At 52.2% G+C, this 57,671-nt stretch carries 47 protein-coding genes (2 of these 47 only partly in view); 14 read left to right on the top strand and 33 right to left on the bottom strand.

Going from position 1 to position 57,671, the window contains the following annotated elements; genetic code table 11:
* The 10 genes from hemE to ACJJIM_RS21590 all read right to left on the bottom strand — a co-directional run.
* Nucleotides 1-808: the 5' portion of a uroporphyrinogen decarboxylase gene (hemE, locus tag ACJJIM_RS21635; protein WP_108731435.1), read on the bottom strand. The gene continues 272 nt to the left of window position 1, outside the view; 808 of the gene's 1,080 nt are visible here — the first part of the coding sequence; the start codon lies at nucleotides 806-808; its stop codon lies off the left edge, out of view.
* 160 nt (nucleotides 809-968) lie between these two features.
* The gene (locus tag ACJJIM_RS21630) at nucleotides 969-2,387 is read right to left on the bottom strand and encodes an FAD-dependent oxidoreductase (RefSeq protein ID WP_282930294.1); all 1,419 of its coding nucleotides are present in this window, start codon (nucleotides 2,385-2,387) and stop codon (nucleotides 969-971) included.
* Between the two features lie 20 nt (nucleotides 2,388-2,407).
* The gene (gene gltB, locus ACJJIM_RS21625) at nucleotides 2,408-6,856 is read right to left on the bottom strand and encodes a glutamate synthase large subunit (protein WP_444911944.1); all 4,449 of its coding nucleotides are present in this window, start codon (nucleotides 6,854-6,856) and stop codon (nucleotides 2,408-2,410) included.
* Between the two features lie 343 nt (nucleotides 6,857-7,199).
* Nucleotides 7,200-8,285 (bottom strand): 3-dehydroquinate synthase, encoded by a 1,086-nt coding sequence (aroB, locus tag ACJJIM_RS21620; protein ID WP_444911943.1) that lies wholly within the window; start codon nucleotides 8,283-8,285, stop codon nucleotides 7,200-7,202.
* 67 nt (nucleotides 8,286-8,352) lie between these two features.
* The gene (gene aroK, locus ACJJIM_RS21615) at nucleotides 8,353-8,874 is read right to left on the bottom strand and encodes a shikimate kinase AroK (protein WP_444913413.1); all 522 of its coding nucleotides are present in this window, start codon (nucleotides 8,872-8,874) and stop codon (nucleotides 8,353-8,355) included.
* Nucleotides 8,874-11,051, bottom strand: coding sequence for a type IV pilus secretin PilQ (gene pilQ / locus ACJJIM_RS21610; protein WP_413664082.1), 2,178 nt, complete (start codon nucleotides 11,049-11,051; stop codon nucleotides 8,874-8,876). Before pilQ ends, aroK begins: the two co-directional genes overlap by 1 nt.
* Nucleotides 11,051-11,581 (bottom strand): pilus assembly protein PilP, encoded by a 531-nt coding sequence (locus ACJJIM_RS21605; RefSeq protein ID WP_413664081.1) that lies wholly within the window; start codon nucleotides 11,579-11,581, stop codon nucleotides 11,051-11,053. Before ACJJIM_RS21605 ends, pilQ begins: the two co-directional genes overlap by 1 nt.
* Entirely contained in the window at nucleotides 11,578-12,195 is a 618-nt protein-coding gene (locus tag ACJJIM_RS21600) for a type 4a pilus biogenesis protein PilO (protein WP_413664080.1), read from the bottom strand. Before ACJJIM_RS21600 ends, ACJJIM_RS21605 begins: the two co-directional genes overlap by 4 nt.
* An 11-nt stretch (nucleotides 12,196-12,206) precedes the next feature.
* Nucleotides 12,207-12,782 carry a PilN domain-containing protein gene (locus ACJJIM_RS21595; RefSeq protein ID WP_413664079.1) on the bottom strand — a complete coding sequence of 192 codons (576 nt, stop codon included), beginning with the start codon at nucleotides 12,780-12,782 and terminating at the stop codon, nucleotides 12,207-12,209.
* Nucleotide 12,783: 1 nt separating this feature from the next.
* A complete protein-coding gene (locus ACJJIM_RS21590; RefSeq protein ID WP_413664078.1) occupies nucleotides 12,784-13,860 on the bottom strand; it encodes a pilus assembly protein PilM in 1,077 nt (358 codons plus the stop codon).
* Between the two features lie 148 nt (nucleotides 13,861-14,008).
* Here ACJJIM_RS21590 and ACJJIM_RS21585 point away from each other — a divergent pair, with 148 nt between their 5' ends.
* The gene (locus tag ACJJIM_RS21585) at nucleotides 14,009-16,669 is read left to right on the top strand and encodes a penicillin-binding protein 1A (RefSeq protein WP_444911942.1); all 2,661 of its coding nucleotides are present in this window, start codon (nucleotides 14,009-14,011) and stop codon (nucleotides 16,667-16,669) included.
* Between the two features lie 66 nt (nucleotides 16,670-16,735).
* Here the strand turns inward: ACJJIM_RS21585 and ACJJIM_RS21580 are convergent, their stop codons facing one another.
* The 6 genes from ACJJIM_RS21580 to pilG all read right to left on the bottom strand — a co-directional run bounded on the left by ACJJIM_RS21580 (nucleotide 16,736) and on the right by pilG (nucleotide 27,508).
* Complete coding sequence (locus ACJJIM_RS21580) at nucleotides 16,736-17,215, bottom strand: chemotaxis protein CheW (protein ID WP_413664076.1); 480 nt, start codon at nucleotides 17,213-17,215, stop codon at nucleotides 16,736-16,738.
* 35 nt (nucleotides 17,216-17,250) lie between these two features.
* Complete coding sequence (locus tag ACJJIM_RS21575; protein WP_444911941.1) at nucleotides 17,251-23,517, bottom strand: Hpt domain-containing protein; 6,267 nt, start codon at nucleotides 23,515-23,517, stop codon at nucleotides 17,251-17,253.
* A gap of 139 nt (nucleotides 23,518-23,656) precedes the next feature.
* A complete protein-coding gene (locus tag ACJJIM_RS21570) occupies nucleotides 23,657-25,798 on the bottom strand; it encodes a methyl-accepting chemotaxis protein (protein ID WP_444911940.1) in 2,142 nt (713 codons plus the stop codon).
* 160 nt (nucleotides 25,799-25,958) lie between these two features.
* Entirely contained in the window at nucleotides 25,959-26,498 is a 540-nt protein-coding gene (locus ACJJIM_RS21565) for a chemotaxis protein CheW (protein WP_444892581.1), read from the bottom strand.
* Between the two features lie 16 nt (nucleotides 26,499-26,514).
* The gene (gene pilH / locus ACJJIM_RS21560; protein WP_108731421.1) at nucleotides 26,515-26,877 is read right to left on the bottom strand and encodes a twitching motility response regulator PilH; all 363 of its coding nucleotides are present in this window, start codon (nucleotides 26,875-26,877) and stop codon (nucleotides 26,515-26,517) included.
* A gap of 235 nt (nucleotides 26,878-27,112) precedes the next feature.
* Nucleotides 27,113-27,508, bottom strand: a complete 396-nt coding sequence (pilG, locus tag ACJJIM_RS21555) for a twitching motility response regulator PilG (RefSeq protein ID WP_020413651.1) — start codon at nucleotides 27,506-27,508, stop codon at nucleotides 27,113-27,115.
* 350 nt (nucleotides 27,509-27,858) lie between these two features.
* Here pilG and gshB point away from each other — a divergent pair, with 350 nt between their 5' ends.
* From gshB to ACJJIM_RS21510, 9 genes are all read left to right on the top strand, one after another.
* Nucleotides 27,859-28,815, top strand: a complete 957-nt coding sequence (gene gshB, locus ACJJIM_RS21550) for a glutathione synthase (protein WP_444913412.1) — start codon at nucleotides 27,859-27,861, stop codon at nucleotides 28,813-28,815.
* A gap of 92 nt (nucleotides 28,816-28,907) precedes the next feature.
* Nucleotides 28,908-29,819: an energy transducer TonB gene (locus ACJJIM_RS21545; protein WP_444911939.1), complete on the top strand. Its 912-nt coding sequence runs from the start codon at nucleotides 28,908-28,910 to the stop codon at nucleotides 29,817-29,819.
* 34 nt (nucleotides 29,820-29,853) lie between these two features.
* On the top strand, nucleotides 29,854-30,438 hold the full coding sequence (locus ACJJIM_RS21540) for a YqgE/AlgH family protein (RefSeq protein WP_282930307.1): 585 nt from the start codon (nucleotides 29,854-29,856) through the stop codon (nucleotides 30,436-30,438).
* Between the two features lie 20 nt (nucleotides 30,439-30,458).
* Nucleotides 30,459-30,881 (top strand): Holliday junction resolvase RuvX, encoded by a 423-nt coding sequence (gene ruvX / locus ACJJIM_RS21535; RefSeq protein WP_413664071.1) that lies wholly within the window; start codon nucleotides 30,459-30,461, stop codon nucleotides 30,879-30,881.
* A gap of 77 nt (nucleotides 30,882-30,958) precedes the next feature.
* Entirely contained in the window at nucleotides 30,959-31,876 is a 918-nt protein-coding gene (gene hemC, locus ACJJIM_RS21530; protein WP_444911938.1) for a hydroxymethylbilane synthase, read from the top strand.
* Between the two features lies 1 nt (nucleotide 31,877).
* Complete coding sequence (locus ACJJIM_RS21525; protein WP_444911937.1) at nucleotides 31,878-32,660, top strand: uroporphyrinogen-III synthase; 783 nt, start codon at nucleotides 31,878-31,880, stop codon at nucleotides 32,658-32,660.
* Between the two features lie 120 nt (nucleotides 32,661-32,780).
* Nucleotides 32,781-34,109, top strand: coding sequence for a uroporphyrinogen-III C-methyltransferase (locus tag ACJJIM_RS21520; RefSeq protein ID WP_444911936.1), 1,329 nt, complete (start codon nucleotides 32,781-32,783; stop codon nucleotides 34,107-34,109).
* On the top strand, nucleotides 34,106-35,356 hold the full coding sequence (locus ACJJIM_RS21515) for a heme biosynthesis HemY N-terminal domain-containing protein (RefSeq protein WP_444911935.1): 1,251 nt from the start codon (nucleotides 34,106-34,108) through the stop codon (nucleotides 35,354-35,356). The genes ACJJIM_RS21520 and ACJJIM_RS21515 overlap by 4 nt, the downstream gene beginning before the upstream one ends.
* 88 nt (nucleotides 35,357-35,444) lie before the next feature.
* Complete coding sequence (locus ACJJIM_RS21510) at nucleotides 35,445-36,473, top strand: alpha/beta fold hydrolase (RefSeq protein WP_444911934.1); 1,029 nt, start codon at nucleotides 35,445-35,447, stop codon at nucleotides 36,471-36,473.
* Between the two features lie 196 nt (nucleotides 36,474-36,669).
* Here the strand turns inward: ACJJIM_RS21510 and ACJJIM_RS21505 are convergent, their stop codons facing one another.
* From ACJJIM_RS21505 to proC, 15 genes are all read right to left on the bottom strand, one after another.
* Nucleotides 36,670-36,999 (bottom strand): hypothetical protein, encoded by a 330-nt coding sequence (locus ACJJIM_RS21505; RefSeq protein ID WP_413664065.1) that lies wholly within the window; start codon nucleotides 36,997-36,999, stop codon nucleotides 36,670-36,672.
* Between the two features lie 307 nt (nucleotides 37,000-37,306).
* Nucleotides 37,307-37,810, bottom strand: coding sequence for a hypothetical protein (locus ACJJIM_RS21500; RefSeq protein WP_444911933.1), 504 nt, complete (start codon nucleotides 37,808-37,810; stop codon nucleotides 37,307-37,309).
* Nucleotides 37,811-37,896: 86 nt separating this feature from the next.
* A complete protein-coding gene (locus ACJJIM_RS21495; RefSeq protein ID WP_444911932.1) occupies nucleotides 37,897-39,117 on the bottom strand; it encodes a serine hydrolase domain-containing protein in 1,221 nt (406 codons plus the stop codon).
* Between the two features lie 184 nt (nucleotides 39,118-39,301).
* Nucleotides 39,302-40,768, bottom strand: coding sequence for a 4-hydroxy-3-polyprenylbenzoate decarboxylase (ubiD, locus tag ACJJIM_RS21490; protein ID WP_444911931.1), 1,467 nt, complete (start codon nucleotides 40,766-40,768; stop codon nucleotides 39,302-39,304).
* A gap of 156 nt (nucleotides 40,769-40,924) precedes the next feature.
* Entirely contained in the window at nucleotides 40,925-41,194 is a 270-nt protein-coding gene (locus tag ACJJIM_RS21485; RefSeq protein ID WP_020413665.1) for an RNA recognition motif domain-containing protein, read from the bottom strand.
* Between the two features lie 275 nt (nucleotides 41,195-41,469).
* On the bottom strand, nucleotides 41,470-42,729 hold the full coding sequence (rho, locus tag ACJJIM_RS21480; RefSeq protein ID WP_108731406.1) for a transcription termination factor Rho: 1,260 nt from the start codon (nucleotides 42,727-42,729) through the stop codon (nucleotides 41,470-41,472).
* Between the two features lie 365 nt (nucleotides 42,730-43,094).
* The gene (gene trxA / locus ACJJIM_RS21475; RefSeq protein ID WP_282930316.1) at nucleotides 43,095-43,424 is read right to left on the bottom strand and encodes a thioredoxin TrxA; all 330 of its coding nucleotides are present in this window, start codon (nucleotides 43,422-43,424) and stop codon (nucleotides 43,095-43,097) included.
* 147 nt (nucleotides 43,425-43,571) lie between these two features.
* Nucleotides 43,572-44,786, bottom strand: a complete 1,215-nt coding sequence (hemW, locus tag ACJJIM_RS21470; RefSeq protein WP_444911930.1) for a radical SAM family heme chaperone HemW — start codon at nucleotides 44,784-44,786, stop codon at nucleotides 43,572-43,574.
* On the bottom strand, nucleotides 44,779-45,396 hold the full coding sequence (gene rdgB, locus ACJJIM_RS21465; RefSeq protein ID WP_444911929.1) for an RdgB/HAM1 family non-canonical purine NTP pyrophosphatase: 618 nt from the start codon (nucleotides 45,394-45,396) through the stop codon (nucleotides 44,779-44,781). Before rdgB ends, hemW begins: the two co-directional genes overlap by 8 nt.
* Before the next feature lie 92 nt (nucleotides 45,397-45,488).
* Nucleotides 45,489-45,938, bottom strand: a complete 450-nt coding sequence (locus tag ACJJIM_RS21460; protein ID WP_413664060.1) for a DUF4426 domain-containing protein — start codon at nucleotides 45,936-45,938, stop codon at nucleotides 45,489-45,491.
* 140 nt (nucleotides 45,939-46,078) lie between these two features.
* On the bottom strand, nucleotides 46,079-46,669 hold the full coding sequence (gene metW / locus ACJJIM_RS21455) for a methionine biosynthesis protein MetW (protein ID WP_282930320.1): 591 nt from the start codon (nucleotides 46,667-46,669) through the stop codon (nucleotides 46,079-46,081).
* On the bottom strand, nucleotides 46,669-47,853 hold the full coding sequence (metX, locus tag ACJJIM_RS21450; RefSeq protein ID WP_413665826.1) for a homoserine O-succinyltransferase MetX: 1,185 nt from the start codon (nucleotides 47,851-47,853) through the stop codon (nucleotides 46,669-46,671). The genes metW and metX overlap by 1 nt, the downstream gene beginning before the upstream one ends.
* Nucleotides 47,854-47,990: 137 nt before the next feature.
* Complete coding sequence (locus tag ACJJIM_RS21445; protein WP_413664058.1) at nucleotides 47,991-49,958, bottom strand: dynamin family protein; 1,968 nt, start codon at nucleotides 49,956-49,958, stop codon at nucleotides 47,991-47,993.
* A gap of 232 nt (nucleotides 49,959-50,190) precedes the next feature.
* On the bottom strand, nucleotides 50,191-50,799 hold the full coding sequence (locus tag ACJJIM_RS21440) for a YggT family protein (RefSeq protein WP_444911928.1): 609 nt from the start codon (nucleotides 50,797-50,799) through the stop codon (nucleotides 50,191-50,193).
* A gap of 67 nt (nucleotides 50,800-50,866) precedes the next feature.
* Nucleotides 50,867-51,700, bottom strand: coding sequence for a pyrroline-5-carboxylate reductase (gene proC / locus ACJJIM_RS21435; protein WP_413664056.1), 834 nt, complete (start codon nucleotides 51,698-51,700; stop codon nucleotides 50,867-50,869).
* A 126-nt stretch (nucleotides 51,701-51,826) separates the two neighbouring features.
* Between proC and ACJJIM_RS21430 the strand changes: the two genes are divergently transcribed.
* Nucleotides 51,827-53,842 (top strand): prolyl oligopeptidase family serine peptidase, encoded by a 2,016-nt coding sequence (locus ACJJIM_RS21430; RefSeq protein ID WP_444911927.1) that lies wholly within the window; start codon nucleotides 51,827-51,829, stop codon nucleotides 53,840-53,842.
* A gap of 77 nt (nucleotides 53,843-53,919) precedes the next feature.
* On the opposite strand, the gene ACJJIM_RS21425 is transcribed toward ACJJIM_RS21430, so the two are convergent.
* Together ACJJIM_RS21425 and ACJJIM_RS21420 are read right to left on the bottom strand one after the other, a co-directional pair.
* A complete protein-coding gene (locus ACJJIM_RS21425) occupies nucleotides 53,920-54,207 on the bottom strand; it encodes a hypothetical protein (protein WP_444911926.1) in 288 nt (95 codons plus the stop codon).
* Between the two features lie 38 nt (nucleotides 54,208-54,245).
* Nucleotides 54,246-54,950, bottom strand: coding sequence for a YggS family pyridoxal phosphate-dependent enzyme (locus ACJJIM_RS21420; protein WP_444911925.1), 705 nt, complete (start codon nucleotides 54,948-54,950; stop codon nucleotides 54,246-54,248).
* Nucleotides 54,951-55,019: 69 nt separating this feature from the next.
* Here ACJJIM_RS21420 and ACJJIM_RS21415 point away from each other — a divergent pair, with 69 nt between their 5' ends.
* From ACJJIM_RS21415 to ACJJIM_RS21405, 3 genes are all read left to right on the top strand, one after another.
* The gene (locus tag ACJJIM_RS21415) at nucleotides 55,020-56,054 is read left to right on the top strand and encodes a type IV pilus twitching motility protein PilT (RefSeq protein WP_108731395.1); all 1,035 of its coding nucleotides are present in this window, start codon (nucleotides 55,020-55,022) and stop codon (nucleotides 56,052-56,054) included.
* 60 nt (nucleotides 56,055-56,114) lie between these two features.
* Entirely contained in the window at nucleotides 56,115-57,266 is a 1,152-nt protein-coding gene (locus ACJJIM_RS21410; RefSeq protein WP_108731394.1) for a PilT/PilU family type 4a pilus ATPase, read from the top strand.
* A gap of 247 nt (nucleotides 57,267-57,513) precedes the next feature.
* On the top strand, nucleotides 57,514-57,671 hold the beginning of the coding sequence (locus tag ACJJIM_RS21405) for an SDR family oxidoreductase (RefSeq protein WP_444913411.1). Its footprint extends 580 nt past the window's final position; 158 of the gene's 738 nt are visible here — the first part of the coding sequence; it begins with the start codon at nucleotides 57,514-57,516; the stop codon falls past the right edge of the window.

Genomic DNA, 57,671 nt, shown 5'->3' with positions numbered 1-57,671 from the left:
CAGCGCCAGTATCAGCCATTGCTTCCAACCACTGACCACCTCCCTTAGTGAACAGGATGGCCGGCACTCGACGACCGTCGACTTCTTTAATCAGCCCCTGGAGAATTCTCTGCATATATTTCAGGGAGAATTCACGGTAAGCACTGTGGCTGAGTGCCCCGCCCCAGGTATCAAAGATCTGTACGGCCTGGGCTCCAGCGCGAATCTGGGCGTTCAGGTAATCGGTAACAGAGTCGGCCAGCACCGTGAGTAACTGGTGCATCAGCTCAGGGCGGTTGTAGAGCATTTCCTTACAGCGGGCAAAATCCTTGCTGGAGCCACCTTCAACCATATAAGTCGCCAGCGTCCAGGGGCTGCCGGAGAAGCCGATAAGCGGCACGCGACCATTCAACTCGCGGCGGATGGTGGACACGGCATTCATCACATAGTCCAAATCCTTTTCGCTGTTCACCACTTCCAGGGCTTCGATATCAGCCGCCGTGCGCAGGGGCTTGTGGAACTTCGGGCCCTCTCCTTCAGAGAAATAGAGGCCCAGGCCCATGGCATCGGGAATAGTCAGGATATCGGAAAACAGAATGGCGGCGTCCAGCGGGTAGCGCTCCAGAGGTTGCAGCGTTACCTCACAGGCCAGCTCAGTATTGCGACACAGATCCATAAAGCTGCCAGCTTCGGCGCGGCTGGCTCGATATTCCGGCAGGTAGCGCCCCGCCTGTCGCATCATCCACACGGGCGTTCGATCCACTGGCTGGCGCAGAAGGGCGCGAAGAAAGCGGTCGTTTTTCAATTCGGACGGTTTGGTATCAGACATAGGCACACCGAGCGGGCTAAAAAAACGGGCATTGTACAGGGGCTTGGCCGCTATACACAGGGTGGCAAAGATATTGCGAGGTGCCTATTGGGACTGGCACAAATGTGCACGGAATAATTGGGCAGTGAGGGACCGTGCCCCCACTGCAAATCAGAAACGATTAAATATCCAGGTAATCGAGAATACCTTCACCGGCCTGGCGCCCTTCCCAGATAGCGGTCACTACCAGGTCGGAGCCGCGCACCATATCGCCGCCGGCAAACACCTTCTCATTGGAGGTCTGGAATTTGTATTTTTGTTTTTCTGGAGCGACGACGCCACCCCAGTCGGCAACTTCAATATTGTGCTGCGGAAACCACTCCGCCGGGCTGGGACGGAATCCAAAGGCCACCAGAACGATATCCGCCGGGATAATTTCTTCAGAACCGGGCACCACCTGAGGGCGACGGCGGCCGTTTTCATCGGGCTCACCGAGCTCCGTAGTGACCACTTTAACCCCGGCCACCTTGCCATCCCCAACGATCTCAACCGGCTGGCGATTGAACAGGAACTGTACGCCCTCTTCCTTGGCATTGGCCACTTCCCGACGTGAGCCGGGCATATTTTCTTCATCGCGGCGGTAGGCACAGGTTACGCTCTTAGCGCCCAATCGAATCGAGCTGCGGTTACAGTCCATGGCAGTATCACCACCGCCGAGAACCACCACGCGCTTGCCCTCAACCGAAACAAATTCGGAAGCATCGCGCTCCCAGCCCATATTGCGATTTACGTTGGCAATCAGGAATGGCAAAGCATCGTGAACACCGGGCAGATCTTCACCGGGGAAGCCACCTCTCATGTAGTTGTAAGTGCCCATCCCCATAAAGACAGCATCGTAGTCATTGAGCAGCTGCTCAAAACTGATGTCCTTACCCACCTCAGTATTGAGACAGAACTCAACACCCATCTCAGTAAACACTTCCCGGCGCTGCTGCATTACCGACTTTTCCAGCTTGAACTCGGGAATACCAAAAGTAATCAAGCCGCCAATCTCCGGGTGCTTGTCGAACACCACCGGCTGCACGCCATTACGCACCAAAATATCAGCGCAGCCCAGACCAGCCGGGCCGGCACCAATCACCGCTACTCGCTTACCCGTTTTCTCAACATGGCTTAAGTCTGGACGCCAACCCAGGGCGAAGGCTGTATCAGTAATGTACTTTTCCGCATTGCCGATAGTGACCGCACCAAAGCCATCATTGAGGGTACATGCGCCCTCACAGAGGCGGTCCTGGGGGCACACCCGGCCACAGACTTCCGGCAGTGTATTGGTTTCGTGGCAGAGTTCAGCTGCCTCAATAACATTGCCCTCGCTGATCAGCTTCAACCAGTTGGGAATGTAGTTGTGTACCGGGCACTTCCATTCGCAATAGGGGTTGCCACAATCCAGGCAGCGGTGCGCCTGGCTGGCCACCTGTCGCTCGCTGAAAGGCTCATAAATTTCAACAAACTCGCCGGTGCGGGTGATGATGTCCTTCTTCGGCGGATCGATGCGACTTACGTCGATAAACTGGAAGTCGTTGTTCAGTCTGTCTTTCATACTGTTTCTCCACCCCGCCTTTATTCGCCGCGCTTGCGCACGTCGGAAAGAAGATCTGCAAGGCTCGCCGCCTTTGGTTTAACCAGCCAGAAACGGCTCAAGTAATCATCGAAGTTATCCAATAACTCGGCGCCCCAGGCGCTCTGGGTCTCCGCCGCATACTCTTCGATAACTTCGCGCAGGTGACTCTGGTGTGGCTCGAGAATTTCGCTGCTGATTCGGCGCAGCTCGATCAACTCATGGTTGCAGCGATCGAAGAAATCCCGCTCCATATCCAGGACATAGGCGAAACCACCGGTCATACCGGCGCCGAAGTTAAATCCGGTGCGCCCGAGAACCGCGACCATACCCCCGGTCATATATTCACAGCAGTGATCTCCAGCCCCTTCGACTACCGCAAAGGCACCGGAGTTACGCACGGCGAAGCGCTCACCGGCACAACCCGCCGCAAATAACTTGCCGCCAGTGGCACCGTAGAGACAGGTATTGCCGACTATACTGGTTTCCTGGGAGGCGAATGAGCTACCTTGCGGCGGTCGTATAACCAGCTTGCCGCCGGCCATGCCCTTACCCACATAGTCGTTGGCATCGCCATCCAGATACATATCCAAACCACCGGCATTCCACACACCGAATGACTGGCCGGCGACCCCTTTGAGGCGCAGTTTCACCGGAGCTTCAACCATGCCCTGGTTACCGTAGCGCTTGGCGATCTCACCAGACAGGCGCGCCCCCAGGGATCGGTCACAGTTGGTCACGTCGTAGCTGAACTCGCCACCTTTAAAGCCTTCGATGGTAGGCAGGATATCCGCCACCATCCGCTCCGCCAGTTCACCCTTATCCCAGGGATCATTCGTCGCGGACTGACAGGTTTGCGGCTTGCTGTCCAACAGCTCATCCGTATGTAATAGAGGCGCGAGATCCAGCTTTTTCTGCTTGTCAGTTTCGCCATCCAGTACGCGCAGCAAGTCCACACGCCCCACCAACTCTCCCAGGCTGCGCACCCCGAGCTTGGCCATCCACTCGCGGGTCTCCTCGGCGACAAAACGGAAGAAGTTCATCGCCATTTCTGCGGTGCCGATATAGTGCTCGTCACGCAGGTCCTTCTTCTGGGTGGCGATACCGGTGGCACAGTTATTCAGATGACAGATGCGCAGATACTTACAGCCGATCGCCACCATGGGTGCCGTTCCAAAGCCGAAGCTCTCTGCACCGAGAATTGCCGCCTTAATCACATCGAGGCCGGTTTTCAGCCCCCCATCGGTTTGTACCCGAACCTTGCCGCGCAGATCATTGGCACGCAGGGTCTGGTGGGTTTCCGCCAATCCCAGCTCCCAGGGCGACCCGGCATAGCGAATCGAGGTAATTGGGCTGGCTGCTGTGCCGCCGTCGTAGCCGGAGATGGTGATCAAATCCGCATAGGCTTTGGCAACACCCGCAGCAATGGTGCCAACCCCAGGCCGCGATACCAGTTTTACCGAGACCAAGGCATCGGGATTGACCTGTTTTAGGTCGTAGATCAACTGCGCCAAATCCTCGATGGAATAGATATCGTGATGCGGCGGCGGGGAAATCAGGGTCACGCCGGGCACCGAATAACGCAGCCGCGCGATCAATTCGTTGACCTTGCCGCCGGGCAGCTGGCCGCCTTCACCGGGCTTGGCGCCCTGGGCTACCTTAATCTGTAATACCTCCGCATTTACCAGGTAGTGCGGTGTTACGCCAAAACGACCGGAGGCAATTTGCTTAATCTTGGAGACTTTATCAGTGCCAAAACGGGCTGGATCTTCACCGCCCTCGCCACTGTTTGAACGCCCACCCAGGCGATTCATCGCTTGGGCCAGGGATTCATGGGCTTCGGGGGACAGGGCCCCCAGTGACATGGCCGCCGTATCAAAGCGACGCAAAATCTGCTCTGCCGGCTCCACGTCTTCCAGAGCTACCGGTTCGATGTTCTCCTTGAAGTCCAGCATATCCCGCAATGTCGCCACGGGGCGCTGGTTAACCAGCTCCGCGTAGTCCCGCCACGCGGCATAGTCACCGGTGCTGGCAGCGCGCCGCAGGGTAGTCACCACATCCGGGTTAAATGCGTGATACTCCTGGCCGTAGACAAACTTGTGCAGGCCGCCGGGGGAAACCGGTTTGCGGGCTTTCCAGGCAATTTCAGAGCGGGCCGCCATATCGGCTTGCAGCTCGGGGAAGCCGGCACCTTCAATGCGAGTGGGCGCTCCGGGGAAACACAGGTCCACCACATCCTTGGAAATACCCACCAACTCGAACAGCAGTGCGCCGCGATAAGAGGCAACGGTGGAAATGCCCATCTTGGACAGGATCTTTAACAGGCCCTTGATAATGCCGTTGCGATAATTTTTCTGCGCCTCAGCGGCATCCAGCAGCAATTCACCGGTATCGATCAGGTGATTGATAATGCTGTAGGAGAAATACGGGTGTACTGCGGTGGCACCGACGCCGACCAAACAGGCCAACTGATGCGCATCGCGGGCGCTGGCAGTATCCACCACAACATTGGAGTCACAGCGCAAGCCCGCATGCACCAGGTGGTGGTGCACCGCGCCTGTCGCCAGCAGTGCATCGATGGGCAGGTGCCCCTCGCGAATATCGCGATCGGACAGCACTACAATCACAGCCCCCGCCCTCACCGAGGCTTCAACTTTGGCGCAGAGCTGTTCAATCGCCGACTTGAGGTCCTGTTCAGCGGGGTCGTAGTTCAGGTCGAAGATCTCCGCTTCGAAGCCCGGGCGATCAAGGGATAAGAGTGCCGTGTACTTCATATGGGAAAGTACTGGCGAAGACAGGATTACCCGGTCCGCGTGCTCTGGAGTTTCCTCAAATACGGATTTCTCTCGACCCAGGCAGGTCTCCAGAGACATCACCACGGTTTCCCGCAGGGGGTCAATTGGCGGGTTGGTTACCTGGGCAAACTGCTGGCGGAAGTAGTCGTAGAGCGAGCGGTTGTAGCGGGACAAAACCGCCATCGGCGTATCATCGCCCATTGAACCGACCGCTTCCTGGCCCGCTTCAGCCATGGGCCGGACGACTTTATCGCGCTCTTCCAGGGAGGAGCTGAACAGCTTTTGGTAGACCTTGAATTGCTGGTGGGAGAAGTTGTTGTCCACCGGCGCGGTAACCAAAGTAGAGCGGATACGGCGTGCTTTATCCTTAAGCCAACGCTTATAGGGCTGTGCCCGCTTGAGCATATTATCGATGTCAGCGGTGTGGTAGAGCTTGCCCTCTTGGGTGTCTACCGACAGCATCTGCCCTGGTCCAAGGCGGCCCTTAGCCACAACATCTTCAGGGGCATAGTCGTACACGCCAACTTCAGAAGCCACGGTGATCAGGTCATCCTTGGTAATCACCCAGCGCGAGGGGCGCAAGCCGTTGCGGTCCAGGGTACACACTGCGTAGCGGCCGTCGGTCATCACCAATCCAGCCGGCCCATCCCAGGGCTCCATATGCATGGAGATATATTCGTAAAAGGCGCGCAGATCCGCATCCATTCCTTCAACATTTTGCCAGGCCGGCGGCACTAGCATGCGCACGGCCCGGTGCAGCTCCATGCCACCCGCCAACAGCATCTCCAGCATGTTGTCCAGGCTGGAGGAGTCGGAACCCTCGCGGTTAACCAGGGGCACCAGCTCATTCAGCTCTGGAATCAGGTCAGTGGCAAATTTACTGGTGCGGGCAACAGACCAGTTGCGGTTGCCGGTAATAGTGTTGATCTCACCATTGTGCGCCAGCAAGCGAAATGGCTGAGCCAGAGGCCAGCGGGGCATGGTGTTGGTAGAGAAACGCTGGTGGAAAACACAGATCGCGGTTTCCAGGCGCGGGTCGGCCAGTTCTGGGAAAAACTTGGGCAGATCAGCCGGAATCATCAGACCCTTGTAGGAGAGGACACTGGTTGAAAGGCTGGCGATATAGACTTCGCTACTTAAGCGCAACTCGGCTTTGCGACGGGCCACATAGAGACGGGCATTGAATTTCGCCTCGCCGAGGGGCTCGTCTGCATTGTTGATCAGCAACTGCTCAAAGTGTGGCAGGCAATCCCGGGCAATAGGGCCCAGGCATTCCGGGTTAGTCGGTACGGTGCGCCAGCCGACGGTCTTTAGGCCCTGAGCTTGCAACTCAGTTTCGATAATTTTGCGGGCTTTATCGGCTTCGGCTTGATCTAGTGGGAGCATGATTGATCCCACTGCGTAGGTTGCTGTCAGCTCAGCACCAAACAGGGTCTTGGCTTCTGCGCGGAGGAAAGCATCCGGCTTTTGCAGCAAAAGACCGCAACCATCACCGGTTTTACCATCGGCGGCAATACCACCCCGGTGGGTCATGCAAGTGAGGGATTCAATGGCCGTCTGCACTAATTTGTGACTTGCCACACCGTGCAAATGAGCGATCAGACCAAAACCGCAGTTGTCCTTAAACTCATCCAACTGATACAGACTGCTACCCATAGAATTCCTCGTCGCTATCGATTGGGGGACCACTGGCGCTTAAAAAAAAGAAGTGCCTGTTATGGGCGAATGTCACTTTAAGCTTCGCGCTACGCTCTCCTGCGGTCCCTTGGAAAAAGATCCCGAGATAAAAAAAGCCCTCTGCTGGGGCTTTTTTTGTTGTTATTGGCGGTTTTTTGCCCCGCCTTTCCTTTCGGGGGGGCGCAATATTACTTGTCCAACACTACATTTTCAACTTTTAGCAGTGTATTAGTCTGTCAAATCAAACAAAACCAAACTTATCTTCTAGCAGCTAACCTTTCTGGTACTCAGTCCTATTATTTAGACAATAAGAGCAGGGTTATCACTCGGCACCACAGTTTTTCAGTGCATTTATAATCATTTTTCTGGGGGTATCATCGACAATAATTGCTTCTCCCAGTGCCTTTAGCAGCACCAAACGCAATTTTCCGTCCAGCACCTTCTTATCCACCTGCATTACTTGGAGGAATTCATCGGTTGTCATGCCCTGCGGTGCCTGCTGCGGCAAATCAGCCGCCTCTAGCATCGCTCGCAACCGTTCCACCAGCTCTGCATCGATATCTCCGCGCAACCTGGATAACTCCAGCGCCATAACCATTCCGGCGGCAACGGCCTCACCATGTAACCAACTGCCATACCCCTGCACTGCCTCAATGGCGTGGCCGAAGGTATGGCCAAGATTCAGTATCGCCCTACGACCACTCTCGCGCTCATCACTGGCAACAACATTCGCCTTGTCGGCGCAGCAGCGCTCAATAGCGTAAGCCAGTGCATCGGGCTCCCGAGTTAATAACTTTTGTAAATTCTCTTCGATCCAATTGAAGAATGGGCTGTCACAGATCAATCCGTATTTAATGACCTCGGCGAGGCCTGCGGAAAATTCACGTGCGGGCAATGTGGCAAGGGTATCGGTATCCGCAAGGACAAGGCGGGGCTGGTGGAAGGCGCCAATCATATTTTTACCAAGGGGATGGTTAACGCCGGTCTTTCCCCCAACAGAGGAGTCAACCAAAGACAGCAGGGTAGTCGGTACCTGAATAAAGTTAACCCCGCGCTGATAACAGGCTGCAGCAAAACCGCACATATCTCCAACGACACCACCGCCCAACGCGATTAGTGTCGTAGTGCGGTTGTGACGCTTTTCCAGCAGCACATCAAAAATTCGATTCACTGTGTCGAGTGATTTAAAAGCTTCACCATCGGGAAGCTTGACAACATCCACTTTATCGAGCCCTTTTAGCCCTTCCAATAATGTCGCCAAATAAAGAGGAGCAATAGTTTCATTGGTAACAATGCAAACTTGCCGGCCTTTAATGTAAGGGAGGATATATTGCGGGTCACCGAGCAAACCTGAACCAATAATTATCGGATAACTACGCTCGCCGAGTTCTACGTTAAGGCTTTGCATACTGCTCTCAATCCCCTAGTGCTTATCTCAACAGAAGTGAGACGCACTTTAGCACAGACGCTTGGGACTAATCGGACAGCAGGCTGCCTAAGTGTTCTGTGACCAGGAGGGATGCTTGTTTGGGGGAGAGGTCATTGGTGTCGCAAATAATATCTGCAACCTCACGATACAGAGGCTCGCGTTCCTGCAAAATTTCCGCAATACGCTGACGGGGGTTGGGTACACGAAGCAACGGGCGATTGGTATTCTTTGAAGTGCGTTCCAGAAGCTGATCGATATTGGCCTGCAAATAAACTACATGGCCATATTTTTGTAGCTGGCGTCGATTCTCCTCGAGCAAAACTATTCCACCACCGGTACCAATAACCTGGCACTCACCCTGGCAGAGCTCTTCCAATATTTCAGTCTCACGGCGGCGAAATCCCGCTTCGCCTTCCACATCAAAAATCCAGGGAATATCCGCACCAGTGCGCTCTTCCAGCACTTTGTCGGTATCGGCAAAAGGCAGCTGCAATTGCGCTGCCAACAACCTGCCGATAGTAGACTTGCCGGCCCCCATGGGGCCGACCAGGAAAATAGAGCGGGTGATCACTTAGAGTAAAAAGCCTCATCTTCAAGAATACGCGGTGTGATAAACATCAGGATCTCACGTTTATCGTCTGTGCGTATAGTCTGCTTAAACAAATTACCGATATAAGGAATATCGCCCAGCAAGGGAACTTTGGTTTCACTCTCTACAGCGGTACCTTCAAAAATACCACCTAGAACAATTGTTTCACCATTGCGTACCAATACTTTGGTCACCAGTGTGTTGATATTAATAGAGGGAACCTGACCAGCCCCCACACTTACATACTCACCCACACTATTCTGCTCAATATTTAGAGACATAATAATGTTATTGTCTGGAGTAATTTGAGGGGTCACATTCAACTCCAATACCGCCTCTCGGAAGGTAATAGAAGCAGCTCCAGAAGAAGTGGTTTCCTGATAAGGAATCTCGACACCAGATTGTATCGTGGCTTCCTGTTTATCGCCGGTAACAACTTTTGGCTGGGAAACAACTTCTGCGAGTCCACTATCCTCTAAGGCGGATAATTCCAAGCCAAGGAAGAAGTTATCCTTCAAAATATGATAGGCAAGACTACCGGCTGGGTTAGTGACTCCAAGATCAACCAACATTGGGTCAAATTCAGTACTTAGCTCTGCCAGGGAAGTGTCTTCTTCCAACCAGTTACTCGCCGAGGTTAGGCCATAAGTACCATCACCAATTTCGGTAAGATCAGCATAATCCCACTGAACACCTAGTTCTTTCTGGAAGTCACTAGTAGCAGTTACAATTCGCGCCTCGATCATCACTTGCCGGATCGGGATATCAATTGCCTCAATTAATGCTCTAAACTGTACAATTTTATCTTCAGTATCCGTCAAGATAATTGTATTAGTGCGTTCATCCACAATTGCACTACCACGGGCAGAAAGCATTGTAGGAGTGTTTGAGTTTCCACTACTACCACCTCCCGCAAATCCACCTTGGCCAGCACCTCCGCTCTGTCCCCCAGAGAAGAGTTCAAACAACTCCCCTGCGTCAGCGTAGCGGACACTAATGTATTCCGTTCGCAGCGGAGCCAATTCCTCTAACTGCTTTCGGGTTTCAAGCTCCTGGCGCTCTCGTTCAGCGATCTCAGCCGCTGGCGCAACCATAATGACACTGCCTTCCTGGCGCTTATCCAAGCCTTTAGCCTTAAGAATAAGGGCTAATGCTTGGTCCCAAGGTACACCATCTAATCGAAGTGTAATACGACCTTCAACAGTATCACTGGCCACTAAATTAAGGTCGGTAAAGTCGGCAATTACCTGCAGTACTGAGCGAACTTCGATATCCTGAAAATTGAGCGAAAGCTTCTTACCATCAAACTGAAACTCTTTCTCTTTTTCACGAATTTCTTGAGCAGAGAGCGGCTTAACACTTAATACATATTCGGTGTCCGCCTGATATGCCAAGTAATCGTACTCAACATCGCTTGGATCAACTGAAATAACAGTGTTGCGCCCATCATAATCTACAGTAATTGAGCTAACAGGAGTCGCGAAATCTGTAACATCCAGCCTTTGGCGTAAAGACTCGGGCAGTTCAGCCCCAAGGAAAGTCAAATAGATTTTTCCGTTTGTACGCTCAACATCAATATTTACTGCAGGGTCTGTGAGACTGACTATTACCTTGCCTTCACCCTCTTCACCACGGCGAAAATCAACATTATTTACAGCCACACTCCCTGACGCTCGGAACTGTTTGTCACCGCCCAAGCTCATGCCAGCGTCATGTTGCGGAGCCGCAGCAACACTAGCTTCACCTTCAGAAGAATCTGCTCCTATCTCCATTACCAGCTGATTACCTTGACGCTCACTAGAGTACACTGGTAATTCATCTAGATTAACAATAAGGCGTGTGCGGTCTTCGCTGGACACAATGACAGCACTCCGCGCGGCTCCAATGCCTAGAGAGTATTTCTTTTGCGGAAGCACACTTTCTACTCCAGCAAAATCTAAAACTATTCGCGCGGGTTGCTCTATTGTGTAACCCGTTGGTTCTGGAGGTGTATCACTGAAGGTAAGACGAAGCTGAACCCGACTACCAGGCAGCTCAGCAAATTGAATGTCATTGAGCTGGCTTACCTGAGCATTCGACGCAATTGGAAATAACAACAAACCCAGCAGCATCAGCTGGAATCGAGTCATTAAAAAGGCGAACTGTTTATTGTTCATTATCCGTTGTCCCTCTCTTCCAACGCCAGAGCCCGCGGCCGTTCAATCCAGCCTCCGGTGCCATCCGGTATAATTTCTAAAATATCGAGCTGTGCATCAGTGGCATTCACTACTCGGCCATGATTTTTTCCGAGATAATTGCCAACAGTTATGCGATGAATTCCGCCTGCGCCATCGTCTATCAGAGCCCAAATCTGTCCATCACGCGACAAGCTACCAACCATAGATAGCACATCAATATTAACGCCCTCCAGTAGCTCTCGCTGACGAGTTAAATCTGGAGCAACATCTAACCTGCGTCCCACTATACGCTGTTCGGACTCAAGAACTGGCTTGGTAAAGGGGCTTCGCTGGGCAGTGGCAACATAAACATAGGGGCTGTAAGGAGTAAATGTCGGTATCGGCTCAATTTGACCTTTCGGCCTACGTTCCACTTCAGCCATTCGCTTACGCAACTCACTGTGATCTGAGTTTAATTCACACCCGACAATTGATAGCAGAGCAACTGCAACCGAGAGGTACTTAATCATCCCTCTTCACCTTGATCTTTATAGCGATAGGTCTTGGCGTTAATTGTCATACTGAGCAAACCGCCTTCTTTATCATTTACTATCTTAAAATCATGCAAAGTCACTATTCGGGGCATACCAGCAATACCACTCACAAAAGCACCAAATTCATGATACCCACCTTTAACGAATATCTGGATCGGTAACTCTACGTAAAATTCACCAACCCGCTCCTGTTGCAAGTCAATATCACTTATCGTTAAGCCACTTCCCCGTCCATACTCATCAATATCTTCGAGTAAACCAGGAACTTCGGTGTCTTTGGGTAGCTGCTTAAGCAATGCACCAAAAGTTTGATTCATTTCCTCTAATTGAGCTCTATAGGCCTCTAGGTTGTGGGCCTGCTCTTGCTTCACTTCAAACTGCGAAAACAGCTGCTGCTCTTTACTCTCAGCCAGCTCAAGCTGCTGATATCGATCACTAATTAAAAAGTGATAACCAAGTCCAACAATGATTGCCGAAATAACAACCAGCAGGGCTATGCGCCCAGGTAAGGGCCAAATTCCCATACGGGAAAAATCGATATCATTGAGGTCAAGCTCATTGATCTGCTTCAGCGTATCTGCCAGTGCCATGGTGCGGTCCCTTATTTTTTTGCAGCGCCTTGGTCATCTTCCTGCTTTCTACCTGTGACATTAACCGTCAACTCGAAAGCACTCGCTTGTTCGCCATGTCGCGGACTAGCAGTAACCCCTGCTAAAGCTGGAGACTCGTACCAATCAGATTGATCCAGATTTCGCATAAAAGAAGAAACCCGATTATTAGATTCTGCCACACCTGACAGGGATAACTTATTGCCCACTCGCTCCATAGAGCTGAGCCACACACCTTCAGGCGTAGCCTGAACTAACTCATCAAAGTAACGCACAGCAAGCGGCCTGTTACCCTGTAACTCCTGGATCACCCGCATACGATCAATCAATTCCTGCCGGCGTTTTTTCAGGTTTTTAATTTCTTTTACCTGGATGTCCAACTCACTTATCCTGTTTTTCAGGATTTGATTGCCGTCATTTTGATAGATTATTTGCTTATCAACTGTTTTCATCCAGCCAAAAACGGCGGCAGCCACAGCAAAAATAACGACTACCATTATTTGCTGAAATTCTTTTTGCTTTTGTGCACGATATTCCTGACGCCAAGGCAGAAGGTTAATCTTTGCCATATCAGTAGTCCTTCTCCCTCATCGCCAACCCTGTGGCAATCATTAGTGAAGGGGCTTCATTTGCCAAAGCCTGGCGATTAACCCGTGAAGACACACTCATTTTGTGAAATGGATTAGCAATCAATGTCGGTCGACCCAGCTTTTCACTAACAAGTTCACCAATTCCTTCCATCGCCGCAACTCCACCGCCGAGAAGGATATGGTCCACATCACTATATGAGGTAGAGGAATAAAAGAATTGTAAAGAACGGGTTACCTGTTGAACTACCGCGTCTCTGAAAGGCTCCAACACTTCAGCAAAATAGTCATCTGGTAAGCCACTACCTCCCTGGCGTTTCGCCAGAGTAGCTTCTTCTACTGAGAGCCCATAGCGACGCTGTATCTCGTCGGTGAGCTGACGCCCCCCAAAGAGTTGTTCGCGGGTATACACTGTTTTGCCATCCACAAGAACTGACAGGGCACTCATCGTCGCTCCGATATCAATAACGGCTACGACTAGTTGCTCTTGAGGAGGGAGCTGATCTTCCAGCAATGTGTAAGTTCGCTCTATTGCGTAAGCCTCAACATCCACCACACCGGGTTCCAGTTCGGCCTCACCCAACGCAGAGATCCGCTGTTCAATGTTTTCTGTGCGGCAAGCCGCAAGCAGGACCTCCATTTGACCTTCCCCCTTCTCGGAAGGCCCCTGCACCTCAAAGTCCAGGCTGACTTCTTCAAGCGGATAAGGAATATACTGGTCAGCCTCGATTGCGATCTGGGCTTCCAATGCTTCCTCAGTGAGGTCCGCCGGCATTTCGAGGGTCTTGGTGATCACCGCTGATCCAGACACAGCAACGGCAGCTTCGCGTAAGCGCGTCTTGGAGCGTCGTACAACTTTGCGGATAGCCTCAGCCGTCGCCCCCACATCGTTGATATTCTTATCAACTACGGCATTGGGTGGTAGAGGTTCCACGGCATAACTTTCGACACGATATTTGTCGCCGTTGCGACTTAGCTCCAGCAACTTGACTGCAGTAGAGCTAATATCGAGTCCCAACATGGCCTTGGGGCCTTTGCTCAGAAAAGGGAAAATTCCCATTTTTTCTTATCTTTTCCGTGGGTTATGAGGGTTTGATGTTATAGCACTTTAAATTAACGCTTCAACCTGCATTTGCATAGGTAATAGCGCACAATATTCGTATAATTATTCACCTAATCACTTTGATGAAGTACACAGAAGCAGTTTCATGACCGTAAAAGCCCGCAATCGTCTGCTCGCACTGCTTTGGCTCGGCCTTGCCGGTGTGGCCGCTACAGCAATGGCCCTAGCCAGTATCTACCTCTACCTCAAACCGGGGTTGCCCTCAGTGGAGAGCCTCCGCGATATCCGCTTACAGACCCCTCTGAGGGTCTACTCACGGGATATGAAACTGATCGGTGAGTTCGGTGAAAAGCGGCGCAACCCTATCACGATCGAGCAAACGCCAGAACCCTTTATCAAAGCGATTCTTGCCGCTGAGGATGCCAGCTTTTACTCCCACAATGGTGTCTCCATCAAAGGTTTGATGCGGGCCGCCTCGCAGCTGATTAAGACCGGTTCTATCCAGTCTGGTGGTAGTACACTGACAATGCAGGTGGCGCGCAACTTCTTTCTCAGCCGAGAACAGCGTTTTGTGCGCAAGTTCAATGAAATTTTGCTATCACTGCAAATTGAGCAAGAGCTGACCAAGGACGAGATCCTCGCCCTATACATCAATAAGATCTTCCTCGGAAACCGCGCCTACGGTTTCCAGGCTGCAGCCCAGGTGTATTACGGCAAAGATATCAAGGACCTCAATCTGGCCCAGTGGGCTATGATGGCGGGGCTTCCCAAAGCGCCATCGACCTTCAACCCTCTCGCCAACCCCTCCCGAGCCCTGGTACGCCGCAACTGGATCCTGATGCGGATGCTCGACCTTGGCTATATCAATCAGGATCAATATAACCAATCTATTACTGCGCCAGTAACAGCCAGCTATCACAGCCGCGACCTCGACCTGGATGCACCCTATATTGCCGAGATGGCACGGAAAGAGGCAGTAGACCTCTTTGGCGACAACGCTTATACCGATGGCTACCAGGTCATAACAACGGTAGACAGTCGCCTGCAGGAGTCGGCTCGCAATGCGCTTCAGCACGGTCTGGAAACCTACGATGCGCGCCACGGCTATCGTGGCCCAGAACAGCGTCTTGCACCGGAATTGCTGCAAGATAGCGACCAACTTATCGATTTACTCAACGAGATTCCGATTCTCGGCGGTTTGGAGCCCGGCGTTGTCACTGCAGTAGAACCCAAGAAACTTCAGGTTCAACTGAGAGATCGGCGCGTAATTGAATTGCCTTGGAGCAATGGGCTCAGTTCTATCAGGCCCTATATTTCTGAGAGCGCCCGAGGCGCCCGCCTTCAGTCCGCTGAAAAAATGTTTGCTCCCGGAGATGTTATTCGGCTGCGCAAGGTCGTTAAGGAAAAGAAAGGGAGCAACTCCAGTAGCGAGATGATCGCCACCGCTGTAGATGAGCCTCTTAACGCCGATCCATTTGCGGATCCCGAGAGCGGTGATACCGAGCCTGCTGAACCCCAGGTGACCGAGGAGTGGGTTCTAGCCCAGGTCCCGGAAGCACAGGGCGCCCTGGTATCTATTGAGCCGGAAGATGGGGCTATCCGCGCCCTTGTCGGTGGTTATGACTTCCGCCAGAGCCACTTCAATCGGGCCACTCAGGCTGCCAGGCAACCCGGCTCCAGTTTCAAGCCCTTTATTTACGCCTCGGCGATCGAGCGCGGATATACAGCGGCGAGCATTATCAATGATGCCCCGATTATCTTTGAGGAAACCAACCTGCAAGATGTATGGCGGCCTGAGAATGACGGGGGGACCTTCCTCGGCCCAACCCGCCTGCGTATGGCTTTGTACAAGTCCCGCAATATGGTCTCAATCCGGTTGCTACAATCCCTCGGGTTGGACTACGCCCTTGGCTTTGTCGAAGGCTTTGGGTTTGAGCGCAGCAAGCTCGCCCGCAACCTGACCATTGCTCTGGGTAGCTCCGCTCTCACGCCCCTGGAGATGGTGCGAGGCTATGCCGCCTTCGCCAATGGTGGCTACCGAGTGGAGCCCTACCTGGTTGACCGGGTATTGGATGTTAATGGCGAAGTCCTGTACCAGGCACTGCCTCTCACGGTATGCGATAACTGTCCCGAGCCGGGCACCGGCTCTGAAACCCTGTCCGCTGAACCCGTCGATCTCGCGGAATTACAGCTGGAAGGGCAAGGGGTCGATCAGGGTGAAGAGCCTGCGGAGCTACACGTACTGCCCGTTGGCCCCCTCGACCCAAGCAAGAGCCAAGCGCGTCCTCGCGCTCCGCGAGCCATGTCTGCAGAGACGGCATACATAATGGATTCAATGCTTAAAGATGTTATCAAAAAGGGTACCGGGCGCCGCGCTCTGGCGATGAAGCGCGGTGATATTGCCGGAAAGACCGGTACCACCAATGGTCCACGGGATGCGTGGTTCTCGGGTTATAGCCCCTACCTGGCTACCAGTGCCTGGGTTGGCTTCGATTCCTATGGCGAACTGGGTAAAAATGAATACGGTGGCTCAGCCGCCCTGCCTATCTGGATCGATTTTATGAGCAGTGCCCTCGAAGGTCTTCCCGAGCGCCACCTGGCTCAACCAGATGGCATAGTTACGGTACGCATCAACCCTCAAAATGGCTTGCGCACCTCTTACGGGGGCATGTTTGAGATATTCAGGACCAACCGGGTGCCCGGCCGCGAAGTGTATAACCCATATCGCAATCGCTACACCGATGAAGATATGGATATGCCCAGCCAGGATAGCCGGGAGGATTCTTTACCGGAAGAGCTGTTCTAAACGAACAGCCCAATCAAAAAAAAAGGGGCCTCAGGCCCCTTTTTTGATAATACACTGCAAAACAAGTCAGTCACTGCGATAGCGCAGGCAGGCCCGCTCTAATCCCTGCAGGTCGGGAATAACCGCCTCCTCACCAGAAAGCGCCACATGCATTAACTCTCCAGGGTTTAGTGGCTGCTCTCGCAGCGCTAACTCCTCAGGGGTAACCCGCACCAGGCGCGGAGTGCCGCGCAAGAGCAATGCAAAATACGGCAGCTCGCCATCGGGATTTCCCGTGCTCAGCACCGCAATACGCCCCTCTTCTGCAACTGCTCCCAAGGCACCGCCACGCATCACTTCAAAAGATACCACTGGCAGGCGCTGTTCCCGCCAGATCAGATCTCCCAAATACCATTCGGGCACATCTTGAACTGCCATCGGCGTTTGCATTGCAACAACCTCTGAGAGGCTGTCCACCGGCACCAGCAGCTGCCCCTGTTCAAGGGGCAATAACAGGCTGCTCACTTCCTGAGGGACATCTACCGGCAGCGCTTCAACTTCACTCATTGCCTATCTCTATATTATTCCTGATATTTGCCGTTTCAGCTTCCTACAGCTTCGGCATCCGCGTACTCACGAATAGCCGCCAACAGTACATCTTCCTGGTAAGGCTTACCCAGGTAGTGGTTAACTCCCAGGGACATAGCGTGATCGCGGTGCTTATTACCGGTACGCGAGGTGATCATTACGATAGGAATATCCCGCAGGCGGCTGCTGGAGCGAATATGGCGGGCAACTTCGAAGCCATCCATGCGCGGCATCTCAATATCCAGCAAGATCAGATCGGGGATCTTATCCTGCAGCTGGATAACAGCATCCTGACCATCCTTTGCAGTGCTAACCAGATAGCCCTCTCGCTCCAGGAAGCGCGTCGTTACCTTGCGTACCGTAACCGAGTCGTCCACAACCATAACGGTCTGCTGGCGCGCCTCCTGCTCGGACTGCACTTCAGGCTCTTCCTGAATTTGAAGCTGCGGCACTTCCGGCCTTGCCAGCTGGGTGGCCTGGCGACGCAGCAGGGCGTGAGCGTCGAGAATCACCACGACGCTACCATCACCAGTTACTGTTGCACCTGATACCCCTTGAACCCCGGAGAACTGCGGGCCGAGGCTTTTCACTACAATCTCGCGACTGCCCTTAATGGCATCCACCTGTAACGCCATAGCGTGCCCTTCAGAGCGCACCAACAGCACGGGCAGTTGCATATCATCGACACTGAGCTTAGGTTGGGCGCCAGACTTCAGCAGAGTACCGAAATAGCTAACCTGATAGAGTTCTCCAGCGTATTCGAAACGCGCATCATCTGAGCGATAGTAGTGCTCCAGCTCAAATGGGCTGAGGCGCACAATACCTTCGATAGTATTCAGCGGCAGTGCAAACAGGTCATCGCCAATTCGCACCATCAAAGCGCGGTTAACCGAAACTGTGAACGGCAGACGAACGACAAATTCTGTTCCTGCGCCTGCCTCTGAGTTGATATGGACGCTGCCACCGATCTGCTTCAGCTCGGCGGATACAACGTCCATTCCCACACCCCGGCCAGAGATCTGGGTAACTTTTTCTGCAGTGGTAAAACCGGCCTGCAGAATGAACTGAAGAATCTCATTATTCGAGAGCTCAGCATCCGGCCTCATCAGGCCATTTTCCACCGCCTTTTCACGCACCCGGATCAAATTGACACCGGCACCATCATCGCGGATGGTGAGGACAACTTCACTGCCCTCCCTTTTCAGCGCCACATCGATACGCCCACGCTCAGACTTGCCGGCAGCCAAACGCTCCTCTGGCATTTCAATGCCGTGGTCCACAGCGTTGCGCAGCATATGCTCCAGTGGTGCAACCATACGCTCCAACATGGACCGGTCCAGCTCGCCTTCAACGTTGGAGAATCCCAACTCGACCTGCTTGCCCAGCTCAGCACTTACTTGGCGCACGATGCGACGCAGGCGCGGTACCAGACGGGAGAAAGGTACCATGCGGCTGCGCATCAGACCTTCCTGCAATTCGGTATTTACTCGGGACTGCTGAAGCAACAGGGTCTCTGTATCCCGCGCCTTGTTATTCAGAGTGGAGCGCAGCTCCATCAAGTCAGATGTGGATTCCAGCAGGGAACGGGATAACTGCTGAATAGACGAGTAACGGTCCATTTCCAGCGGATCGAAGTCGCCGTCCTGTTCTGCCAACTGCTCCTGGCGGAACAGGATCTGAGCCTCGGTCTCGCGGTCCAGGCGGCGCAGCTGTTCGTTGAGACGCACCAGCGTCACATCCATCTCGTCTAGGGCGAGACCGAACTCACTCATCTGCTCTTCAAGACGACCACGGGAAATTGCAGTCTCACCGGCGAGGTTTACCAACTCCTCCAGAAGTTCAGCAGCGACACGCACCATCTCCTGGGGCTGGTTCCGGGTCGGTGCCGCTACCTCCTGCTCTGCATTACCGGCCTTGCGGATAAACGGCAAAACGTTATCGCTTTCCTGACCTACAGCGATCTCGGGCAGCTGCGTAGCAACTACATCAGCATCCGGCTGAGTACTCTCGGCCGCAGTGACTTCATCATCTTGTTCCGCATCCGCTACGAGAACAGTTTCTTGAGGTTGTTCGTCTGAAACTTCAGATTCAATCACTGCTTCTGCAGCTGCCGAGTTAGCCGGCTTCTGATCCGCCCAATCGGTGCTGACCAGCTGTACAAAAGCATCAAGCTGTTCACCAGCCATCCAGGCGCGAACTGTCTCTACTCCATCGGCGAGACGATCGTGGATACCATGGGCATTGGCGAAGAAATCTGCGGAGGGCCGATCGTTGTCGCGCATGCCTTCGATCACCGTTTCAAAACGGTGAGCTACTTCACCCAACCCCATTAGGCCAGCCATACGTGCACCACCTTTAAAGGTGTGCAATACACGCTTCAGGGCCTCACCTTGCTCGCGGCCTTCCGGCTCCTCTTCCCAACTCTGGATCAGTTCCTCCAGCTCATCGGTAAGATCTCCCGCCTCCTCCATAAAGACATCGACAACATCCGGGTCAATGTCTGCCAACAACTTCTGTAAATCGACTGATTGAGCGGAATCCTGTGATGACACCTCGCTACCCGGTTGCTCGATAGCCAGGTCGCCAGCAGGTTCAACATCAGGTGCAGAGAAGGGTTCTTCAAATTGAGAAACGTCCTCAACGGCGGCCTCAACTTCTATGGCCTGCAATTGAGGGATTTCCGAATCCTCAGCCTCGCCATCGAGAGATTCCCCGTCGTGCGACACCTGTAATACAGGTGGCTCAATCCACTCATCAGGGGATGTTTCTGAAACCAGAAGCTCGGTTACTTCCGTGGGCTCCGGCGCCTGCTCTTCAGGCTCGGCAATAGCCAGTGCTTCGCTATCGATTCCCAGTTCATCGAGGTCGTAGTCATCTTCTGCTGATGAACTGGTTTCCTCACCCTGAGCCAGGTAGCGAAGCGCCTCTTCCACAGCTTCGCTGACTTCAGGGAGGTCTTGTGCTGCTGCTACTGCATCGATTAAATCGAGCAACTCGTTGTGTCCCTGCTCAAGAGAGGCCCATAGTGCGGGCTCCTGCTCAAGGTCACCAGCAAGGACTTTGCGATAAACATTCAGCAACAGCTCAGCGAGCTCGGCCAGGATCGGCAACTGCGCCCGGCTGGCCGCCTCCTGCAGAACATTGAGTTCGTCAGCGACCAATACAACACGACTTTTATCTGCCGGGTCGGCGCGCCACTCAGTCAGCATTTGGTCTGCATCAAGCAGCACCCGCATGCCATCAGCCATCAAGACTTCGAGAAGCTGGGGATCGACCGCGCGAGGTTCATTCGCCTCACGCTCGCGAATCAAGTGACCTACAGAGCGCTCCTGCAATTCAGCAACGCGAGCAAGAAACTGTTCCGATTTCTCTATTGCGAGAGGCTCTGAAGAGCGAATCTGTTCCAGCACTTCACGCACATAGGTGGCGCTATCATTGATCAGATCAAAAATATCTGCATCGATAGGCACCTGATAAATACGCAGCTCTTTAGCGAAGCGCTCCAGTGGCGCCATAATTTCGGCAACCACTTTGACTTCCGCCATATGTGCGGAGCCTTTTAGTGTGTGGAGTGCCCGGTGCATTGGATCGCTGGGAACACCATACAAAGGCGCGGCAGCCTGCATATCCTGCAGATACTCATCTACGACATTGAGGTGCGTCTCTGCCTCCTGGGCAAAAATTTCCCAGAGTTGAGCCAGGTCTTCTCCGGTGTCCTCAACAGCGTCAACTGCCGCGACACCGCCTGCACTTTGGGCTTCCAGATCAGCGGGCATCTCTCCCGCACTCAGCTGCTCAGCCCAAGCTTGTAACTGCAGGGTAAGCTGCTGATCGGGGTCGCTCTGTCCGTGTTTAAACGCCTCAATCATTGAGGGTAACTTCTGATACACCTGCTCAATCAGGTACACATGGGCAGGCCCGGGCTTCACACTGCCATCGATAACCCGGTTGAGCATATTCTCCACAGACCAGGCCAGCTCACCGATATCCAGGGCCTCGACCATACGGCCCGACCCCTTCAGGGTATGGAAGCCCCGGCGAAACTCTACCAGGGCATCCTGATTGGCAAAATTGGCAACCCACTCCGGAAAGTAGCAACTGATATGCGCAAGAACTTCCCCGGCTTCTTCCAGGAAGATCTCGATAATTTCATCATCAATCAGGCTCTCAGTGTCATCACCGAGTTCCTCCGCCGTGTCCGCGACCTCTGCAACTGCAGCAACCGGCTCAACCTCAACAGACTCTACCATCGGTGCAGCTTCAATGAAGTCAGCAATCTCAGCAGGCGCTTCCTCAGCTTCAGGAGCCTCTATCCCAGTTTCAACTTCAAGTACCGGAGCAGCTTCAACCTGAGGAGCCCCATCAGAGAACCAAGACTCCTCCGGAGCAGACTCTCCATCGATTTCCAGCTCGGACTCCACAACAGAATCTGCTTCATCGACAGGCAGCTGCAAAGTTATGGCAGATGACTCTTCCGCACTTATTTCAGCTTGAGAGTCCAGAGATTCGTCAGAAACCGCAGTGGCTTCGCCATCGGGGATTAAATCGTAATCAATAGGATCTGGCAGTTCGGGTTCTGATACCGAGGACACTTCGAGACTGGCGTCGGCCTCATTCTCGTCGGCGATCTTCAGCGAAACGCCTAAAGCCTCTACGCTATCTTCAGCCAGTGCCAAAAGCATTTCTGCATCAGCCAGACCTTCCGCACGACGCTCCAGGTAGTATTCAACACTGGTAATGGCATCTGCCAGAGTATCCAGCATTGTCCATTCGGGCTGTTCTCCAGCCTCAATCAGGGAGCTGCCAATATAGCGGTTGCAAGCGGAGATGATTTCACCCGCTCGCTGGTAACCCACCATTTCGAGACCACCACAGACTTCCTGTAAACGCTGTGGCACACGACTCAGGTAACTGATATCCCAATGGCTGGCCACATACTCCATGACCGCTTCTTTTACCGCTTCCAGACCGAGTCTGGCCTCGCGTAATACAGAGTCAGTGGCGTCGCCCATAATGGGCTGCTCATCGTCGACTTTTTTATTGCGATCGACGGTGGCGGCAAGCGCTGAATCAAGCTGAACCAATTCCCCGGCGGCACGCATCAGGTACTCTTCAACGTCAGTACCACGGGAGGCGTCGCGAAGGTCTTCGTAGACACTGCGAGCGCGAACCCGCTGCGCTTCCAATCCCAAAATACCGAGTGTATCCGCGAGGCGCTTGGCCACAGCGGCCGTATCTGACAGCGAGGGTTGCTCTGTATCGGTTGTACTGGGCTCCAGTGCTTCACGCACCAATTGCAGTTCATCGCGCACTGCAGCAATTGCACTGCCCAGGGCTTCTGGCCCCATCGCCAATACATCTTCAGTATCCGGGCGAGGCGTACCGGGAACCGCCTTATCTAGTGCGAAGCGCTGGTAGAGTTTCTCGCAGTGCGGCCCATTCGGACCGGCGAGGTAGACATAAAAAAGTAGGTTGCGCAGAAAGTCCTGATCCAGGCGCGCGTCCAATACCTTTGCGCCACGCCCCTGCAACAACCTGAATTCAATATCCACCTTGCGCAGTAAATGGCGCAGTGCGGGCTGCACATTAATACGGTGTTCGCCGAGCGCCTCCAAAATACCGAACAGTACTTCCCAGAGGGATTGGCGACAGCTGCCACTGTAGAGCAGCTGCATTTTTTCAATAATCTTGGTGAGGTAAGCCAGGCTTTCGCCGCTGTTTACATCCCGGATCAGACCCGCAGCCGCAACGTGATACATCTTGCGCAACTTGGTGACCAGGTCATTTAGGCGGGCGCTATCGGCGACGAGGGGCTGGCGCTTTCCAATCACCGTTGCCAATGAAGACAATTCTGGCGAGAAAAGTGCTCCTTCACTGATCAATCGCTCGCGGCGCACTGCGCGCAAGTCATTCATCAGGGGAAGTAAGAGAACGGCATTATCACGACGCTGAAAAGAAACCTTTTCGAGATAAAGGGGCAACTCCAGCAATGCACGCATCAAAAATTCGCGCGTCTCGTCGGTATTTTCAACCGCACCAGTGGCGAGGGCCTGGATAAGTTGCTCCATCTCTTCTGCTAACATCGCGGCACCACTGAGCTGTGCCATATGCAAGCTACCGTGCACCTGGTGCACTAGCGACAAGCTGTTTTGCAGAAGAGAGGCACCCGCATCGGGTTCTACAGCGAACGTCTCAAGAAATTGGCGCGCTTGTGCCAAAGTCTCGTTAATTTCACCGATCAGCCAATCCAAGGCCATGAAGTTCGGATTGTCGTGACTCACGCCAAGTCCCCAATAATTTATTCAGTACTCAAGCGCTACAGTTTTCTGCGAGAAAAACCCGCGGATTTATCGGAAGCAATTCCGTGCGCCCCTTTTGCGCCCGGCCAACTTTCATAATGGCCGGGCATTATTGTGTGGGTTAGGCCAGGGCCCGGTCTTCGCGGGACTCCAATGAATGAGTATCTTCACCTTCAATAGCGAAAGTATCTGTATCCATTTCCGGCAATTCCACGTCATACAGCTCGCTGTTGCTTTCAACACTTTCCTCTTGCGGAAGTTTGAAGCCGGCAACGGATTCGCGCAGTGCACTCGCGGTCTGCGCCAGGTTACCAATGGACTGGGCGGTAGCTTGGGTACCCGCAGAGGTCTGCGAGGTAATTTCCTGAATCACGTTCATCGTGTTGGAGATGTGGCCTGCAGACGAAGCCTGCTGACGTGCAGCGTTAGAAATGTTCTGAATCAACGTTGCCAGGTTGTTGGATACATTTTCAATTTCTTCCAGTGCAACACCCGCATCCTGGGCCAGACGAGCTCCACGTACCACCTCACTGGTGGTTTGTTCCATGGAGATTACCGCCTCGTTGGTATCGGACTGAATCGCTTTTACCAGGCCTTCGATCTGCTTGGTTGCAGCTGCAGAGCGCTCCGCAAGTCGCTGTACCTCATCCGCAACCACCGCGAAGCCTCGACCGGCATCACCGGCCATGCTCGCCTGGATCGCGGCATTCAATGCAAGAATGTTGGTCTGGTCAGCAATGTCGTTAATCAAACTTACGATATCGCCAATTTCCTGGGAGGATTCACCCAGGCGCTTAATTCGCTTGGAAGTATCCTGAATCTGCTCGCGGATGTTATCCATGCCTTTGATGGTGTTCTGTACCACCTTGGCGCCATTACTTGCGATATGTACCGAGCGCTCGGCTACCTGGGCAGATTCGGAGGCGTTGGCAGATACCTGGTCAATGGTGACCGCCATTTCGTTAACCGCGGCAGAAGCTCCGGCAATTTCCTGTGCCTGGTGCTCAGAGGCCTCGGCCAAGTGCAGTGCAGTCTGCTGGGTTTCCTGGGACAAGCCAGATACTTCCTGTGCAGCACCATTAATCCGCGATACCAGCACACGCAGCTGGTCAATAGTAAAGTTAATGGAGTCGGCAATGGCACCAGTAAAGGCTTCGGTTACCGTTGCAGAGGTGGTCAAATCACCGTCGGCGAGGTCGGCCAGCTCGTCCAGCAACTGCATAATCGCGTGCTGGTTACGCTCGTTGGTATCTTCCTCTTTTTTCAGGTTTCGGCGGGTACCGGAGAATGCCATCGCCATCATACCGAAGATCAACAAAACGAAGACCAAAGCCAGTGCAGCAATGGTCAAGTTGTTGGGCTGGCGATCATCTGAAAGGTTTACGATTCGGTCATTCAGCGTACTCAATGCTTCGATCAGCTGGGGAGATGACGCGATAATGCCGTCAGAGGCCTGGCGGGTAGCAAACAGGGCTGGAGTTGCTTCGAAGATATCCCGTACGGAGGTGCTTACGAAGCCGAACAGCTCAGTAATTTCATCCAATGAGTGGCGAGCCTCTTCATCGGTAATACGGGAAATCCCCATCACCACATCGCCGCTCTTCATACCGTCAACCACCTTACCGAAAAGACTGGCGTCGGTATTAAACTGGTCAGCGGCGGCTTCGGCATCATCGCCACCTTGGAGCATTTTATCGATATTTCGACCAATACGCTCCGCACGCCATACCTGCAACTGGGCCTGCTCCACCTGATTTGCCGGGGCGTTGTTAGCCAGCAGAATTTCTACAATATTGTTGTGCTCCGCCTGTAATTCCGGAAGCGAGTCACTCAGCGTTGAAGCGATATCGTTAAGAAATACGATGGTTTCCTGGTTGCCGATAATCGTGTCGACCTGCTCGCGCAAGCTGCGCCAAACCTGATCGTAAGCAGACAGCTGAGCACCCAGGGCGCGGCGACTATTGTCATCCATTCGCTGAAGCTGGTTCCAGGCATTAGCCATTTCTTCGGTAACATTTTCCAGCTCGGTAAAGGCCTCACTATCGCCTGCGGTTGCCGCCGGCGCATAGGAAACTACCTGATAGGAAAGGGCCCGCAACTCGGCGACTTGCTGCAGGTACTCTTTATCCTGCTCGTCTCGAGTCTGTACCAAATAAATACTGACAATAAGCCCCGCCAGCGTGGCGAGTACCAGTAGACCTAATACCAGCGCGGCAGGATTACTGCGCAGCGCGGAAAAGGAACTCTGGGAGCCTGGTTTCATAATTTACTCCTAGCGGGCCATTGCATTAGGCCGGTTTAATACCACTTTAGTTTTAACGCTTTAATGACAAGACCCCTCAGTCAGTGCTGTACATCCCTGCACTAATTGCGGGCCATCCGGTCGACCACCCTCGGCTACCGGAAAGAAAGAACTGGATTAGTCAGCGTAAAGCTGCATCCATAAAACGCGCATCCTTGATCAGTGCCCGCATATCGAGAACGAGCCAACGATGCTGCTGTAAAACAAACTGGCCGTGCACCATTGGCGCAAATGGTTCACTCAAATCTGTCGGTGCCTCACGGGCATACTCAAACGCCAAGTGCTGCATCCCAAACAATTTATCCACGATAAGCCCCACGTAGGTCTTATCCCTCTCGAGCACCAAAACACGACGTTGCTGGCGCGGACCTGAGAGGTAGCCGCCATAAAAAGCTGCGAGATCAATAAGGGGAAGCAGGCGACCACGAACATTAGAGACGCCTTTTACCCAAGGCTGAGCGCCCGGAATAAAGGTGTGCTGTGGCACTTCGAGCAATTCCACAACGTCATCCATGGAGGCGACAAAGTGGTTATCCAGAAGAGAGAAACCGATACCGGTCCAGTAGGGTTTGATTTCCCGGCGGCCAGGCAGGCCAGTGGCCTGCGCTTTGGCGCGCCGTGCAATATCAACCAGAGCTAAATAAGGTGTTTGTGACTGCACTTTTCGCAGCTGGCTATTAGGCCAACACCTCCCCGATCGCATCCAGCAATTTGCTCTCATCGACAGGTTTGGTCAGGTAAGCCCTGGCTCCCTGGCGCATACCCCAGACACGGTCTGTATCCTGATCTTTGGTAGTTACCATAATGATCGGAATTTCACCGGTATTGCTGTCTTTGCTCAATTGGCGGGTGGCCTGGAAACCGTTGAGACCCGGCATCACAATATCCATCAGGATCAGATCGGGGCGTTCGGCGCGGGCTACTTCAACTCCGCTTTCACCGTTGGGAGCGGTGATTACTGCGTGGCCATTTTTTTCAAGAATGGTTGTCAGCTTATGTGTTTCTGTAGGAGAGTCATCAACTATTAGTACTCTTGCCATCATTTCCCCCATGACATCTTTTCGGCAACAACTACTGCGCTCGGCGGTTTTTGTTGTGATTATCCTCGCTAGCATGTGCCGAGATGCACTATGACTACCGATAGTGTGGGTACAAAAATCAACCGGTCTGTAACAACCGGAAAATCTGTACTCTAATTAAGTTTTGGTACCGAGCTTGTGGGCACAATGCCCACAATGGAGTCCGTTATCTATATTTTCTTTTTCTGTAGGCCACTTATGCGGCATGGTGCGGCTTGGCATGAGCGGAAATAGCACCCAGCAGCTCGCTCTTACTAAAAGGTTTGGTCAGATATTGATCGCAACCAACAACACGCCCTTTTGCCTTATCGAACAAACCGTCCTTACTCGACAACATTACAACAGGGGTGGAGCGGAATTCGCTGTTATTTTTTATTAACGCACATGTTTGATAGCCATCCAGGCGCGGCATCATAATATCGACAAAAATGACATCCGGACGGGAGTCCGCGATTTTTGCTAACGCATCAAAACCGTCTGTCGCGGTGACCACGGTACAGCCCGCCTTTTGCAGCAACGTCTCCGCAGTGCGGCGAATTGTCTTACTGTCGTCGATCACCATGACAGTCAGACTTTCCCAGTTAAGCTCCATAGTCTTTTTTGAATCCCCTGTTTACTTATTTTCGGGCACGCGAAAACTTTAGTTGCGCCCTTTTTTCAAACCGCTTGCGGGGTCCGGGCGCCTAGCCTGGCGAAGGTCGCACGCTGAGACGAACTTTTATCACAGAACCCCAGGCGAATCTAGCTGAGTCGACACACTGCAGGCGACGCAGTTCAAATTATCACCACTTATACATTCATTGGAGGTATTGCGTTAAGAAGGTTGCACCTTCGCAAAGCTGCTCTTACCTTATCTATCCAACAACGCTGGTAGCCGCCACAAATTTGGGAGCAATACCAGTGATAACTGGGATAGAAATACCCAACGATTTGGAAACCCGTATGAATTATTCCCTCGGTGTGGTGATGGACCCCATCGCCCAGATCAATTTTAAAAAAGATACGACGCTTGCACTGTTACAAGCCGCACAAGATTGTGGTTTCCAACTGTTTTATTTCGAGCAGAGCCATCTTTACCTGGAGAATGGACGCGCAACTGGGCGCGGCTGCCCTATGCAGGTTTTTGACGATGCAAATCGTTGGTTTTCTCTGGAAGAGTCCAGAGAAATGCCACTCGGGGACCTGGATGTAATCCTGATGCGCGTCGACCCCCCCTTTGATAATGAATATATTTATTCCACTTATATTCTCGAAGCGGCAGAGCGCGAAGGTGCGACGGTAGTCAACAAGCCTCAGGCACTACGCGACTGCAATGAGAAAATTTTTGCGACAAGTTTCCCCCAGTGCTGCCCACCGGTTCTAGTCAGCCGCGATATGGCGAAGCTGCGGGAATTTCATCGAACTCATCAAGATGTCATTTTTAAACCTCTAGACGGTATGGGCGGTGCAGGCATCTTTCATTGCAAACCAGATGGCGCCAACCTTGGAGCAATTCTGGAAATGCTTACCGAGCACGGCCGCCAGCAGATTATGGCGCAGCGTTACATCCCCGAAATCAAAGACGGTGACAAGCGTATCCTGGTCGTTAACGGTGAACCGATTCCCTATTGCTTGGCGCGAATTCCGGAAGCGGGCGAGACTCGCGGCAACCTTGCAGCCGGTGGGCGCGGCGAAGCACGCCCCCTGACCGATAGAGATCGTTGGATCGTTGAGCAAGTCGCTCCCACTTTGAAAGAAAAAGGTCTGTTATTTGTCGGGCTGGACGTTATTGGTGACTACCTAACAGAAATTAACGTTACCAGTCCCACTTGTGTACGGGAAATTGATGCCGCTTACAATACGGATATAGGCGCGCGACTAATGAGCGGCATCACACACCTGCTGGCACAAAAAAGGTAAACTGGACGTTTGATAACTCTCAGGGCGGTTTACCACTGAGAACAAGGCTGTGTGAAACGCACGCCCGAATAAGTAGTAGTTGATAATAGATAATGAATTCCTCTGCCAACGCGACACAGTTTCATGCAATGCAGCGTGAACGCTTTGTGTTCTCATTATTTCTAGCCGCCGCGTTACATGCGCTAATTGTTTTCGGAGTGGCTTTTGCTGCTCCGAAAGGTGCACAGGCGCCACCGACACTTGAAGTCACACTTTCTTTGCAAAATTCCGCTCAGGCCCCAGAGGATGCTGACTACTTGGCACAGCACAACCAATTAGCCAGTGGTACCGCAGACTCTCGGAAAGAGTTATCCACTAAGCGCCGTGCCGAGTTTGCCGATACGCAAATTCATCGCGTGACGCCTTTGCCACAACAACAATCTGCGCGGCCAGCAGAGCAGCGCCGCCTGTTAATTACCACAGTTGGTGAGAGCCCGATTCAGGCTCCTGAACTTTCGGCAGAAGATAAGTTATCCAAGGAAAAACGCGGCGACGCACCCAATGACCTGCCATTGAGCAACCCTAAAATAGCTAGCCTAGAGGCGCGTCTCGATAAAATTCGCCAAACTATTGCCGAGCGCCCCCGAGTACGCAGATTGACATCTGTAGCTACCAGAGCCTCAGCCGATGCCGCTTATTTACATGAATGGCGCCAGAAAATAGAAGCTGTTGGCAGTGATAACTTTCCCGAAGAGGCCTTGGAAAAACAAATTAGTGGCGAGTTACGCATGATGGTGCGGTTGCTTCCCACCGGAGCCGTCGAGAAGGTTGTTATTCTTCAATCCTCCGGGGAGCGCATTCTCGATGATGCGGCCCAACAAATTGTGCGTCTGGCTGCTCCCTTCGCTCCCTTCCCAGTAGAGATCAAGAACGAGGTTGATCGACTGGAAATTATCCGTACCTGGCAATTCGAAAGAACCGGGGGACTTACTACTTCTGCGGGGGATCTGCCCAGCCGAGGCTAAAATGGGCTTTCAACTGGCAGTTTATTACTGATCTATGCCTAATTCGAATATCGATAGCGACCTGACTCACGGAAACTTGCGCGGCCAGTTCCTTCTGGCCATGCCCGGTATGGAGGACCCGCGCTTCAAACACGCTATCGCACTGATTGTTGAGCACAATAGCGACGGTGCCATGGGCATAGTGATCAATATGCCCAGTAAGGTGCACTGGCACGAGGTATTCGAGCAGCTGTCTTTGGAGGATCTCAGCTTGCGCGGTGACGAACCAGTTCTACTGGGCGGCCCCATGTCACCAGAGCAGGGATTTGTACTGCACGGCACCGGCATGCACTTCGACTCTACCACCGAAATCAATTCAGATATCAGCCTGACTGCCTCCAAGGACATCCTCGAATCCCTCGCCGCAGGGCGCGGCCCTGACGATGTACTACTCGCCCTCGGCTACGCAGGCTGGGGGCCCGGTCAGTTGGAGCAGGAGCTGACAGAAAACGCCTGGCTGACACTGCCGGCAGAGCCCGAAACCCTATTCGCCACACCGGTCGAAAAACGCTGGCAAAGCGCCGCCGCCCGCCACGGCATCGATCTTTCCGGCCTCGGCTCCCAAGCTGGCCACGCCTAACAGAAAAACTACTGACCTCTATGAATAAACCCGTCACAGCGCTAGCTTTTGACTTTGGAACCCGCTCTATTGGCGTAGCTTACGGCCAGAGCCTTACCGGTGGAGCACGGGAACTGGCCCCACTGCCCGCCAAAGATGGCAAGCCCAATTGGGATTCCGTCGAAGGCCTGATTAAAGAGTGGCAGCCCCACCTTTTACTGGTTGGCCTCCCCCTCAATATGGATGGCAGTGAAAGTGAATTTGGCGTGCGTGCGCGAAAATTCAGCCAGCGCCTGCACGGTCGCTATGGACTACCGGTAGAACTCATTGACGAGCGTTTAAGCACCCGAGCCGCCAAGGAAGAGGCCAACGAACGCGGACATCGTGGCAACTACGCACAAGACCCTGTGGACTCAATAGCCGCACGGATAATTCTCGAAGACTGGCTGCGCACCAGGGGCTAGCCCCACAGCTACTGAGAACCTCACGGCATTGCGACTCTGTTAGAATGGCCGCTTCAACCAATAAGTGATTGAGCCGCATGTCTATAGATCGTATTCGCATTGCCACCCGACAGAGTGCTTTGGCTCTGTGGCAGGCCAACTATGTCAAAGACCGCCTGCAACAGGCGCATCCCGAACTTCTTATCGAGTTACTGCCCCTCACCAGCCGGGGTGACCAGGTTTTGGACATCCCACTAACCAAAGTGGGCGGCAAAGGCCTGTTCGTTAAAGAACTGGAAGTGGCGATGCTCGAAGGCCGTGCGGACATCGCAGTTCACTCGATGAAAGATGTCCCCATGGAATTCCCCGAAGGACTTCACCTGCCGATTATTTGTGAGCGTGAAGATCCCCGCGATGCCTTTGTCAGTAATCTTTATGACAGCCTTGATGACCTGCCCCAGGGCGCAGTAGTCGGCACTTCCAGCTTGCGCCGACAGTGCCAATTACTTGCCCGTCGCCCGGACCTCAAAGTCACCTTTTTACGGGGCAATGTGAATACCCGACTGGCCAAACTGGATGCCGGCGATTATGACGCAATCATCCTCGCTGCGGCCGGACTGCTGCGACTTGAGATGCCGGAACGCATTCGCAGCTTCCTGGCAACAGACATCCTGCTCCCCGCTGGTGGACAGGGCGCAGTGGGTATCGAGTCGCGCCGCGATAGCGAACTGGAAGCCTTGATCCAACCGCTCCACTGTCCGGAAACCGCAGCCCGACTCAGTGCGGAGCGCGCCCTGGTTAAGCGCCTCAACGGCGGCTGCCAAGTGCCTATCGGCTGCTACGCCGAGCTGGGTGGTGACACCCTGTGGTTGCGCGGACTCGTTGGCAGTCCCGATGGCAAAACCATGATACATGCCGACAATCGTGGCCCTGCCACTGAGGGAGAGCGCCTGGGTACTGAGCTCGCGGAACAGTTACTGGCCGATGGTGCCGATAAAATCCTCACCGCTATCTGATATGAGCGATCTCACCTCCGACCTGCTGCAGGGCAAACGTATTCTCAGTACGCGGCCAACGCAGCAGGCTGATAACTGGTGTGCGCTACTGCGCAGCCTGGGGGCCCAGGTAGATAACATCCCCATGCTCGGCATAGAGCCAATTGAGGATCAAGCTGCCATACAGGCCTTAAAAAACTCAATCCTCGATTTCGATCAAACGGATGTCGCGATCTTTGTTTCCCAGAACGCCGTGCGCTACGGCGTAGACTGGCTTGAAGATTATTGGCCACAGTTTCCCCAGGGGCCTCGCTTTTTAGCGATCGGCGCAGCAACCGCAAGCGCCCTGGAAAAGCGCGGTATACCCAGCGAGCAAAGTGGCAATACGATGAACTCCGAGGAGTTGCTGCGCCTACCCTGGTTACAGCAGTTGGACGGGAAAAGAGTCCTTATTTTTCGTGGCTCCGGTGGCCGCCCTCTTATCGGCGACACCTTGAGTGATAGGGGTGCGCGAGTAACTTATTGCGAACTCTATCGGAGAGTGCTGCCACCGGAGGCTGCAACCTCCCTGGCTGAGTATAAATTCCAACCCGATATTATCAGTGTGCACAGCGGTGAAACACTCGATAACCTGGTTACCTGTATCCGCCAGATAAACCGCAATACACTCTTTGAAACCGCTCTTATCTGCCCGAGTATACGAGTTGCCAATCGGGCAAATGAGCTTGGTTTTGCCCGTTGCTATAGCGCGCTAAATGCCGGCGATAACGCTATGCTGGAAACACTGCGTAAAGCCCTCGGCTGATTTGCAATCGAATTCTCGATCGCTTTGCGCTAAAAATCTTAAAACGGCGTTTAGCCCGCTATTAAGGCTCGCGCCACTCGTTATAATCTGACGACATTTTCCACCTGCGCCGCCATACCCATGACCGATAAAAAAGATCAAAATGTAGCCGCAACCAATGAGCCCCCGGAAAACACAAAGCCTGTAAAAGGCAAAAGTAATTTCGCCAAAGCCTCAGAGGAAAAAGCCTCTACGGGTAAAGCCAGCGGCGGTGTTGCGGCCAGTAGATCCAATGGGCTGTGGTGGTGGCTACTGTTCATCCTCATTTTGATTGCTGTGGCCTCACTGGCCTGGTTTAACTCTCCTCAGCTGCGCGAACACCTTGGCGCTTACCTCAACTATCTACCCGGAAAAACGGCAGCCCCGGAGAGCACCACCACTATTACCCCTGCAACGGAAGTGCCGGTTGCCGCTGAAAACACCACCCAAGCGCCGACCTCCAATATCACTTCGGAAACCCCAGCTGCTACCCCTGCCCCAACTGAACCCCAAACCCCCGATTATTCCGGGGAGTTCAATCAGCTGGAGCAGGCCGATGCCAATTTACGCAATCAACTGGAGCGACAAAATCGCACTATCGCCCAACTGCAGCAGCAACTGGCTTCCATGCAGCGCAGTGTCACCGCACAGGGAAACCGCTTGGGTCAGCTGGGAAATGTAAGCCGCGACGATTGGCAATTGGCTGAGGCAGATTATCTGTTGCGTCTAGCCAACCAGCGCCTGCTTCTCGAAGACGATAGTCGCGCTGCGCTGGGGCTGGTCGAGCGCGTGGACGAGATATTGCGCGATGTGGACTTACCGGATCTGTACGGGGTACGCCAACAGCTTGCCCGTGATATCACCTCACTGAAGCTGGTCCAAAACATCGATCGCCAGGGTTTATACCTCCGTCTCAGCGCCTTGGAAGAACAGCTAATCCGCACAAATATCCAACCACAATTCGATATGGCTTCGGCAGAACAACCCAGTGAAGAGCAGCCCACCATTGAGGAGAGTGCCCCCCTATGGAAGCGGGAGTGGCACAACTTCACCCGCTTCATGCGCGAATCGGTGCGCCCCATTGATGGAGACATCAACCCGGTAATGCTGTCCCCACAGAGTGAAGCTCGCTTTCGCCAGACTCTGCGCCTTTATATGGAGCAGGCACAACTGGCATTGCTTCGCGGCGATACCACGGTTTACAGGGACGCTCTGGATAGTGCGCGGTCGCTACTACTCAGTTATGGCACTGCCAGTCCGCAGCGCGATGCGCTGGCCCAACAACTAACGGAACTTAGCAAACAACGTATCCAGGTCGAAATGCCTGACCTCAGCGCCTCCCAGCTTGCCCTGCGCAATTATATTGAGCGTTTACACAAAACATCCGGCACCACCACACCAACTGCCTCGCAACAGGAGGAGAACCAGTGAAAAAACTGTTCTTCACCGCTCTGGTACTACTGCTGCTCGGCGCTTTTCTACCGGAGGCTATTAACAATTATCCCGGCTACCTGGTAATCGGTATTGGCGGTGAGCTGAATAAAGGCTACGAGATGAACCTCTGGTTCGCAATTTTCTCGCTGGCAGCAGCTCTAATTATCCTGTTCTTTGCCATTTGGCTGGCTCGCAGTATCTTTCGCGGATTCCGAGGTAGCGTCGACCGGCTGAGATTTGGTCGCCAGCGTGTAGCGCGCCGACGCCTGACCAGCGGCTTGGTGGAATTTATGGAGGGCAACTGGTCCCGGGCGCGTCGTCAGCTGCTGAAGAGCGCCCCTCGATCTGAAGCCCCGCTGATCAATTATTTGGCGGCAGCGCGCAGCGCCTTTGAGCTGGGCTTTCGTGAGGAGGCCAATGAATTACTCGCCAAAGCGGAGGCCTGTGGTGAAGATACCCGCCTGGCTGTAGCCCTAAGCCAAGCTCGTATGCAGCTCCTCGATAAACATTACGAGCAGTGTATTGCCAGCCTAGAGCGCGCCAAGCAGCTCGAGCCGAAACATCCTGCCCTGTTACAACTTCTCAAGCAGGCTTATTACCTTCTGGGTGACTGGAGCCGTCTTCGCGCATTACTGCCCGAATTGGAGAAACATGCGAACATGCCCGAAGCTGAGCTGCACCAGCTTGAACTCGAGGTGTATCAACATCAGCTGACCGAAGCAGCTAATCGCAAAGATATCGATAAATTACACGATACCTGGCAAAGCCTGAGTGGCCGCTGGCAACGCAATGAAGCCCTGCGCAGTCTCTACGCACAGCAACTGCATCGGATTGGTGAAGACACAGAGGCAGAGAAGCATTTGCGCTGGCTACTCAATCGAGCTTGGGACCCCAATCTTGCCGAACTCTACGGCTGCCTGGTGGGGGCCGCCCCTGCGGCACAAATATCAGCAGCTGAAGGTTGGCTGAAAGAGTATGGGGAGAGTGCCGCACTGCTAACCTGTCTCGGACGTCTCTCAATGCGCAATGAACTTTGGGGCAAAGCGCAGCAGTATTTCGAGAAAAGCCTGTTGTTGCGCCAAGATCCCGCTACCTCCGCTGAACTGGCTCGCCTATTTCAATCCCTTGGGGAAAAAGACAAAGCAGCAAAACTCTATGAGGAAGGTTTGCTACAAGCAGTCAAGGACTTGCCCCAGTTGCCTATGCCCAGCCAAGGTACTCCCCTACTAGGCGCACACGCCTGAGTCATTCCCCCTGAAAGGCCGACGGGCCTTTCAGCCACTCCCCAATTGCGCCTATAGTGAACTCCCGTTTACCAATAAGGACACGGCTGTGACCCTCTTTGTGCGCTACATAGTTGCCTTGCTTCTTACCGCCAGTGTGTTTTTTACCGGCCATGCATCTGCTGAATATTCAGTAACGCCTCAAGATAAAGCCTTAACTGATTACGAATATCCCTATCCAGTTCATCACTTTCATTTCGAACAACAGGGGCAACCACTGGCAATGGCCTTTATGGATGTACCGCCTGCAGAGGGTAAAAATGCAAGAGGAACGGTACTCCTGTTGCACGGAAAGAATTTTTCGGCGGCCTACTGGAAGGAGACTATCTCCCAACTCAGTCAGCTAGGGTACCGGGTTATAGCACCGGACCAGATCGGTTTCGGAAAATCCAGTAAACCGCTTACCCAATATACTTTTCAGGGGCTTAGCAACAATACCAAGGTTTTATTGGATAAATTGAAAATAAGAGAGGTTATTGTAGTTGGGCACTCTATGGGAGGTATGCTGGCTACCCGGTTTACCCTGATGTACCCGGAGCGAGTCAAAAAGTTAGCACTTGTAAATCCTATAGGCCTTGAAGACTGGAAGCGATGGGTTCCCTATGAACCTTTGGACCAAGCCATTGCTCGCGAGAAAAAGCAAACTCCAGAATCTATCAAACGCTACATGAGTAAAGCCTACTTTTCTGAGCAGTGGCGCGAAGAATATAACCCGCTACTGGATATTCAAGCTGGCTGGACCCAGGGACCCGATGCGGCTCATATGGCAACCGTGGATGCCCTAACCTCCGAAATGGTATTCACTCAACCGGTACTTTATGAGTTTGCCAATATCAAGGTGCCCACCCTACTGATTATAGGTACCCGAGATCGAACAGCCATTGGCCGCGCCCGCGCGCCTGAAGCTGTACAAGAAAAGTTAGGGCGTTACGATCAATTGGGCAAGCGTACGGCAGCAGAAATCCCCAAAGCCGAATTAGTTGAGATGGAGGGGGTTGGACATTTACCCCAGTTCGAAGCCTTTCCAACTTATATTGATGTTTTAAGTAAATTTCTTGCGGCTCCTATTGGAAAGTAGGACCTACAGCCTGCCCAGTATAAACCCAATCTAGGAAACATATCATTGGCACGGAGATTGATGTGTAGAGCATCCATTTTCAGAAAGTTATAGTTTGTACGCAAAGAAACTATTAGTAATCAATGATAGTGCAAATGGCGATTTAACATTCAATAAGTCGCCGCTTGCAAACTTTCTACGAGAATTTATTTCGTTTTTAAACAGCCCAGGGCAAACCCACAAAAAGTAGCATGGCAAAATAAGTAATTACCCCTTGTAAAAGGGCAATTAGAATAGCTTTTAAAAAACCCGTACCAAGTACCAGCATATAGGCAATAGCAGCCAGGGGAATTGTCATTAAAATTCCAGCGCTATCCGTCACACCCGGCAACATACCGCCAACAATTCTTTGAATAATCAGGGCCAATAGCAAAGCGAAAAGACAATAAAATACACCCGTATTTTTCGCCCCCAACATGGCAGCTGCCAACTTTAGAGGCAGAACAAGAACTGCCACCATAATAATTACAAAAATAATTAATTCCATTTGTTACCTCTCCATTTAATTTTAGTTATTTACTCACTTCCAACTTCTACCGTTTCCCAACCCCAGGAATTAGATATCCACTTGTTTTCAATGCAGCATGTCGTCATACGCAAAAACACAACCCGGGCATAGCGCGCACTGTCACCCCATGTCAATAAGCTGGCAACAGCATGCAAATTCAGTCGCGAATCATACTTATATAAACCAAAACCACAATAAAGTTCACAAATAAAAAAGCTGGCGCGAATTTCGCTCCAGCTTTGAGAAATAATACATCTAAACTATCAGTTAATAACGATTTGGCAGCTTATTTACGTACCAGGGTCAGGGATGAGGGTAACTGCTCCCCGTTCTTCAAGTAAGTCTCTTCCCGCTGTAACTTGCCGTTACCTAACCAGGTAAAAGTGAGGCTATCCAGACGACTCTTACTCTCCAAAGTAAAATTAGTTACATCCTTGAAAGAGAATGCCAAAGTATCTTCAGCACTATTTTTTTGCCAGCTTAACCTGGGCTGATTACCCTGGGGGCAATAGTGCGTCACTATTAAATTATCGTTATCCAAGTGGTAGGCCGTCAGGGAATGTTGGCGCCCGTTATAGAGCCAACTTTCCAGTACCACACTTCCCCCAGCTGTATCGGTAAAACTAATAACAAAATTGTCATTTTCCGTCCCTTCCTCTCTCCACTCTCCAGCTAGCCCTTTGATCTTCTCAAAAATTACCTCTGCACCATTACCCTGGCTGGCAATTACAGGCTGAAATATTACTATCCCAAAAAATAGAATTACTAGTTTTGATAAATTCCCTATCATATTCTCGTCCAACCTTAGAAAAACACACAACAAGAAAGACACTCCTTAAAATAAAAATTTCAGGAGCGCTCATCCTATAGTTGTTTTTATATTTTCATGAGACGAATAGCAATACGCTTCATCGCATTGGCCGATTTAATATCCATATCTCTGTTCATCAAGATAATAAAACCATCCTTACTTTCTGGCTCAAAATACATAGCTACAAATACACCCAGATCAGTTCCCATGTGCCCAGTAAGGCCATTGCGATCGCGCCAAAAGAAGCGCTGCGAATCTGATACAGACACCGGTAATTGCAGACGAAACATTTCCTGATACATAACATCTGATAAGATCTGAGTTCCAGCTTTATCCCGATTATTAAGCAGCGCTAGCAAGAAATCGCTGAGGTCAGCAATGCTTACACGAACACCACCGTCGGGATATTGCGGATTACCACTGTGTGCATACGGATGAAATTGCTTGTACTCAAAAGGAGGATCAATAAATCGACCAATTAAATAGTTCATCTTCTCCGCTTCACTATCTACACACAGACCGATATATGGTACACATTGCTCTACTTTGTAGGGAACTGCGATAGAGCTCAGATCTACTCCATTGAGTCTCCAATTGGCAGTCTCCATATCCAGGCTGTGAAATAAAGTATCCCGGCTATAATTGGCGAGAGACTGGCCGGTTACTGACTCAACCAATAACCCAGCTAAACCGGCAGAAAGATTACTGTATTGTCTGTGCTCCCCGAGGTTATTTGTCAGATAATAATCCCCACTACCGTACAGGCTTTCCCCTTTAACCAGCAGGGAGCGTAGATGTTGCTCCAAACTGATAGATGGATCACGATTTTCAGTGTAAGTGGCGTAGTCAAAATAATCTTTAATTGCTGCAGAGTGACTCGCCAGATGTCTCAGTGTAATTTTTTCCCCTTCTATATGTGGATTGTCGACCTTAAATGGTAAATAGCTATTAATATCCTCATCCAATGCCAATTTACCATCGTCGACCAATTGCAATAGTGTTACGCCCATAATCGGCTTACTTATCGAGGCAATATTAAATAACGTATCCTGAGTAACTGGTTTGCCGGTCTCAATATCGGCCATCCCGTACACATGCTGAAGCGCAAGTTCACCCTCTTTTATTCTGGCAACGGCTATTCCGGGTATAGCTGCCTCATGCATAACGGCAGGAATAAAATCTTCGATATTATCAATTCCGGCACTTTGCTCCTGCTCACTTGGTACGACTAGCAAAAATATGGAAATACCTATCGATATCAGGCCCACTAAAAAAATTTTCCTCATTAAAGCAATCCTTATAGTTAATTCAGGGCCACGGTCGAGCCCGTACCTGACTGCGACGCCAGCAGTAAAAGCTATAGATGCAAAGAAGGAAGAAAAAATAAAGAGTGACCGCTAAGCGGTCACTCTACTGAGCGCCATCAGAGGCGCTTATTCGGACGGGAGTACTGAAAATATAACGCCGCGCTTATTCGAGGCCCAATTTAGACCATATTTCATCAACCTTTTTAACCACATTCGGGTCGCGCTCAATAGGTACACCCCACTCACGACTAGTTTCACCTTCCCATTTATTAGTCGCATCAAAACCTATTTTTGAGCCTAAACCGGAGACCGGTGAAGCAAAATCTAAATAATCAATCGGAGTATTTTCTACCATCACCGTATCCCGCGCCGGGTCCATACGTGTGGTCATCGCCCAGATTACATCTTTCCAATCCCTGGCATTGACGTCTTCGTCAGCGACAATAACAAACTTGGTGTACATAAACTGACGCAGGAAGGACCAGACACCCATCATTACCCGCTTGGCGTGACCTGCATACTGCTTCCTCATGGTGACCACAGCGAGACGGTAAGAGCATCCCTCCGGCGGCAAATAGAAATCGACAATTTCAGGAAATTGCTTTTGTAAGATTGGCACAAAAACCTCGTTTAAAGCCTCGCCTAAAATCGCAGGTTCATCCGGTGGACGCCCGGTATAGGTGCTGTGGTAAATGGGATTTTTACGGTGCGTAATCTTCTCTACCGTAAATACAGGGAAGCTGTCCACTTCGTTGTAGTAACCGGTGTGGTCCCCATAGGGCCCCTCATCAGCCATATCATCGGGATAGATAAAGCCTTCCAGAACATATTCGGCACTGGCAGGCACCTGAAGATCACTGAGTAAGGCATCGGTCACTTCTGTCTTATCCCCCCGCAGCAGGCCGGCAAAGGCATACTCAGACAAAGTATCCGGCACCGGGGTAACGGCCCCCAGAATTGTGGCGGGATCGGCACCCAGGGCAACAGCTACCGGATAGGGTTCACCGGGGTGCTTCTTGCACCAGTCCCGATAATCCAGAGCCCCCCCGCGATGACTGAGCCAGCGCATAATCAGGCGGTTCTTTCCGATTAATTGCATCCGGTATATGCCCAGGTTTTGCCGTTTCTTCTCAGGCCCTCGGGTAATTACTAAGGGCCAAGTGACCAGCGGAGCGGCATCTCCCGGCCAGCAGGTTTGGATTGGTAGCTGATGTAGATCAACCTGATCCTTCTCAAGGACCACCTGTTGGCAAGCGGCACCCTTTACAACTTTTGGCCCCATATTCAGGACCTGCTTAAAGACCGGCAACTTCTCCCAGGCATCGCGGAGATTTTCCGGTGGCTGCGGCTCCTTGAGAAAAGCCAGTAGTTCTCCCACTTCACGCAGTTCGGCAACACTCTCTCTTCCCATCCCCAGGGCGACTCGCTCTGGTGTTCCGAATAGATTGGCGAGAACTGGGGTCTCAAAGCCTACCGGGTTCTCAAACAACAATGCAGGCCCCTCAGCTCGCAATACGCGATCGGAAATTTCTGTCATTTCCAAAATGGGGTCAACAGGGTGCTTGATTCGTTTTAGTAGGCCGCGCTTTTCCAGCAACTTAATAAAGTCGCGTAGATCTTTATATTTCATGGGCTAACAAGGCGTGACTATAAACCAGAGCGCAGTGTAAAACAGAAGGCGCAGGATAGGTAACAACACACCAATTGGAATGAAGAGAGAGGCGGGAGGGAGTCACGGCTCGCAAGCCTGGGCTGCGAGCCGCGGAAATAATAAGCTTTTTACAGCTTAGAAGCGGGGGCGACGCGGACGATCTTCGCGAGGCTTAGCTTCGTTAACGCGGATGTTACGGCCAGACAGCGGTTGGTCGTTCATCTCTTCGATAGCTTTGCGCGCTTCATCGTCGTTAGGCATTTCTACGAAACCGAAGCCTTTAGAGCGGCCAGTCTCACGGTCGGTGATAACAGTAGCCCGAGAGATCTCTCCGAATGCACCAAAAGCTTCGTGCAGGTCGTCAGAGGTTACCGCGTAGGCCAGATTTCCAATATAGATATTCACAAAAGGTTCTCACTAGGTGTGTGGGCTGTCGTGCAGTCACAAATGGATAACCAGCTCCACCAGATTAACCATTTGAGATTGGCCCTTTGCGGAGAAATAAACCCCTGGGCCAATTCAGTAAGGCGCGTTGCCTAAAATCCATATCAAGCGCCACAATGTGGAACTTTATATGCCTAATGGCTCGCCTTTTCAACAGTAATAGACGCAATTAATCGTCTTATTCTGCTCCTAATAAATAAAGAGCGCCTTTTTAGGCGCTACTTTATATACAAAAATTATTTCCGTTTCATGGATAGGAAGAATTCGTCATTTGTCTTGAAATCTTTCAATTTATCCACTAGGAATTCAGTCGATGCAACATCTTCCATATCGTGTAACAGCTTACGCAAAATCCACACTCGCTGCAGCTCGCCCTCAGGCATTAACAGCTCTTCCCGGCGAGTGCCGGATCTGCGCACATTAATGGCCGGATATACGCGTTTTTCAGCAATTTTGCGATCCAGCTGCAATTCCATATTACCGGTACCTTTAAATTCCTCGAAAATCACTTCGTCCATTTTCGAGCCGGTATCGATAAGTGCAGTAGCAATAATAGACAGACTTCCGCCTTCTTCAATATTTCGCGCTGCCCCAAAGAAGCGCTTCGGGCGCTCTAAGGCGTGAGCATCAACACCACCGGTTAATACTTTACCGGAGCTAGGAACTGTTGTGTTGTAAGCGCGAGCCAGGCGGGTGATAGAGTCGAGCAAGATAACCACATCTTTCTTGTGCTCAACCAGGCGCTTGGCTTTTTCAATTACCATTTCCGCAACTTGTACGTGACGTGCCGGCGGCTCATCAAAAGTAGAGGCAACAACTTCACCGCGCACGGAGCGCTGCATTTCTGTCACTTCCTCAGGACGCTCGTCAATCAGCAGTACGATCAAATGGCACTCTGGATTATTGCGCGTAATGGCCTGTGCCATATTTTGCAACATAATCGTTTTACCGGCCTTCGGCGGCGCAACAATCAAGCCGCGCTGGCCTTTCCCGATTGGAGCTACAAGATCAATAATACGACCAATCAGGTCTTCGGAGGAGCCGTTTCCGCACTCGAGGGTGAGGCGATCGTTGGGGAATAGAGGAGTGAGGTTTTCGAAAAGAATTTTGTTACGTGCGTTTTCCGGTTTGTCAAAATTAATTTCGTTAACTTTTAATAAGGCAAAATATCTTTCACCTTCTTTCGGTGGGCGAATCTTTCCGGAAATTGAGTCACCCGTACGTAAATTAAATCGGCGAATCTGACTTGGAGATACATATATATCATCCGGTCCCGCAAGATAAGAGGAGTCAGCAGAACGCAAAAATCCAAAACCATCTTGAAGGATTTCTAATACGCCGTCGCCATAAATATCTTCACCGCTTTTGGCGTGGCGCTTGAGGATATTGAAAATAATATCCTGCTTGCGCGAACGGGCCAGGTTTTCAAGGCCCATGCCTTTGGCTATTTCAATCAACTCTTCAATGGGTTTGGTTTTTAATTCGGAGAGATTCATACCAATTGCTTATTAATGTTTCTGTTGTCATATGGCGCGGACACGCCTGAAATTTTGAGGAGGGGTTTGATATTAGAGATTAGCTCGTTTATTTACCCGATACACCTAGGTACCTTTTCCTACCAAGACCACAGTACTCAGTAAACTTTTGCTCTCCATAATCAATTTATGGAGCATTATCAGAACAAGTTCAACTCGAGGAGTATACGCGCCGGGGATGGTCAGGGACCCTGTGGAGGGGCGTTTTGTCAGCTCGTCTCATTTAATTCAAGACCGCTGAACTATTTCAGAATTACAGCCAGTATAACGGGTGTTTCCAATCCTGCAAAGAAATTTACCCCCTTTGCAGGATGGAAACGACAGTCTTACAGCTGACCGTCGATAAACTCAGTCAGCTGTGCGCGGGACAGTGCGCCGACTTTAGTGCCTTCGACATTGCCGCCTTTGAACAGCAGCAGCGTGGGGATACCACGGACATTGTATTTGGCCGGGCTCTCTTTATTCGCATCAACGTCCACTTTTACGATCTTCAACTTATCGCCGTAGTGGCCTGCCAGGTCTTCCAGCACTGGAGCGATCATCTTGCACGGACCGCACCACTGTGCCCAAAAATCTACCAACACCGGGCCTTCAGCTTTGAGAACTTCTGCTTCGAATTCAGCGTCAGATACGTTGACGATTGAGTGCTCGCTCATATTGCATTCCTGTTCTTTAGTTACTCGATGCGTGGGCACCGCCAACGCATCTTCTCACGGTCACAGCGGTGGTTATACAGCTGCGATGCACCATTGCCCTCAAAATTGGGGCGCAAAATGGGATTTCAAGTCTTTCCTGCCACAGACTTACGCCTGCTCCAGGAAGCGCTGCAAAATCTCATCGATGTAGTCAAAGCCAAAAGCCGTGGCAGCAATCCGCTTATCCAGACGCTCTACAAGCTCCATTGCCATCAGGGTAGGCCATTGTTTTTGCAGCTCGGACATCGGCAGCCCGGTGTGGCGGGTAAAAGTATCACTGGGAACACCATCCGCCAGGCGAAGGGCATTCATAAGAAACTCCAGTGGCAAATCCTCATTCTCAACCCTGTCAGTATGGGGTTCAGACAAGGCACTATGCAGCAGCTCGGGATGTTGCCTGGCGATAGACAAGTAGTCCCTCGGAGTGCGTGTGCGACGACTGCGCAGAATTTGCCCAGTTTCAGCTAGGGTTACCTTGCCATGAGCACCGGCACCAATCCCCAGATAATCTCCGAATGACCAATAATTAATATTATGGCGGGATTCAAGTTCGGGTTTGCTATAAGCCGACACCTCGTAACGACGATAGCCCTCGGACGCCAGTAGTTCGCGTCCGCTGCCCTGCATACTGGCTATCAGCTGGGAGCCGGGGGTGACTGGTGGCGCACTGTAGAATGCAGTATTTGGCTCAATCGTTAATTGGTACCAGGAAATATGCTCTGGAGCCAAGGAAATTGCTCGGCGCAAATCGCCAAGGGCTTCCACCTCGGTCTGATTGGGCAATCCGTGCATCAGGTCGAGGTTAATATTGTCAAAGCCCGCACGACGCGCCATTGCCAGGGCACCTTCGGCCTCTTCTCCGCTGTGAATACGTCCCAACTGTTGTAGCTGATTGGAATCGAAGCTTTGCACTCCAATAGAAAGACGATTAACTCCAGCAGATCGATAGCCAGTGAACTTGGCTTGTTCAAAAGTGCCGGGGTTGGCCTCCAGGGTTATCTCGACCCCTTCAGCAAAACCCACCACCTGCTCAGCAGCCTCCAGGATCTGCCCAATTGCTTGGGGGGAGAACAGGCTCGGCGTACCACCACCAAAAAAGATGGACTGCAATTTTCGCCCCTGCACCCAGGGCAACTGGCTGATCAGATCCAGGCGCAACTGCGCCACATACTCGGATTCCGGTAGGGCGTAGTCCGAATTAGCCCGGTCTCTATCAGCCTGGTGGGAGTTGAAATCACAGTAGGGACATTTGCGCACACACCAAGGGATATGGATATACAGGCTTAGTGGTGGCAGCTGTAATTCAGCAATCTGATCAGGCAAGGTCGGCACCCTGCATATTTTGCTGCCATAAAAGCTCAAATTGAGACATAGCCTGGGCCCTGTGGCTCAGTCGATTCTTCAAGTCTCTCGGCAGTTCAGCGGAGGTCATTCCCTCAGATTCAACAAAGAACAGCGGGTCATAACCAAAACCCTGCTCTCCCGCCGGCTCCCGCAAAATTGTCCCGCTCCACTTTGCACTAGATACCAAAGGCACCGGGTCATCCCATTGCCGTACAAAAGCCAGCGCGCAGTGGAAACTGGCAGTGCGATGCTTAGATTCAACATCAACCATGGCCTCCAATAACTTCGCATTGTTTTTTTCATCAGTCGCCCCGGCACCTGAGTAGCGTGCAGAGTAAATTCCCGGCGCACCACTCAATGCATCTACCGACAGCCCGGAGTCATCGGCTAATGCCGGCAGGCCACTGATACGGCTGGCGTGGCGGGCCTTAATCAAAGCATTCTCAATAAAGCTCAATCCGGTCTCATCAACGTCACTTACCCCAAAGTCAGACTGAGGAAGAACCTGTATATCCCATGAGGCGAACAGCTGTGAAAATTCGCGAAGTTTGCCGGCATTACCGCTGGCAAGAACAATTTTATTTACCATATTGCTTCAAACAAAAAGCGGGCCTCGGCCCGCGGTGAATCTTAAAGAAGGGGTTTCGACCAGCTCTCAGCCAGCGGAACCTTGGCAGATGTCTATCGGTTCAATCTGCGACGGAAAGTGATCGTCTCACTTTTACCATTGGGCAGCTTGATATCTACGTTAAAGGTAAGGGTCTCCTCATCCTCAAAGCGCAGGGGTGCGAGATAGTAAACAGCATCCCCTTCCCGAATTTCTTTGAACTTAAGTGGTCTTGACTGCTGGATCAGGTTGGTAGCTGTGCCAGACATCTCAGCGCTGAGGCCATGGGTTCCGCCCTCTTTCTTGACGACAGAGACATTTACATACGCCCGATCTTTTGCTCGAGCCAACTGGTACTGACGGGCGATATCCGGCTGGATAAAATCGCTATTGAACACTGAATAGACTACTCGATAGTCGCCAAAATCAGCGTAGTTCTTAATCGTACGCGCTTCTTGCGCGGCAGCGCCGACAGATAAAAATAGCAAGGCCACAGAAGCAGCCAGGGTAAGGATGCGTTTCACGCTCCACCTCCAGTTGTTATAGGCGCCACCTCTCCCGGTAGGTTTGGTGGTCAATTCCAGTCAGGCCCCCTCAGGAGTGCCTCTCTCGATCTATTTATCGCACCAAAGTCCTCCACAAAAGAGCTGGCGCAAATCTTAGTTTAGCGAGTTAGATGATAGATGGCTGTCTCACCAAACAAATTTGGTAAAAAGTCTTTGAATGCCCGCCCAACCATGGACTCAGAAACCACTTGCCGATGCAGAATCGCCCAGCCATTTTCTCGGCATAACACCTCAAAGTCTGTAAAAGTACAAAAGTGAATATTGGGAGTGTCATACCATTCGTATGGCAATAAGTCGGATACTGGCATGCGCCCGGAGAATGCGAGGTGCCAGCGGGCCTTCCACTGCCCAAAATTGGGAAACGTAATAATGCAATCCCGCCCAACCCGGAGCATTTCCTCTACCACTAAATGAGGCTGACTCAAGGTTTGCAGTGCCTGGGTCATCACCACAGCATCAAAGCTACCATCAGCAAAATTTCCCAGCCCTGTATTCAGATTTTGCTCGACAACATTGACCCCACGGGCCACACATCGCTCTATTTGCTCGGGATCAATCTCCAGGCCATAGCCTTTCACATTTTTATTTCTCCCCAGCTGATCGAGCAGTGCACCATCGCCACAGCCGAGGTCGAGAACCCGGCTGTTGGGAGCGATCCATTCCTGGATCACATCCAAATCTATCCGCATCAGTACACCTCCTCAGCAATTTCTGCCGCAACTCTCTGCATATAGGCACGAAATACACCTTCATAACGACCATTGGGCAGCAGGAAGGCATCGTGTCCCATTGCTGACTCTACTTCGGCATAGCTGACTGGAATATCCGCGTGCATCAGGGCATCGGCGATTTCCCTCGAGCGCTCCGGCGCAAAGCGCCAATCAGAAGTAAATGACACCAATAAAAACCGGCACTTGGCATGGGAGAAGGCCTCTACCGGGTCATCCCCGTATTCCCGAGCTAAGTCGAAGAAATCCAGCGCTCGAGTCATCAGAATGTAAGTATTGGGATCGAAGGTGGTGGAAAAACTGGCTCCCTGGTAGCGCAGATAACTTTGTATCTGAAACTCCACTTCTTCATCCGATCCTTGTTGAAAGCTGCCACTGCGCAATTCTCGACCAAACTTGCGCCCCAACCCATCGTCAGACAGATAAGTGATGTGCCCGATCATACGCGCAACGGCCAGGCCTCTACGGGGTAACTTATCCTGTTGGAGGTAGTGCCCATCACAAAAGTCTGGATCGGATGTTATCGCTTGGCGTGCGGTCTCATTAAACGCGATATTCTGTGCAGATAACTTCATGGCAGAGGCAATCACCACACAATTACGCAGGCGCTCAGGGTATTCCAGTGACCAGCGCATCGCCTGCATTCCACCGAGACTGCCGCCAACAACCGCCGCCCATTGTCGAATACCTAGCATATCCGCCAGACGCGCTTGACTGTGGACCCAGTCGCGGACACGCAGTGATGGAAAATCCGGCCCCCAGGTAGTGCCGGTATCCGGGTTGATGGATACGGGGCCGGTAGATCCGTGGCAACCGCCGAGATTATTAACGGACACCACAAAGAAATGATTAGTATCTATCGGCTTACCCGGACCGATATAGTGGTCCCACCACCCCGGACGCTTATCATCGATACTGTGTCGCCCCGCAGCGTGATGATGCCCAGACAGAGCATGACAGATCAGAACTGCGTTAGTCTTTTCCCTATTGAGTTCACCGTAAGTCTCATAAACCAGAGTGTAATTTTTCAGTACTCGACCACAGGCCAATTCCAGCGGTTCACTAAAGTGATGGCTTTTAGGCTCAACAAGGCCCACGGAGCCTGGGTCACCGGTAGTTGCGGTTTGGGCTTCCGCAGAAGCGATAGGGTTTTCCGTTGGCAAAGCACTGTATCTGTCAGGTTGATAGGTGCTGCCTGGCAAATTGCCGAAGCAGTCAGTGAATAAGATCACTGCAACTTATAACAAATGCCAGTCAGAACCAATATCAATTAGCACCCAATTCAGGTGGTATGGGAGGCCTTCAAGGGGGTTACATTGTGCGCGCGCGGCGCCGGCGCAACCGGCTGTGGTGCAGAGCTGTTGTGCCGCAGTAAATCCTCTAACGCCACCAGCGCCTTATCATTGCGCTGAACCTCATCCTCGAGAGTTCGAAGATCCGTGCGACGACTGCGAGTTTTCTGTTTCAACTCGGTGAGCTTAATCAAATGGCGATTGAGTAATTGTTTCTGATACTGCGCATGCTGTTTAAGAGGCTCAAGAGCCTGCTCTAACCAATTTTCCGCTTTGTTACCCATATCGTCGTACAGCCGACCCACTTCACTGGCAAGCGTGGTAATAAAGCGCTCGCTGAGACGGCTGCGGCGCGCCAATAACAACTGCGGGGATCGCCTCAGCTGAGCGGCCTGGCGATGCAGTCCACGCAACGCGAAGCGAAATTTGCGGATAGTAAAATACTGCTCGGCATCATCCACTTTCTTTAAGCTGGAGCGCTCAAAGACAGCGTCGAGCAAGCGATTAGCCTGATCCACTTCCCGCTCGAGGTTAGACATCTGATGGTCTACCCCTTCCATAAAAGTATCGATAGCCCTGGCCATGCCCATGGGCGTCCAACGGCGATTGAGAGTAGCCAGGGTATCGTCAATCAGCGCCTGCAACTGCTGTCTGGATATCGGCGCCAACAAAGAAGTGCTCTGCCGTGTAAGCATTCTCTGGCTGGATTTGAGCGTCAGCAATTCCTGATGACAAATCTTATGCTGCTCGCGCACGGTCGTCTGCAACTGTTCCAACTCTGCCAATTGCTCTGAGGTGTTGCCACTATTGCGCTGCAGGTGAGCCAACGCTGCCCGGCCACTATTCAAACGACGCTTGAGTAGATCGCGGGTATCAGCCATCAGGGTGAGAGCTTGATGCAGTGAGCGGTGCTCGGCCATTTTATGCCGGTGCTCCAACAGGCGCTGAACCAGCATCCTTTCAAACTCACCGAAGCGGCTGCTTCGCACCAAATCCGCATCCCGCTGCTGGCGCCCCAACAGAGCCATTTTTGCAGAGACTCCGGCAACACTTTCCTGAGGCAGAGACAAGAGGCCGGCCACTTCACTGCGCATGCGTCGCAGCAGCAGCTCAGCATCCTCCTCCGGATCATCCCAAAGCACATCCATCTTGTTGAGCAGGGCCATCACGGATGTTCCGCGATGCTCTTGCAGTGGCGCCAGGTGAGTTTCCCACATGCTCATATCGGTACCACTTACCCCAGCATCGGCAGCCAGCAGAAAGGCAACCGCCTGGGCCCCGGGCAGTGTACTCAATGTGAGCTCCGGCTCATTGCCGAGGGCGTTCAGTCCCGGGGTATCAATAATACGCAACCCCTGATCCAGCAATGGGTGCGGCAGACAAATCAAAGCAAAACGCCAGGCGGGGATCTCAACTAGATTCCCTTTGCCATCCAAGTGGCGCCGATCGAAGCCATAGCGAGCGGCTTCTTCCGGCATTACTGACTTGGTCGAGGCAACCTTCAATAAAGTCTCTCGGGTCGCCTCGGGATCATTGGCATCAAACTCGTGAGTTACCCACTTTTGCGGAATTCGACGGAAGCTCTCCAGGCTGGTATTCGTCGCCAGGGTCTCAATCGGAAGCAGCCGCAAACTGGCACGCTCGCCGCCATCACTGAAAATTTCCGTGGGACACATAGTGGTGCGCCCCGGTCTTGAGGGCAGTAGACGCTGTCCGTAAGTTTGCGACAACAGGGCATTGAGCAGTTCAGTTTTCCCCCGTGAAAACTCCCCAACTAAAACCAGGGTGAACTGATCATCTGCAAGTAGGGCGCGGGCCTGCTGTACAACCTGGCAGGCACCAGCGGAATTAGAGAAGTGCTGTTCAAGCCATTGGCTGAAGTGGGCAAACTGGCGATCGAGATTCTTTTTCCAACGGTCGTAGTCAGAAATATGCTGGCGTAAAAGTGCGTCTTCCATTTCACGGTGTTCTTGTTATTGAGACCCGGAACTACCGGCCCCTACTAAGACAAGAGAAAGAGCCGTCAGTCGATAGTATAAGAGTCTAACACCGCGCCAAATACGATCTAGTGCGCACAGGTGAAGAAATGTTCAGCCGGTCACAATTTAAGAAACCTTCGAACAACTGCGCAAGCCCCAAAGGGCGGGGCTTGAAAGGTGCAGGGGATATTTTGGGGTGATCAGAGTCCGGTTAAAAGCCGGGGATATGCCAAAACAGGCTGTACACGAAAGCCGGCATGTTGGCCATTTGGGCAAAACCAACAAGCAGCCTGTTAATCACAGTGAGCAGGATAAAGACAAATATCGGGCTGATATCAATCACTCCCAACGGCGGAATCAAGCGTCGCACAGGTCCGCAAAATGGCTCCAGGAGTTGGTGCAGTAAAATTAGAATTGGATGGCCGCTATTCGGCGCAATCCAGCTGGCAACGATGGAGACCAATAAGCCGACAAACACCATCGCTATCACAGTGGAGACACAGCCGATCAACGACCACAGCAGGGCACTGAGGGGGTTAACCAGGCCGTAACCTGCAATCATGGCGCAAGCCATAATCATCGCCCAACCGACTATCAACGCCAGTACTACTGAGGCCATATCGACGCCAAAAAGTCCTGGCACCACTTTGCGCAGCGGCAGCAGCAAAGGGTTGGTAACCTTCACAACTCCCTGAGATATGGGGTTGTAAAAATCCGCACGGCCCAACTGCAATAGGAAACGCAATAACACGGCGAAAAGGAACAAAATGCCCAGTATGCCCACGACATAAACGCCGATATCGCTGAAGGTATTGACCATGGATAAACCCTAAACAAAAAGATTTTCAGCAGCCACCGCTGCACCTACCCAATTGGACCGGAACCTGTTACCGATCCAATTCCTTTGCCATTTCTGTCGCCCGCTCCTCGCAATCGCGCATGGCATCGGCCACTAACTGCGGCAACCCACCCTTCTCGAACCGTTGAACAGCGCGCTCAGTGGTTCCACCTGGTGACATCACATTGCGCTTCAACTGGGCGACGTCAACATCGCTGGCGACCGCCAGTTTGGCGGCGCCCAGGGCAGTTTGCAACACAAGGCGCTCCGCATCTGCACGGGCAAGGCCACCGGCGGAAGCCGCATCAATCATGGCCTCCATAAACTGGAAAAAGTAAGCCGGCGCCGATCCCGCTACCGCAATCACCTGATCGATGCCGCGCTCTTCCTCAACCCAGTATGAGATGCCTACCGCATCGACGATGCGCCCGGCGAGTTCCTTCTGTTCGCCCGTAACCTTGCTATCGGCATAAAGACCGGTAACTCCGGTTTGCACCAGGGCCGGGGTATTAGGCATAGCCCTGACAATAGGGAGGTGCATTCCCATCCAACGGTGGTAAGCCGCGAGCGGAATTCCCGCAGCAAAAGTGATAATCAAGGGCGAGCGATCCACCAAATGGGGTTTCAGTCCCTCACAAAGTTCTCGCATAACCTGCGGTTTCACCGACAGCACAATTACATCGGCATCGACAATAGCGGCAACATTATCGTCACTAATAGCTACCCCGTGGCTCTCGGCAAAAGCATTGAGCTTGTCCCGATCACGGCCTGTAGCAGTGATCCGGTCCGCCGGATAACCGGAGGCCACCAAACCACCGATCACTGCCCCCGCCATATTGCCGGCACCACCAATAAAAACCATCTTAGGGTTCGCTGTACTCACTCATATCACCTTGGGCGGTTACAAAAATTTTGTCGCTTTTCCCCGTTCGGGGCATTCCGCTAATATGTGGCCGCCAGATTCAAATAACAAGAGAGCCATACCAAGTGGCTCCTAACGGAGGACAGTATGCAAAAAGGATGGCGTTCACTGCTTATAGCGACACTGATCACTGCGACCAGTGCAGCTGGTGCAGTAGAAACTCGCACGCTAAATAACGGCCAATTGGTACTCGAAGATGTGCCAAACATTCCCCAAACTATCATCAATGAGCTCAATCGTTATCAAAACGTACGCTCAGCTAGCTTCCGGGGCTGGGACATTGACGGTAACGGTATCTATGTCAGTACCCGCTTCGGCGAAGTTTCTCAATTACACAAGGTAGAGAATGCGGGTGGCGCTCGCCGACAACTAACTTTTTTCGAAGAGCCGATAGGCGGTATGTCTACCCGCCCGGAGCACCGCCAGCTGGCATTCACCATGGATGCCGGTGGCAATGAATACGCCCAGATTTTCCTGTTTGATACAGAAAACGGCACTAGCGAGATGATTACCGATGGTGAATCTCGCAATGGCAGTATTCTCTGGAATAAGCAGGGCTCAGCTATCGCTTACCAGAGTACTCGCCGAGATGGCAGGGCCAATGATATATGGCTAACCACTTTCGACGGTGACAAAAAAGAAGACCGCTTGATCCTTAAGTCTGAGGATGGCAGTTGGTGGGGTCCCAGTGATTTCTCACAATCCGGCAGCCAAATTTTGGTCATGCAATATATCTCCTCCACTCGATCTAATGTCCATTTGCTGGATCTCGACAGCGGCGAAGTCTCACTACTCGCCGGTACGAGCGATGAAGAGGCTGATTCCCGCAATTTCCCAGCGGGTTTCAGTTATGACAATCGCTCGGTTTATATCATCTCTGACAAAGGGCGCGAATTTACCCAACTGATCCGCAAAGACCTGGAGAGTGGCAATGAAAAGATAATTACCTCCGATATCCCCTGGGATATCAGCAGCTTTATCCTCAGTAAAGACGGTCGCCGCGGTGCTTTTGTCGCCAACGAAAATGGTATGTCCACCCTCTATCTATACGATCCACGCAATGACCGCTACCGCAAGGTCGACTCGCTGCCGATCGGTCTTATCGGCGGAATAGAATTTAACCCCGAAGGTGATAAGCTGGCCCTAACCCTAAACACACCTAAAACTCCCTCCGATTCCTTTGTCATGGACCTTGGCCGCCGCCCGCTATCCAGTGGTGACCTTACCCGATGGACATTTAGTGAAGTCGGTGGTCTCGACAGCGAAAGCTTTGTCGAACCCGAACTGGTGCACTATCCGACTTTCGACGAGGTGGATGGAAAGCCGCGTGAAATTCCCGTATTCGTCTATAAGCCGCGTAATGCCAAAGGCCCTGTACCTGTGGTTATTTCAATCCACGGTGGCCCTGAAGGACAGTACCGTCCCATGTTTTCCAGCACATACCAGCTGTGGCTAGAAAAACTTGGCGTTGCTGTAATTGCTCCAAATGTACGCGGGTCCGCTGGTTATGGTAAGAGCTACCTAGCCATGGATAACGGCTACAAGCGCGAGGACTCAGTTAGGGATATCGGTGCTCTTCTGGACTGGATTGCTACCCAGCCTGACCTGGATCCGGAACGCGTTGCTGTGTTTGGCGGCAGCTACGGTGGTTACATGGTGCTGGCCAGTAGTGTTTACTACTCCGATCGTTTAAAAGCAGCAGTGGATATCGTCGGCATCTCTAACTTTGTCACCTTCCTCACCAATACCAAGAGCTATCGTCGCGACCTTCGTCGAGTCGAATACGGTGATGAGCGGGATCCGCAGATGCGCGCTTTCCTGGAAAAAATCAGCCCCAACAACAATGTGGACAAGATCCAGGTGCCAATGTTTGTAGTGCAGGGACAAAATGACCCTCGGGTACCTGTCACCGAGGCTGAGCAAATCGTGGCTGCACTTCGTGAGAATGGCAATCAAGTCTGGTATATGAACGCACTCAATGAAGGGCACGGCTACCGCAAGAAAGAGAACAGTGATGCCTTTACCCAGGCAACAGCTCTCTTCTTTGCCGAACACCTACTAAGTGAAGATCAAAAAAAGCAGCTCAGCTTGAATGAACAATAATTATTTGTTCCCAGAAAAAGAAAACGGCCTTTAGGGCCGTTTTCTTTTAATAACTGAACTATGTAAGGAACCCCTGATTAGCTAAACAGAAAGGGAAATGTTTCCACAATCGCAATCAAGTTAAGAACAATCGCCAATATCCAAAGCCAATAACGGCTCTTATCCCCGAAGATCCCGGTAACAGCCGAATTCAAAAAGCCGGTAACCAATGAGATTTTGGGAGATATAAATGCAATCAGGCAGATAAAAGCCAACCACTCAAGCGCCACCCAGGTCACCAACACACTATTCGTTACAGACAAAGATAGAACTGCGCTCACTGATAAAAGCAGCAGCAATACATCTACAGTCCCAGATTTTGTCATCCCATATCCCAAGAAAGTCTACTTGCGTACTAATTCTGTCATGCAGAATAGTTTCGTGCCCCAAAAATATCTGTGCCGATACGCACAATAGTGGCACCGCAGGCAATAGCAGCCTCCATATCTTTAGACATCCCCATGGATAGAGTATCCAGAGCCTGCTCGGGAAATTCTTCGCGAAGACTTTGCAACAGCCCCGCCAACTGAATAAACGGTTTTTCCTGCTCAAATACATTGTCACGAGCAGCGGGAATCGCCATCAAGCCACGCAGGCACAGCCCTGGCAATATGATCACTTCACGCGCCAGAGCCACCAAATCCTGTGGAGCTATGCCAGACTTGCTCTGCTCGCCATCGATATTCACCTGCAAGCAGATATTGAGTGGTGCCATATTACTGGGGCGCTGTGCCGATAGCCGCTGGGCGATTTTTAAGCGATCCACCGTGTGCATCCAATGAAATCGCTCCGCCACAGATCGGCTTTTGTTCGATTGAAGCGGCCCAATAAAATGCCAGTGAATATCCAGGTCGGACAGGGCATCCTGTTTTTGCAGGGCTTCCTGTAAATAATTTTCGCCAAAGTGATGCTGGCCAGCTGTAAAAGCAATCCGCAGGTCTTCCGCCGGTCGTGTTTTGGAGACTGCCAACAGTGTAATTTCTGCGGGGTTGCGATCGCAGTTGTTGCAGCATGTCACAATCCGCTCACCTACTGCATTCAGGTTTTCGACGATTGTCTCTTTGCGCATATACTGATGCCCTTACCGATTTGAGCGGCGATTTTACCTGAGCCCAAACAAGAACCATAAGGTAGCAGTATGGATATCACTGAACTCCTCGCCTTTAGCGCCAAGCAAAACGCCTCGGACTTACACCTCTCGGCGGGCCTGCCGCCGATGATCCGTGTCGACGGCGACGTGCGCCGTATCAACCTGCCCTCAATGGAGCACAAGCAGGTACACGGCCTGATCTACGAGATCATGAACGATAAGCAGCGCAAGGATTACGAAGAACTACTGGAAACAGACTTCTCTTTTGAAGTCCCCGGTGTCGCCCGCTTTCGTGTAAACGCCTTTAACCACAACCGGGGTGCCGGCGCCGTATTCCGGACCATTCCCTCCAAAGTTCTTACTATGGAAGACCTGGGAATGGGTCAGGTATTCAAGCAGATTTCGGATACTCCCCGTGGCTTGGTGCTGGTGACCGGGCCCACGGGTTCCGGTAAGTCCACCACCCTGGCGGCGATGATGGACTACATCAACGACAACAAATACGAGCATATCCTCACCATCGAGGACCCGATCGAATTTGTGCACGAATCCAAGAAGTGCCTGGTGAACCAGCGTGAGGTACACCGTGATACCCACGGCTTTGCCGAAGCACTGCGCTCTGCACTGCGTGAAGACCCGGATATCATTCTCGTAGGTGAGATGCGGGACCTGGAGACTATTCGCCTGGCGCTGACTGCGGCAGAGACCGGTCACTTGGTATTCGGCACCCTGCACACCACTTCCGCCGCCAAAACCATTGACCGTGTGGTGGATGTATTCCCGGCGCAGGAGAAAGCCATGGTGCGTTCAATGCTGTCAGAATCCCTTCAGGCCGTTATCTCCCAGACGCTAATGAAGAAAAACGGCGGTGGCCGGGTTGCTGCCCACGAAATTATGCGTGGTACCCCAGCCATCCGTAACCTGATCCGCGAAGACAAAATCGCGCAGATGTACTCGGCCATCCAGACCGGAGCCAGCGTCGGCATGCAGACCATGGACCAATGTCTGGAAGACCTGGTGGCACGTCGCATCATCAGTCGCGAAGTGGCTCGCGAAAAAGCCAAGATGCCGGAGAACTTCTAAACGGCCAAAACCCGCCCCCAATCTGGGGAAGAAAAGTCGAGATAAAACGCGGTAAACACCATGGATATTGAAAGACTTCTACAACTGGTTGTAGAGAAGGGCGCTTCGGATTTATTTATCACGGCGGGCGTCCCGCCCTCCATCAAACTGCACGGCCGAGTGGTGCCCTGCAGCAGCACCGCGCTCACGCCAGAGAAAGCCCGCGAGCTGGTAGTGGGAACCATGAACGAGAAACAGCGGCGCGAGTTTGCCGAGCAAAAGGAATTGAACTTCGCGATTGCAGTGCGCAACGTGGGGCGTTTCCGGGTATCGGCCTTCTTCCAGCGCAATCTGGTGGGTATGGTGCTGCGTCGCATCGAAACCAAAATCCCCACTATCGATGGACTCGGACTACCCGACGTACTCAAAGACCTGGCCATGACCAAACGCGGGCTGATTATTTTTGTGGGCGCCACCGGTACCGGTAAGTCCACATCCCTCGCCTCCATGATCGGCCACCGCAATGAGAACACCAAGGGCCATATCATCACCATTGAGGACCCGATCGAATTTATCCACCAGCATCGCGGCTGTATTGTGACCCAGCGCGAAGTGGGCCTGGATACCGAGTCTTTCGATGTAGCCCTGAAAAACACTCTGCGTCAGGCACCAGATGTTATTCTGATCGGTGAGGTGCGCTCCCGCGAAACCATGGACCACGCCATCGCTTTCGCCGAGACCGGCCATTTGTGTCTGTGCACCCTCCACGCCAACAATGCCAACCAGGCCCTCGACCGGATCATTCACTTTTTCCCGGCAGACCGCCACAAACAGTTGTTTATGGACCTGTCCCTCAACCTGAAGGCGATGGTGGCCCAGCAGTTGGTACCGACCCCCGATGGCGATGGTCGCCGTGCCTGCCTTGAGATCATGATCAATACCCCACTGATGTCGGACCTGATTCGCAAGGGCGAAGTGGATAAGATCAAGGAGTTGATGAAGCGCTCTGGTGAGCAGGGAATGCAGACCTTCGACCAGGCACTCTACGAGCTCTACGATGGGGGAGAAATTACCTATGAGGATGCCCTCTCCCACGCCGACTCCGCCAACGATTTGCGCCTGATGATTAAGCTCAAATCCGAATCCGATGCCGAGTACTTAAATAGTGCCGCTGGCGAGTTGAGTCTACAAAATGATTCAGAGTACGGAGACGGTGGTCCTCAGCTCTACTAGCCCCCGTTCCAGCCAGATCAAAACCGTTTACAGACATATCAAAGGTCCCCAGCCTGTAAACGGTTTTCACCCGGTATAATCCGCTGCGGATATTTCCGCAATGCAAAAGCTGATCCCGCCCGACATTGAATGATCTCGCGGGCTCTTTTCTGCAGCATTTTTATTGGAAGAAAATAGCCTTTCAATAAACCTCTATTTTCCTGCGCAATATCCCGTTTAAAGAGTGACCAATCAATATGAATAAAAAATTCGCCTTGATCACTGGTGGCAACCGGGCATTGGTGCCGCGACAGCCAAATTACTTGCCCACAGGGGGTACCAGATTGCCATTAGCTACCGGCAGCGCAAGCAGCAAGCGGAAGAACTGATCGTCGAACTTCGATCTTTTGGTGTTTTAGCAAAAGC

This window comes from Microbulbifer maximicatervae (SeqCode) (assembly GCF_052467615.1).
The sequence above is the reverse complement of the archived record's forward strand: the minus strand, read 5'-3'. Positions and strand labels throughout refer to the sequence as shown.

Coding starts and splice junctions, on each gene's coding strand:
- ACJJIM_RS21410 (WP_108731394.1), top strand. CDS start 56,115: ATGGATATTGAAAGACTTCTACAACTGGTTGTAGAGAAGGGCGCTTCG.
- ACJJIM_RS21595 (WP_413664079.1), bottom strand. CDS start 12,782: ATGGCAAAGATTAACCTTCTGCCTTGGCGTCAGGAATATCGTGCACAA.
- ACJJIM_RS21540 (WP_282930307.1), top strand. CDS start 29,854: ATGCCTAATTCGAATATCGATAGCGACCTGACTCACGGAAACTTGCGC.
- ACJJIM_RS21570 (WP_444911940.1), bottom strand. CDS start 25,798: ATGAAACCAGGCTCCCAGAGTTCCTTTTCCGCGCTGCGCAGTAATCCT.
- pilG (WP_020413651.1), bottom strand. CDS start 27,508: ATGGAGCTTAACTGGGAAAGTCTGACTGTCATGGTGATCGACGACAGT.
- ACJJIM_RS21590 (WP_413664078.1), bottom strand. CDS start 13,860: ATGGGAATTTTCCCTTTTCTGAGCAAAGGCCCCAAGGCCATGTTGGGA.
- ACJJIM_RS21585 (WP_444911942.1), top strand. CDS start 14,009: ATGACCGTAAAAGCCCGCAATCGTCTGCTCGCACTGCTTTGGCTCGGC.
- trxA (WP_282930316.1), bottom strand. CDS start 43,424: ATGAGCGAGCACTCAATCGTCAACGTATCTGACGCTGAATTCGAAGCA.
- gltB (WP_444911944.1), bottom strand. CDS start 6,856: ATGGGTAGCAGTCTGTATCAGTTGGATGAGTTTAAGGACAACTGCGGT.
- aroB (WP_444911943.1), bottom strand. CDS start 8,285: ATGCAAAGCCTTAACGTAGAACTCGGCGAGCGTAGTTATCCGATAATT.
- ACJJIM_RS21445 (WP_413664058.1), bottom strand. CDS start 49,958: ATGGAAGACGCACTTTTACGCCAGCATATTTCTGACTACGACCGTTGG.
- ACJJIM_RS21440 (WP_444911928.1), bottom strand. CDS start 50,799: ATGGTCAATACCTTCAGCGATATCGGCGTTTATGTCGTGGGCATACTG.
- ACJJIM_RS21545 (WP_444911939.1), top strand. CDS start 28,908: ATGAATTCCTCTGCCAACGCGACACAGTTTCATGCAATGCAGCGTGAA.
- ACJJIM_RS21630 (WP_282930294.1), bottom strand. CDS start 2,387: ATGAAAGACAGACTGAACAACGACTTCCAGTTTATCGACGTAAGTCGC.
- gshB (WP_444913412.1), top strand. CDS start 27,859: ATGAATTATTCCCTCGGTGTGGTGATGGACCCCATCGCCCAGATCAAT.
- ACJJIM_RS21525 (WP_444911937.1), top strand. CDS start 31,878: ATGAGCGATCTCACCTCCGACCTGCTGCAGGGCAAACGTATTCTCAGT.
- ACJJIM_RS21520 (WP_444911936.1), top strand. CDS start 32,781: ATGACCGATAAAAAAGATCAAAATGTAGCCGCAACCAATGAGCCCCCG.
- ubiD (WP_444911931.1), bottom strand. CDS start 40,768: ATGAAATATAAAGATCTACGCGACTTTATTAAGTTGCTGGAAAAGCGC.
- ACJJIM_RS21505 (WP_413664065.1), bottom strand. CDS start 36,999: ATGGAATTAATTATTTTTGTAATTATTATGGTGGCAGTTCTTGTTCTG.
- rdgB (WP_444911929.1), bottom strand. CDS start 45,396: ATGGTAAATAAAATTGTTCTTGCCAGCGGTAATGCCGGCAAACTTCGC.
- rho (WP_108731406.1), bottom strand. CDS start 42,729: ATGAATCTCTCCGAATTAAAAACCAAACCCATTGAAGAGTTGATTGAA.
- ruvX (WP_413664071.1), top strand. CDS start 30,459: ATGAATAAACCCGTCACAGCGCTAGCTTTTGACTTTGGAACCCGCTCT.
- ACJJIM_RS21500 (WP_444911933.1), bottom strand. CDS start 37,810: ATGATAGGGAATTTATCAAAACTAGTAATTCTATTTTTTGGGATAGTA.
- pilH (WP_108731421.1), bottom strand. CDS start 26,877: ATGGCAAGAGTACTAATAGTTGATGACTCTCCTACAGAAACACATAAG.
- metW (WP_282930320.1), bottom strand. CDS start 46,669: ATGCGGATAGATTTGGATGTGATCCAGGAATGGATCGCTCCCAACAGC.
- ACJJIM_RS21425 (WP_444911926.1), bottom strand. CDS start 54,207: ATGACAAAATCTGGGACTGTAGATGTATTGCTGCTGCTTTTATCAGTG.
- ACJJIM_RS21495 (WP_444911932.1), bottom strand. CDS start 39,117: ATGAGGAAAATTTTTTTAGTGGGCCTGATATCGATAGGTATTTCCATA.
- pilQ (WP_413664082.1), bottom strand. CDS start 11,051: ATGAACAATAAACAGTTCGCCTTTTTAATGACTCGATTCCAGCTGATG.
- ACJJIM_RS21600 (WP_413664080.1), bottom strand. CDS start 12,195: ATGGCACTGGCAGATACGCTGAAGCAGATCAATGAGCTTGACCTCAAT.
- ACJJIM_RS21415 (WP_108731395.1), top strand. CDS start 55,020: ATGGATATCACTGAACTCCTCGCCTTTAGCGCCAAGCAAAACGCCTCG.
- ACJJIM_RS21580 (WP_413664076.1), bottom strand. CDS start 17,215: ATGAGTGAAGTTGAAGCGCTGCCGGTAGATGTCCCTCAGGAAGTGAGC.
- ACJJIM_RS21430 (WP_444911927.1), top strand. CDS start 51,827: ATGCAAAAAGGATGGCGTTCACTGCTTATAGCGACACTGATCACTGCG.
- ACJJIM_RS21605 (WP_413664081.1), bottom strand. CDS start 11,581: ATGATTAAGTACCTCTCGGTTGCAGTTGCTCTGCTATCAATTGTCGGG.
- ACJJIM_RS21420 (WP_444911925.1), bottom strand. CDS start 54,950: ATGCGCAAAGAGACAATCGTCGAAAACCTGAATGCAGTAGGTGAGCGG.
- hemC (WP_444911938.1), top strand. CDS start 30,959: ATGTCTATAGATCGTATTCGCATTGCCACCCGACAGAGTGCTTTGGCT.